We start from the raw sequence: 55,272 nt of genomic DNA, 5'->3' as shown, positions 1-55,272 counted from the left end.
GCTGTGGCCGCTCACCCGCATCCTGGGCCTGATCGCCACCGCGCCGATCTTCGGCAACGGCCGCGTGCCGGTCTCGGTCAAGGTGGTGCTGGGGGTGTTGCTGGCGATCGTGATCGCGCCCACCGTGCCGGCCATCCCGGCCATGGACCCGACCTCCTGGGCCGGCCTCCTGATCCTGGTGAAGGAACTCCTGATCGGGGTGGCGATGGGCTTCGCCATGCGCCTGGTGTTCGCCGCCATCGAGTTCGCCGGCGAAGTCGCCAGCCAGACCATGGGCCTGGGTTTCGCCACCTTCTTCGATCCCAATTCGCAAGGACGCTCCTCGGCCATCAGCCAGTTCATGGCCCTGGTCGCGACCATGGCCTTCCTCGCCGTAAACGCCCACCTGGTGCTGCTGGCGGCGCTGGCCGAAAGCTTCGTCAGCCTGCCGATTTCCAGCACGCCCTTTTCCGGCAACGCGCCGCTGGAACTGGTGCGCTGGGGCGGGCGCATCTTCTCGGCCGGGCTGCAGCTCTCGCTGCCGATCGTGGCCGCGCTGCTCATCACCAACGTGGCCCTCGGCATCCTGACCCGCGCCGCGCCCCAGCTGAATTTGTTCGGCATCGGCTTCCCGGTGACCCTGGGTGTGGGCTTCCTGACCCTGAGCCTGGCCATGCCCTACCTGGGCACGCCCATCCTCAACCTGTTCAACCAGGGCATCGAAGCGGGCCGCGCGATCCCGCGCGCCGGCGCCGCCCGGGCGCCCACTGCGGCCACTCCGGCTACCCCGGCCCGTCCGGCGCCATGAGCCGCACCGGCCGCCTGTTCCAGCTCATGGACGCCCTGCGCGGCCACCGCCGTCCGGTGACGGCCAGCGCGCTGGCCGAGCGCCTGGGCGTCTCGGAACGCACCATCTACCGCGACATCCAGGCCCTGGCCCAGCTGGGCGCGCCGGTGGAAGGCTCCGCCGGGGTCGGCTACCTGCTGCGCACCGGCTTCTTCCTGCCGCCCTTGATGTTCGACGTCGACGAGCTCGAGGCCCTGGTGCTGGGCGCGCGCTGGGTGCGCCACCAGGGCGACCCGGCCCTGCACGCCGCCGCCGAACGCGCGCTGGCCAAGATCGCCACCGCCACCCCGCGCGACCTGCGCGACCACATGGCCGACACCAGCCTGTGGGTGCCGGTCTGGCCCAAGCCGGAACCCGACACCTTCATCCAGCCGGCGCGCGAAGCGATCCGCCACTGCCGCAAGCTGCGCCTGCTCTACCGCGATGAACAGGGACGGCCTTCGGAGCGCGTGATCTGGCCCTTCGCCCTCGCCTATTTCGACGGCCGCCGCGTGCTGGCCGCCTGGTGCGAGCTGCGCGACGCCATCCGCCACTTCCGGGTCGACCGCATCGTCGAAGCCGAGTCGCGCGCCGAGCGCTATCCGGCCCAGCGCCACGCCCTGCTGCGCCAGTGGCGCGCCGAACACGGGATCGAGGAAGACTCCTGACAGGATCTGTCAGTCCCCGCTTTTAGCATTGCTTCTCCAGCAATTTTAAGGAAACAGCAATGCGCCTCTACCACAGCCCCTATTCCTCGCATTCGCGCCGCGTGAGCATGGTGCTCGAGCATCTCGGCATCCGGCTCGACACGGTCGAAGTCAACCTGATGGACGCGGACGAACGCCGCCGCCTGGAAGAACTGAACCCCAATGGCAAGCTGCCGGTGCTGGTGGACGGCGAGCTGGTGCTGTGGGAATCCTGCGCCATCATGCAATACCTGGCCGAACGCCATTCCGGACAGTCCCTCTACCCGCAAGGCCTGGTGGCGCGCACCTGCGTCAACCGCTGGCTGTTCTGGGCCTGCCAGCATTTTTCGCCGGCGATCGGGATATTCACCTGGGAACGCCTGTGGAAGAAGATGGTCAACGGCGGGGAGCCGGACCCGCGCGAGATCGCGCGCGGCGAGCAGGAGCTGGCGCTCGCCGCCGCCGTGCTCGACGGCCATGCGGCCACGCGCAAGTGGCTGGTCGGCGGCCAGGTGACCCTGGCCGACTACGCGGTGGCCGCGCCCCTCATGTACATGGAACAGGCGGACCTGCCGCTGCAGGAGTATGCGCACCTGCAGGCCTGGTTCGCGCGGGTGCGCGAACTGCCGGCGTGGGTGCGCACCACGCCGGTGTACTGAAGCCGGATCAGCCCGGGATCAGGTGGTTGACGTACACGCGCACGCCGCCGACGTTCACCTCTTGCGGTGCGATCGCGGACAGCGGCAGGACGTTGGTGGTCGGCCAGGTCTGGAAGTGGTAGCTGAAGCTCTTGCCGTCCACCACGAAGGTCACGGTTTCGCCGTCCTGCACCGTCACCGATTTGGTGTTCGGCTGGATGACGATCTTGCGGACGGCGCCGGCGTCCTGCACCACCGCGCCATGGTCCGCGATCTCGGCGCGCTTGGCGACGGGCTCCGCCGCGCTGGCGAGGCCGGCGGCCAGGGAGACGGACAGGGCAAACATCAGGGTCGAAACAGATTTGATCGTTTTCATGATGGACTCGCTTTCAAGTTTGGGAAGGAGCCCTTCGGCTACGTGCGATGTGCTGAAAGGCTGTGCGAGTAATGTACTGCTGCAAGGCCTTGCGGAGTTGATCGGAAGGCTCGGGGTTTTGACCAATCGTCTTAAGCGGCGCGGACCGAGGTCGCCGCATGGTCATTCCGACATCAAGACCCCGCCAGTACCAGGTCGGCGAAGCGCTCGCCGATCAGGCGGTGGCTGTCCGCGTCCGGATGCAGCTCGTCGCGCAGCGCCATCCGCGCGCTGTCCTCGTGCCCGTACAGGGCCAGGCCATCCACGTAGTGCAGCTGCGGGTCGCTGGCGGCCCGCTGCCTGACGATCGCCGCCAGGCCCTCCCGGATCAGCCGCAGGTTCAGCTTGCCCTGCGCCAGCTCGTGCACGCTGCCGCCGGCGCGGAACATCACCCGCCCCGCCGCCAGCGCGCCGGTGTCGAACTGGGTCGGCCCCGGCACTTCTTCGTGCATCGGACAGCACAGCGGCGAGACCAGGTAGAGCGGCGTGTCCGGATGGCCGTCGCGGATGGTGTCGAGAAAACCATGCACCGCCGGAGCGAAGGCGCGCAGGCGCATCAGGTCGGTGTTGACCAGGTTGATGCCGATCTTCAGGCTGATCAGGTCCGCCGGCAGGTCGCGGATGCTGCGCGCCACGAAGGGATCGAGCAAGGCGCTGCCGCCGAAGCCGAGATTGAGCAGGTCGAGGCCGGCGCGCGCCGCGGCCACCGCCGGCCAGATGCCGGAAGGATGGGCCGCGTTCGAGCCCTGGCTGATCGAACTGCCGTGATGCACCCAGCGCTTCCTGCCCGCTTCCGTGACCACGAACACCGGGGCGCTGGAACGCAGGGCCAGCAGCTCGGTCGTCTCGTCGTGCGGCAGCCAGATCTCGACGTGCTTGAAGCCGCCCGGCAGCTCGCCGAAGCGCAGGCTGCGGGCCTCGCCCGGCACCAGGGTGGTGGCGCCCGAAGCCATGTCGATCTTCATCGCCTGGCCGCCGCGCACGCTCGCCTGGCGCAGCAGGCGGCCGTCGACCAGCAGGTCGTAGATCCCGTCGGCGCGCGCCGCCATGCTGCCGTAGACGCGCTTGGTGGGCAGCACCACCAGTTCGAGCTCGGTCGCCGTGGTCCGGAACACCAGGCGCACGCCCGAGGGCTGGGACTGCGCCATCGCCAGTTGCGGATCGGCGCACTGGGCGCGCGCCCAGGCCGGCAGGCGGTGCGGCAGCAGGCCGGCCGCGGTGCGCTCGACCTCGACGGCGCCGTGGATGAAGCGCGGCGTGATGGCCGTGCTGACCGCGAGTTGTGTGCTCATGCCTGCGCTCATGCCCGCGCGCGGCCGCGACGGCGCGCGCGCAATTGCAGCGACAGCGCGGACACCAGGAAGTAGAAGGCGCCGAAGCCGGCATAACCGGCCACCGTGGCGGCCGTGGGCTGCTGCGGCATGCGCGCCTGCCAGATGAACACCGCGCCGGCCAGGGCCGACTGGGCGCCGCTCAGCACCATCGCCCACTGCGCGCCGAAGGCACGCCAGCGTCCCAGCGCGGTCCCGAGCTGGAGCAACCCGGACAGGATGGCCCAGGCGCCGAACACGGTCAGCACGCCGTGCATGTCCGGCAGGGCGATGGCGATGGCGAGCGTGACGGCCAGGCTGACCACCACGTTGACCAGCTGGGTCGCGTTGGCCGCCAGGCCGCCGCTGCGGCGGCCGTCGACGATGTTGGCCAGGGCGTCCCAGGCTGGATAGGCCACCAGCAGGGCCGCGCCGGCGGCGCTGGAAGCGGGCGCGATGGACAGCACGGCCGCCACCCAGAGGATGGAAAAGGCGGCGCGCGCGAAGTAGTAGCGGCGCAGCCAGTCTTCCTGGGCCGCGTGCTCGAGTGCGATGTGTTGGTTCATGATGGTGTTCTCCTTGATGTGCGATGTGTCGGTGCTGTGCGGCGTCCTAGATGCCGGCATACCATTCGTAGCCGCGGTCTTCCCAATAGCCACCCTTGCCGTCCCCGAGGTGGCGGAAGCTGTCCACCAGCTCGATCCGCATCAGGTACTTGGCCTGCTTGTAGCCGAGCTGGCGCTCGACCCGCAGGCGCAAGGGCGCGCCGTGGCCGACGCCGAGCTCGGCCCCGTTCATGCCGTAGGCGAGCAGGGTCTGGGGATGGAAGGCGTCGACCAGGTCGATGCTCTCGTAATAGCGCCCGCTGCCGTCCAGGGTCTTTTCCAGCTCGTCCGCGCAATGGAAGACCACGTAGCGCGCCGAGGGCAGCACCCCGACCGCGCGCAGCAGCTGGCCGAGCGGCACCCCGGTCCACTTGCCGATCGCGCTCCAGCCTTCCACGCAGTCGTGGCGGGTGATCTGGGTGCGCGCCGGCATCAGCTTGAGTTCGGCCAGCGAGAAGGCGCGCGGCCGCGCCACCAGCCCGCCAACCTCGAGCCGCCAGTCCTTGAAGTGACCGGCCAGCAGGGCCGCGTATTCCTCGCTGTCGGGCATGCTGGTGCCGTTGACGCGGAACTGCGGCGAAATGTCGGCCTCCTCGAATTCGGGCGCCAGCGCGCCGCGCGACAGCAGGCGCCGCTGGGCCGCCATGTTCAGGGCCTCGGCGCCGCGCAGCATGGCCTCGACGCCCGGGTGGCGGGTGGCCGCGTCGCAGCCGGCCAGGGCCAGCGCGCCGGCGCCGAGCAGCAGGCGACGGCGCTTGTCGTTGATCTCATTCATGCGGCCTCCCAAGGTGGATCGCATAGCGTCCCGACAGCATGGAACGCAGGTTGTTCCAGGGTCCCGACAGCAAGACCATGGCGAGGTGGACGACGACGAACAGCACCAGCAGCGCCGCGCTGGCGAAGTGCAGGGTGCGCGCCGACTGGCGTCCGCCGAACAGCTCGGGCAGCCAGGGCAGGACGGCGTTCATGGCCGGCGACATGCTCAGGCCGGTGAGCAGCATCATGGGCAGCAGCAGGCCGATCACGCCCAGATAGCTCAGTTTCTGCAGCGTGTTGTAGTGGCGCGCCCGCTCGTCGCGCGGGAAGCGCAGGCGCGCGTGGTCGAGGACTTCGCGCCACAGGTGGCGCGGAGCCAGCTCGCCGCCGCGCGGCAGCAGGTCGCGCCGCAGGTGGCCGCTGAACACGGCGTAGGCCAGGTAGGCCGCGCCGTTGAGGACGAAGCACCAGGCGAAGAACAGGTGCCAGCGCCGCCCGGCGGCGAGGTCTTGCCAGGACGGCAGGGTCAGCCAGCCCGGAAAAGCCTGGAGCACGAGCAGGGCGTGGCTCGCGTCCGCGCCCTGCTGGCCCCAGTACAGCTGGGGCCAGGCGTTGAAGATCTGCATGCCGCTCGCGGCCAGCAAGCAAAAGCACAGCACGTTCAGCCAATGCGTGAGGCGGGTGACGAGGGCGTGCCGGCGCAGCATCACGATGCCGCCTGCCGCCCCGTTCGGCTTGTCTGCCTGATGGTTCATCGCAGGACTCGCCCTTACATCGGCGGCACGACGCCGTTGGCGCCGACCACGACCTGCTGCGCGAGCAGGCCGCCCTTGCCGTCCTTCATGGCCGGCACGAAGACCACCGCGCCTGGCTTGAGGTCGGCGTTGGTGGCGGGGGCGAAGCTGACGATCGGCGTGCCCTGGGGGATGGCGATCTTCTTTTCCTTGCCATGGTAGGACACGGTGACGGTGTGGCCGTCGACGTCCTTGACCGCGTTGGCCACGGTGGCATTGGTCATGTTGCTGTTGGGCTTGAGGTCCCAGGCGAAGCTGCCCTCGGCCGTGCCCTTCATGGCGGGCGGGAAGATCAGCACTTCGAGGGCGCCGTCGCCGCCGTCGGCCTTGGGTAGGGAGGCGATGCCGACGTAGCTGCCGGGCTGGATGTCGGCGACCGTGGCGCGCTGCAGGCCGGCCAGTTTCCAGCCCTCGGCCAGGCTGACGTCCAGGGTCTTGCCGTCGCGGCTCTTCACTTTCAGGGTCTTGCCCGAGAAGCTCAGGACCTGGCCACGCACGTTGACCCGCTCCTGGCCCTCGGCATGGACGGAAGCAGGCATGGCCGCCGCCAGGGCCAGGGTCGAGGCGGCGAGGATGGGAGCGATACGGGAAATGGAAATGTTCATTAGCTTACCTACTAGTTGGTAAAATCAAGGCGCAAAAAATAAGCGGTCCAAGCCGGTGCGCCGAGGCCAGGAGGGACCGGTTCGGGCATCCCTTGCGGGCCGCCCGGTGTGTCAGGTGCGCGCGGGCGCTGCCAGGCGGTCGAGCTGGGCCGACATGATGGTCCCGAAGACCGCCGTGTCGCCATAGGCGCGGGCCGAGAGCATGGCGCCGTGCACGCTCGCCATGAACACTTCGGCCTCGACCTGGGGCGCCTGCGCCAGCCGGATCGTCCCCTGCCGCGCGCCCTGCTCCAGCACCGAGGCCATCCAGCCCGACAGGAAGCGGAAGTAAGACCTCACCTCGGTCGCCACCTCGGCCGGCAGGATCGGCAGCTCGCCGGCCAGCAGGGCGCACACGCAGAAGGGCGCGCTCAGGTCCGCGATGCACTTTTCCCAGTACTGGCTATAGGCGCGCAGCAGGGCCATCGGTTCGGTGTGGGCCTGCTGGAGGTAGGCGACGCCGCCCTGGGTGGCCTCGCGGTGCCGCACGACGATGGCCTTGACCAGGTCGACCTTGTTCGGGAAGTGATGGTGGATGCTGGCCTTGCGCACGCCCACCACCTCGGCGATGTCGGCATAGCTGAAGCCGTTGTAGCCGCCGGCGATGATGAGGCCGCGGGCGCAGGCGAGGATCTCGTCCGACGTGTTGCTCAGTTTTTTCATGACGCCATCCTACCTTCTGGTAGGTATGAAGGTCAAGAAATTTGTGATGCTCGTCACATCCAGCGGCTTCCCACCCCGTCAGCCATCGGTGGAAAGAGTCAGCGCTTCCCAGGCGTCGATCTCCGCCAGGCGCTCGCTCAGGCCCTGGCGCACCAGGGCCAGGGCGTCGCTGCCCAGCAGCAGGTGGGCGGGCGGCCTGGGGCTGTCGATCAGGCGCAGGATCGCCTGGGCCGCTTTGGCCGGGTCGCCCAGTTGCTTGCCGTGCTTGTCCTCGCGCGCCTGGCGCACCGGCCCGAAACTGGCGTCGTAGTCGGGAATGCTGCGCGGACTGCGCACCATCGAGCGGCCGGCCCAGTCCGTGCGAAAGGACCCCGGCGCCACCGCCGTCACCGCGATGCCGAAGGGCGCCAGCTCCTTGTTCAGGGTGTCCGAGATGCCTTCCAGGGCGAACTTGCTGCCGCAGTAGTAGGCGATGCCCGGCATGGTGATGCTGCCGCCCATGGAAGTGATGTTGACGATGTGGCCGCCGCGGCGCCGACGCATGCCCGGCAGGACCGCCTTGATGAGCGCCACCGCCCCGAACACGTTGACCTCGAACTGGCGCCGCATCTCGTCCAGCGGCGACTCTTCCAGCACGCCTTCGTGGCCATAGCCGGCATTGTTGACCAGCACGTCGATCGGCCCCAGCCGGTCCTCGACGCCGGCCACCAGCTCGCCGATGGCGGCGCCGTCGCTCAGGTCCAGCAGCTGGGGATGGGCGCGCCCGGGATGCAGGGCCGCGAAGGCCCGCGCCGCCGCCTCGCCGCGCACCGTGCCGGCCACGGCATGGCCGGCCGCCAGGGCCGCCTCGGCCAGGGCGCGGCCGAAGCCGCTGCTCGCGCCGGTAATCAGGATCAGTTTGCTCATGCTTCCTCCTCTGTCTTCGATGGACCGCATGATATTCTGCGCAAGCCGGCTTGCTGAGCCCTAAAAACGTCGATTTCTAGCCTGATCCTATGAACGTCCGCGACCAGACCATCGCCCTGATGCGCTCCCTCTGCCCGCTCGAGGGCTATAACCTGACCGCCCTGCCCGACGTGCGCCTGTTGCGCTCGGACCGTTCGCTGGAGCGCACGCCGGTGCTCTACTCGCCCGGCATCGTGATCGTCTGCCAGGGCCGCAAGCAGGGCTACTTCGGCGGCGAGATCTACCGCTACGACGCCCAGCACTACCTGGCGGTGGCCGCGCCGGTGCCGTTCACGATGGAAACCGAAGCCAGCGCCGACGAGCCGCTGCTGGCGATCTACATGCAGCTCGACTTCCGGCTCGCGGCCGAGCTGCTGGCCCGGCTCGAGGAGACCGGCGGGCCCACGAGCGCGCCGGCGCGCAGCATGTTTTCCACGCCCATCGACGAGGCCTTCGGCATGAGCGTGCTGCGCTTCGTGCAGGCGCTGGCCGACCCGCCGCAGATCGCGATCCTGGGCGAGGGACTGCTGCGCGAGATCTACTACCGGGTCTTGAGCGGCGCGCAAGGCGGGGCGCTGCGCGCCGCCCTGGCCCAGGAGGGGCGCTTCGGCCGCATCTTCAAGACCCTGAGGCGCATCCACGCCGCCTACGCCGAGGCGCTCACGGTGGAGGAACTGGCCGCGCAGGCGAACATGAGCGTGCCGACCTTCCATCACCACTTCAGGAAGGTCACCGACACCACGCCGATCCAGTACATCAAGTCGATCCGGCTGCACCAGGCGCGCATGCTGATGCTGCGCCATGACAGGACCGCGGCGGCCGCGGCGGCGGAAGTCGGCTACGAGAGCGCCTCGCAGTTCGGGCGCGAATTCAAGCGCCTGTTCGGGCTCTCGCCGGCCCAGGAAGTGCGGCGCATGCGCGCCAGTTTCGCCATCCCGCCGCAATCGAACACTGTCTTCGTTTCGTCGCGCTGAGCCGCGCATGGGTGCTATGCGAGGCGGGCAATTTGGTCTAGGATAAGGCGAACCATTCGACGTGTAAGAGCCCGCCCACTTCCAGCCGCCAGCACGCATGCCGACACTTCTTCCTGCCCTCTCCGATCACCTGCGTCGCGCGCGTGCCGTATTGACGCGGGCTGTATTGACGCCATTTGTATTGACACTGGCCGTATTGGCATCGGCCGTATTTACGCCGGCACAGGGCGCGGAAAGCGATGTGGTGCGCAGTCCGCGCGCCACCGTGTCCCTGGTCAGCGACCATGCCGCCGTCAGCCCTGGCCAGGAGTTGCGCATCGGCCTGCGCCAGCGCCTCGCGCCGCACTGGCACACCTACTGGAAGAACCCGGGCGACGCCGGCTCGCCGCCCAACATCGACTTCAAGCTGCCGCAGGGCGCGGCGGTCGGCGCCATCGTCTGGCCCGGCCCCGAGCGCTTCATCATCGGGCCGGTGGCGAGCTACGGTTACGAGAACGAGATCGTGTTCCCGATGTCGTTCACGGTGCCGAAGGACGCCCGCCCCGGCAGCTCGCTGGCGATCGAGGCCAGCGCCGACTGGGTGGTGTGCGAGAAGGAATGCATCCCCGAGGAAGGCAAGTTCGTCCTGCGCCTGCCGGTGGAGGCCGCGGCCCGTCCCGCCAACGAAGAAGTCCGCGCGGCCTTCGCGATCGCCGATGCGCGCCGGCCCCAGGCCTCTCCCTGGAACAGCAGCCTGGCCGTGGGCGACAAGACCCTCGAGCTGCGCGTCGAAGGCGCCGGCATCTCGCCGCAGTCGGTACGTTCGGCACTGTACTTCCCCGAGAACTGGGGCGTGGTCGACCACGTCGCCGAGCAGCCCCTCAAGCTGGAGGACGGGGTGCTGCGCCTGGCCCTGCCCAGGGGCCAGGGCTACCGCTCCGGCCCGGCGCCCGGCCTGCTGGCCATCGTCGACGGCGGCGGCCAGAAGCGCTGGTTCGCGCTCGAACCCGCCGCCGTGGCGGCGCCGGCCGCCGCTGCCGGGACGCCAGGGACGCCGGCGCTGGCGGACTCTCAGGCCGACGCGCCCCTGCCCCTCTGGCAGGCCGCGCTGTTCGCCTTCGCCGGCGGCCTGATCCTGAACCTGATGCCCTGCGTGTTCCCGGTGCTGGCGATCAAGGCCACCGCCCTGGCCGGCCTGTCGGGCGGCGAACGGCGCGCGGTGCGCCTGTCCGGCGTGTTCTACACCCTCGGGGTGCTGACGGCCTTCATGCTGCTGGCCGCTGCCCTGCTCGCGGTGCGCGCCGGCGGCAGCGCGGTCGGCTGGGGCTTCCAGTTCCAGTCGCCGGTGTTCGTGGCGGCGATGTGCTGGCTGATGCTGGCGATCGGCCTGAATCTCTCGGGCGTGTACGAGGTGGGCGCCTCGCTCGCCGGCGCCGGCGAAGGACCGGCCGCGCGCCAGGGCCATGCGGGCAGCTTCTTCACCGGCCTGCTGGCGGTGGTGGTGGCCACGCCCTGCACCGCGCCTTTCATGGGCGCGGCCATCGGCACCGCCCTGGCCGCGCCGGCGGCCTTCAGCATCGTGGTGTTCGCCTGCATGGGCCTGGGACTGGCCCTGCCCTTCCTGTTGCTCGGCCTGTTCCCGGCGCTGGCGCGCCGCCTGCCGCGCCCCGGCCCCTGGATGCTGCGCCTGCGCCAGGCCATGGCCTTCCCGATGTACGCGACGGCGGCCTGGCTGCTGTGGGTGCTGGCCCAGCAGGCGGGCGAAGCGGGCCTGCGCCTGGCGCTGGCGGGCGCGGTGCTGGTCGGCCTGGTGGCCTGGCTGGTGGGCCTCGGCCAGCATGGCGTCAAGCGCGTCTGGTGGCCGCGCGGCTTCGCTTTGGCCGCCACGGCCGCCCTGGCCGGCCTGGTGCCAGGCCTGCACGCGGCCCAGGCGCAGGCGCCCGCGCCTTCCACGGCCGCTTCCACGGCCAGCGCGCAAGTGGCCGAGGCTTACAGCGCCGAGCGCCTGGCGGCCCTGCGCGCCGAGGGCAAGCCGGTGTTCGTCAACATGACCGCGGCCTGGTGCATCACCTGCCTGGTCAACGAGCGCACCACCCTCTCGACCGCCGCCGTGCAGGATGCGATGCGCGCGCGCGAGGTGGTCTACATGAAGGGCGACTGGACCCAGCGCGACCCCGCCATCACGGCCTTCCTGCGCGGTTTCGGGCGCGACGGCCTGCCCTTCTACGTGTTCTACCCGCCGGGCAAGGACCCGGTGGTCCTGCCGCCGGTGCTGACCCAGACCATCGTCACCGAGGCATTGCGGGAGTAGTGCAATCGTGTCTGCCAACCACTCTTTGGAAAGGGATCCCATGAACCGTCTCACTCGCCGCGCAGTCCTGCGCACCACCCTCGTTTCGGCAGCCCTGGCCGGGGCCGGCCTGCTGTCCTCCGCACATGCGCTGGCCGCGCCCACGGTCGGCCAGCCGGCGCCCGAATTCACGGCAGTCGACAGCAAGGGCAAGCAGCACAAGCTGTCCGACTTCAAGGGCAAGGTCGTGGTGCTGGAATGGACCAACCACGATTGCCCCTACGTGCAGAAGCACTACAAGTCGTCCAACATGCAGACCCTGCAGAAGCAGGCCAAGGATGCGGGCGTGGTGTGGCTGAGCGTGATCTCGTCCGCGCCGGGCGAGCAAGGCCACGTGGCGGGCGCCAAGGCCGACGAGCTCACCGCCAGCCGGGGCGCCGCGCCGGCCGCCGTGCTGCTCGACCCGCAGGGCACGATCGGCAAGGCCTACGACGCGCGCACTACGCCGCACATGTACGTGATCGACGCCAAGGGCGTGCTGCGCTACGCGGGCGGGATCGACAGCATCCCCTCGACCAAGACCGACGACATCGCCAAGGCCGATCCGCTGTTCAAGACCGCGATGGAATCGGTGCTCAAGGGCGCCGAGGTGGCGCAGGCGGTGACGCGGCCCTATGGCTGCTCGGTGAAGTACAAGGCGTGATAGCCGCCGCCCCGCGGCGGCCGGCCGTCGCGGGGCGCCAGGGCTCCGGCCATGCCGGAGTTCGCCATCAGGAGCAGATATGGATGAGGAAGTGCGCAATGCGCTCAAGCGGATGGGCTGGGACATCCACGCAGTGGTCGAGCAGGCTTACCTGAGCCACCCGGCTGCCAGGGACATGCCGGTCGACTGGATGGAGAAACAGCGTTTGCTGCTGGCGGACATGGCCATTCACCTGTTGCAGACAGCGATACAGTCAGGGCCGATCGAGCTGGAAAAATTGAAGAACAACCTGCACGCCATCCTGACCATCTCGGATCAGTTCCTGCCACATGCCGAGCTGAAGAAAGCGACGGAAAAGCTCTACCTCGACAACGCACAGCCGGCGCTTCCCTGATGTAGAAGGCCCGAGCACGGCCACGAGCGCGCGGCTGATGCGCCAGCGCGGGGGCGAGCGGATACCCGCCGGCGCTGGCGGCGTGCAGCGGAATCCGCCGCCATGGATAATAGCGGTTCGTTCATCCTGATCCGTCATCAACGTGATTCCCGATCCGACACCCCACCCACGCCGAGGCTCTCCGCTTCTGCTCCTGCCCATCGCCCTCATCGTATTGACGCTGATCCTGCTGTTCGCATGGGTCGGCGGCTGGTTCGGCAGCAGCCGGCTGACGCCGCAGACCATGGTCGACACCGCCGAGTCCTCCGGCCCGGCGCCGCCAGGCTTCCGGCGCGCCCACGCAAAAGGCGTGTGCTTCGTCGGCAGCTTCGCGCCCACGCCGGACGCGGCCCGGCTGTCGGTCGCGCGCGTGTTTGCCCAGGCGTCGACGCCGGTCGTCGGGCGTTTCTCCAACCCCGGCAACAACCCGCACGCCCACGACAACAAGGCGGCGGTACGCGGCATGGCGCTGCAGCTTAAGACCGACGACGGAGAAGAGTGGCGCCTGGCGATGAACAGCTTCCCCTTCTTTGCCTCGTCGACGCCGGAAGGTTTCCAGGCCCTGAACGCGGCCAGGCTGCCCGATCCTGCCACCGGCCAGCCCGATCCTGGCAAGATGAAGGCTGTGCTGGCGCGCTATCCGGAAATCGCCAATTTCATGGCCTGGTCCAAGAGCGCCCGGGCTTCCGACAGCTTCGCCAATACCCGTTTCAATGGCGTCAACGCCTTCTTCCTCACCGGCGCCGATGGCATGGCGCGCGCCGTACGCTGGTCGATGCGCCCGCACGCGGCCTTCGCCGCCGCCGATCCGGCGCAGCTGGCCGCAGCCGACCGCGACTTCCTGGCCGCCGACCTCGAGCGCCGGCTGGCGCAGGGTCCCCTGAAGTGGGACATGGTCATGCAGTTCGCGGCCCCCGGCGACCCGATCGAGGATCCATCCAAACCCTGGCCTGACAGCCGGCCCGAGACGGTGATGGGCACCCTCACCATGACGCGCGCCGAGGCGCAGGCGAACGGGCCCTGCCTGGATCTGAACTTCGACCCGCTCATCCTGCCGAAAGGGATCGTGGCCTCCGGGGACCCGGTGCTGCACGCACGCTCGTCCGTGTACTCGGTCTCGTTCAATCGCCGCGAGCGCGAAGTCAGCCAGGGCGCCCGCGTGGAAGGAAACGCCCGATGAGCCGCCCATCCCACTTCAATCTCCCGGCCCGGGTGCTGCACTGGTCCATGGCCGCCGCGATCCTCGCGATGCTGTTCGTGGGCGCGGCGATGGTGGTCTCGCTGCGGCACCGCGAGTTGCTGCTCGACCTGCACCGCCCGCTCGGGCTGCTGATCCTGGTGCTGGCCGTCGTGCGGCTGATCAACCGCTGGCGCAACCCGCCACCGCCCTTGCCCGCCGACCTGCCCCGCATCCAGGCGCTGGCCGCCACCGCTTCCCACTGGCTGCTCTACGCGCTGATGCTGGCGATGCCGCTGGTCGGCTGGGCGATGCTCTCGGCCGGCGCCTATCCGGTGACCGTCGTCGACGGTCTCCATCTGCCGCCCATCCTGCCCCACGACGCGGTCCTGTACGGCGTCCTGCGTCCGCTGCACCGCGTGCTCGCCTACCTGCTGTTCTTCACCATCATGGCCCACCTCGGCGCGGCCCTGTATCACCTCTGGATACGGCGCGACGGCGTGTTCGAACAGATGGCCCAAGGTGGGGAAAAGGGCGAATGAGTTCCTGGCGCGACGAGCTGCGCCGCGCCAGGCGCCTGGTGCGCATCTGCGTGCTCATTGCGCTGGTGCTGATAGAATTCGGCATCGGCCAACGGCTGGCCGAACCGCGCATGCCATCGGGTCGTGGCGTGCGCGCGATGCTGGGCAGCTGGCTGCACGGCCTGTCCGGCACGGCCGGCTTGTGGGCGTTCCGGGCCGAGCTGGCGGTGTTGCCTCTGGCGCTGGCGCGTCTCGTATGGCGCGTCGCGTATGCGCGCCACTCCCCGCCCGCCCGGGGAGCGCTGATGGCGCCGGTGATGGCGCCTTGGCGAAAGGGGGAAGCTGGTTTGCTTAGCCGATGTAATTGAACAGCGACAGCCCCGACATCGTCTTGAACGACAGCTGGGCCGCCTGCAAGGTGGTCTGCTGCTGCTGGAACTCCGAGATCGCCTTCACCGTATCGAGGTCCTGCAGGTCGGACAGGGTGGCCGCGTACTGGATGTTCAGGTCGTCCCCCGCGCTGTCGAGATAATCGAGTTCCTTGAGGTGCGCGCCCACCGAGGCCTGCACCGTCAGCACGTTGTCGTGGGCCGACTTGAGGTTGTCCATCGCCTCGTTCAGGCTGTTGGTCAGCTCGGCCACTTCCTTGGCGGTGCCGGCCGGCTTGCGCAGGGCCGAGATCAGGTCGGTGACGGTGGTGAACACCGACTGCTTCTCGCTCGGCTCGACGGTGAAGCTGTCGCCGTTGGCGGGCTTGCCCTTGATGTCGAAGGCCATGCCGCCGAAGGCGATTTGCTTGCCCTCCTCGTAGGTCGCCGGCGGCGAGACCGTCGGCGGGATGGTGCTGTTGTCGGTCACGGTATAGGTCGTGGTCTCGGGCGTGCCGCCGACCGTGAAGGCGATCGAATAGTTGTGAGCGAGGTACTGGCTGCGGTCGGTCACCGAGCCGGACGAGATCACGCCGCTGCCGGTATTCGCGCCCGAGGCCTGGGTCTGGAAGGTTCCGTTGCCGGTGGGGATGGCCTCGAACACGGCGCTGCCGGCCGCCGACAGCGGGATCTTGCGCGAAGCGCCGACCTGGAGCTGGCGCTGGCCCTGGTCGCCGTTGTAGCTGGCCCCGGTGGCGGTGCGGGTGAAGGGCTCGGTGGTCGCCTTGTAGCCCGAGAACAGGTAGCCGCCGGCGCCGTCGGTGGTGTTGGCCACGCCCAGCAGGTCGGTCAGGCGCCCTTCCAGCTCGGTCGCCAGCGCCAGGCGGTCGGCCGGCAGCATGCTGCCGTTGCCGGCGTTGACCGCGATGGTGTGCATGTCCTGCATCAGGTCGCCCGCGTTCTTGAGCGAGAGCTCGACCTGGGCCAGCGAGGAGCGCGCGCTCTGGCGGTTGGTGGCGAACTGGCTGTTCATCTCCTTCGACTGGCTGACTTCGAGCGCGCGCGCCGAGGCCACCGGGTCGTCCGCCGGGGTCAGGATGCGGCGGTCGGTCGACAGCTGCATCTGGGTGCGCGCGAGCGCGCTTTGCAGGGTGCCGAGCTGGTTGGTGGCGGTGTTGAAGATGTTGTAGGTGCTCAGGCGCATCGCGTGGTTTCCTTAAGACTCAGCGGCCGATCGACAGCAGGGTGTCGAAGATGGTGCCGGCGATCTGCATCACCTTGCCCGCCGCCTGGTAGGCCTGCTGGTACTTGATCAAATTGGTCGCTTCCTCGTCCAGGTTCACGCCCGCGACGTCGGAGGCGGCGCCGGTGGCCTGGGCCAGCAGGGCGTTGCTGGCCTTGGCGTTGACCTGGACTTCGCGCGCCTTGTTGCCGACCGTGCTGACCATCTGGGCATAGGAGGACTGGAAGGTCGCGCTGTTGTTGTTGAAGATGTTCTTGGTCTGGAGGTCGCCCAGCAGGCCGATGTTGCGGGTGTCGCCCGAACCGCCGGTGTTGCCCTCGATCTTGAAGCTGTCGCCGTCCGCCGGGGCGCCCGACATGGTCACGCTGACCCCGCCGAAGGTGTAGGTGGCGCCGGCGTTATAGGGCACGTTGGCGACCGGGGCCGGGTAGTTGGTGACCGTGCCGTCGCTCTGGCGCACGCTCACGGCCAGGCCGGCCGGGAAGCCGCTCAGCTGGGCCGGGGTGTCGTCGAAGGTCAGCGTGACCGGCAGCGCCGGGGCGCCGGTCAGGAAGTTGGAATCGACCTTGCCTTCGCTGATCTTGCCGGTGCCGGTATTGGTGAGCGGCATGCTGGTGGCGATCGGCGCCGCCGCCGCGATCTGCGAGACGTCGTTGGCCAGCACCTTGAAGTCGGCCGCGCCGTTGATGGTCGGGCGCACCAGGAAGTTGTCGCCCTTCTGGGCCAGGCCCGAGATGGTGAACTCGACACCGTCCACCACTGCGGTGGTGCCGGCCGGGACGTAGGGCGTGATGGCGGTCTTCTTGTTGTCCGACAGGCGCACCACGTTGTAGTTGGTGCCGTCGAATTCGACCTTGTAGTCGCTGTCGGCCAGCTTGCTCGGGTCGGTGACCTTGGCCGCCACCGCCGTGGTCGAGGTCGATGCATTGTTGATGTTCTTGCCGACGAAAGCCGGGGCCTCGGCGAAGAAGGCCTTGCCCGGCTGGCCGTTGGCGTCCAGGCCAAGCTGGTGCTGCTTGTTGAATTCCATCGCCATGCCGAGCGCGATCTTGCCCAGCGCGCTCTGGGCGCGGTCCAGGGTGGTGGTGCGGAATTCCAGCGCGCCGCCCAGTTCGCCGCCGCTGAGGGCGCCGTCGGGCAGCACCGAGACCTTGTTGCCGATCACATAGCCGACCTCGAGGCGGGTCAGGTCGGTCGGCGACTGCATCGCGGCGAGCTGGAAGGACTGCTGGCCCACCACCAGCGGCTGGCCATTGCCGATCTGGACCGTCAGGCTGGCGTTGTCGCCCGGGGTGACGGTGGCCTTCACGTACTTGTTCAGTTCCAGCACCAGCTGGTCGCGCTTGTCCAGCAGGTCGTTCGGGGCGCGCGTGCCGCCCGAGGCGAAGTTGCCGATCTGCTCGTTCAGCTGGGCGATCTGCTGGGCGTAGGTGTTGATGGCCGTGACGCTGGTTTCGATCTGGCTGTTCACGCCTTCGCGGATCTCGCCCAGGCGCGCGTCCAGGGCCTGGAAGCGCGAAGCCATGGTCTCGGCCGCCGACAGCATGGCCTGGCGCGAGGGGATCGAGGCGCGGTTGGCCGCCATGTCCTGGATGCCCTTGAAGAAGCCCTGCAGGGTCGGCGACAGGCCGGCGGTCTGGTCGGCCAGCAGGTTGTCGATCTGGGCGATGTGGGCGGCGTAGGATTCGAAGCCACTGGCCGCGGCCTGGGCGCTGCGCACCTGGCTGTTGAGGAATTCGTCGCTGTAGCGCTTGATCTGGGCGATCTGGGTGCCGGTGCCCAGGAAACCGATGCTGCCCAGGTCGAGGGCGGTGGCGGTCGCCTGCACCACCACCTGGCGGCTGTAGCCGGCCACGTTGGCGTTGCTGATGTTGTGCCCGGTCGTGGACAGGCCCGCCTGTGCCGCGTACAGGCCGCTTTTACCTATGCTGAGGAGATTACCGGCCATATCGTTCTTCTTTCCTGGTCAATAGCGTTGACGGCAGTTTTTCCGACAACTTGAGTGGACGTTTTAGCAAGATCCTCAAGCCAGCGAGTGCTTGATGATGCGGGTCAGCTTGGCGGCGTAGTGCGGGTCGGTCGCATAGCCGGCGCGCTGCAGGCCCTGGGCGAAGGCGGCGGCGTCGCCGCCACTGGCCAGCACCTTCTCGTAGCGCGGGTTCTTGGCCAGCATGTTGGCGTAGTCCTTGAAGGCCTCGGCCGGCGAATCGTAGGCGCGGAAGCGCTCGACCCGGGTCTGGGGGCGGCCGTTCACGTATTCGGTGGTGACGGACTCGGCCACCTTGCCCTTCCAGCCCGGACCGGCCTTGATGCCGAACAGGTTGTGGCTGTTGCTGCCGTCGGCGTTCTTGATCATGCGCTTGCCCCAGCCCGATTCGAGCGCGGCCTGGCCCAGCATGAACTTGGCCGGGATGCCGGTGGCGCGCTCGGCCTCGGCGGCGTGCACGTGCAGCTTTTCCTGGAAGGAGCGCACGTGGGGCGCCTGGATGCGGCCGCTGGCGGTGGTGAGGGGCAGCGGCGGCGCGCCGGCCGGCGCGGCGCCGGTCTTGATCATGGTGGCGGCGTCCATCAGGTCCGGCATCACGTTGCCGGAGGTGGTGCGGTTGCCCTCGGCGCCGATGGCCATGGCCTGCTGGCCCATGTTCTGGGCGCCCAGCTGGCGCACCAGCACGTCGGCCAGGCCCATGCCGCGCTTGGCCAGGTTCTGGCTGGTCTGCTGGTCCAGCATGCTGGTGAACATCTTGGTCTGCTGGTTGTCGAGCATGCCCTCCTGGGGCGTGGCGTCGCGCATGCTCTTCATCATCATGTTGATGAACATCGCCTCGAACTGGGTGGCCGCCTCCTTCAGCGCGCCCGGCGAGCCGGCTTTCGCACCTTGCTTGAGCTCGCCCAGCGCCTTGGTGTCGAGGGCGAACTTGGAAGAGAGGTCGGATTTCGGGGAGGCGATCATGGGCGGCCCTGTTCTTGTGTTTCTTTAGATAATCTCGAGTTCGGCGCGCAGCGAGCCGGCGGTCTTGAGCGCCTGCAGGATGGCGACCAGGTCTTGCGGGGTGGCGCCGATGGAGTTCATGGCCTTCACCACCTCGGACAGCGAAGCGCCGCCCTTGACCATCAGCACCTTGCCCGGATCCTTCTTGATGTCGACCGAATTGCTCTGGGTGACCACGGTCGCGCCGCGCGAGCCAGGGGCCGGCTGGCTGATTACCGGGTCGCTGCCAATGGTGACCGTCAGGTTGCCGTGCGAGATCGCGCAGTTGTCCAGCATCACGGCCTGGTTCATCACCACCGAGCCGGTGCGCGCGTTCAGGATCACCTTGGCCGCGGCGGCCGAGGGTTTCACGTCCATCTGTTCCAGCATGCCCAGGAAGGCGACCCGCTGGTCGCTCGAGGACGGGGTGCGCACGCGGATCACGCGCCCGTCGAGGGCGGTGGCGACGCCGGCGCCGAACTGGTCGTTGATGGCCTCGACCACCCGCGCGGCGGTCGAGAAATCGGTGTCCTTCAGCTCCAGGCGGATCTGGTTGTTCTCGCCCAGGTTCGAGGCCACGGCGCGCTCGACCGTGGCGCCGCCCGAGATGCGGCCCACCGACAGGTGGTTGACCTGGACCTGGGTGCCGCCGGCCTGGGCGCCGACGCCGCCCACCACCAGGTTGCCCTGGCCCATGGCGTAGACCTGGCCATCGGCGCCGTGCAGCGGGGTCATGAGCAGGGTGCCGCCGCGCAGGCTCTTGGCGTTGCCGATCGAGGACACGGTGATGTCGATGGTCTGGCCCGGCTGGGCGAAGGCCGGCAGCGAGGCGGTGACCATGACGGCCGCCACGTTCTTGAGCTGGAGCTGGGTGCCGGGCGGCAGGTTCACGCCCTTCTGCTGCAGCATGGCCATGATCGACTGCACGGTGAACGGGGTCTGGCTGGTCTGGTCGCCGGTGCCGTCCAGGCCGACCACCAGGCCGTAGCCGGACAGCTGGTTCTGGCGCACGCCGGAGATCGAGGCCAGGTCCTTCAGGCGCTCGGCCTGGGCCAGGGGCGCCGCGCCCAGGATGGCGGCGCAGATCAGCAGGGACAGGGAAAGCTTGCGCATGGCGACTCTCTTAGAACGGCAGCATCGACAGGAAGAAACGCGACAGCATCGAGTTGACCTCGGCGCGGTCGATCCGGCTGTTGGTGCGGTATTCGACGCGGGCGTCGGCGACCACGGTCGAGGACACGATATTGCCCGGCTGGATGGTGTCCGGGCTGACCATGCCCGAGAAGCGGATGAATTCCACGCCCTTGTTCATGGCGACCTGCTTCTCGCCGGCCACGATCAGGTTGCCGTTCGGGAGCACCTCGGTGACGGTCACGCCGATGGTGCCGCTGAAGTTGTTCGAGGCGCTCTGGTTGTCGGCATCCGAGAACTTGATGCCCGACTCGAGGTCGATGCCCGCGCCGAACTTGCTCTGGGCCACGCCCGGCACCTGGAAGCTGGCGGCGCCGTTCTTGTTGCCCGAGCTGGTGCCGGCCTTGTTGGCGGTGGTGCGCTCGCTGATGTTGATGGTCAGGAGGTCGCCGATATGGCGCGCGCGACGGTCCTCGAACATCGGACGGTAGCTGTTGGCGTTGTAGATCGCGCCCGGGGTCGGCGGCGCGGTCTCGACCAGCATCGGACGGGCGCTGGTCGGGCCCTGCACGATCGAGCTGGGGGCCGTGGCGCAACCGGCCAGGGCCAGCAGCGCAGCGAGGACAGTGAACGATTTCATAACTGGGACAGCTTCTGCAGCATCTGGTCGGAAGTGGTGATCGCCTTGCTGTTGATCTCGTAGGCGCGCTGGGTCTGGATCATGTTGACCATTTCCTCGACCACGTTGACGTTCGAGGATTCGACATAGCCCTGCATCAGGACGCCGGCGCCGTTGGTGCCCGGCACGTTCAGGTTGGCGTTGCCCGATGCGCCGGTCTCGACGTACAGGTTCTCGCCGCGCGACTCGAGGCCGGCCGGGTTGATGAACATGGCCAGCTGCAGCGAGCCGACCTGGACCGGCGCCACGGTATTGGGCAGCTTGACCGAGACGGTGCCGTCGCGGCCGACGCTGATCTGCTCGGCGTTCGGCGGGATGGTGATGGCGGGCTGGATCACGTAGCCGCTCGAGGTCACCATCTGGCCGTTCTGGTCGACCTGGAAGGCGCCGTCGCGGGTGTAGGCCTGGGTGCCGTCGGGCAGCAGGACCTGGAAGAAACCCGAGCCGTTGACCATCACGTCCTTCGAGTTGCCGGTCATCTGGGGGTTGCCCTGGGTGTGGATGCGCTCGGTGGCCACGGTGCGCACACCGGTACCGATCTGCAGGCCCGAAGGCAGGTTGGTCTGCTGGGAGGACTGGGCGCCGGGCTGGCGCACGTTCTGGTACAGCAAGTCCTCGAACACGGCGCGCGAACGCTTGAAGCCGTTCGTGCTCACGTTGGCGAGGTTGTTGGAAATGACGTCGAGGTTAGTCTGCTGCGCTTCGAGGCCGGTCTTGGCGATAAACAGCGAACGGATCATGGGTTTCTCCTATCGGGCAGACGAAGTCCGCCACGTACAGGAGAATTATGCAGGGGCAACTATCAATTCAAAGCGAGGATCTGGGTGGCTTTCGCGGCGTTATTCTCGGCGTTCTTCAAGAGGCTCATTTGGGTCTCGAACGAGCGCGCCAGCGAGATCATCTGGACCATGGCGTCGACCGCGCTGACGTTCGAGCCCTCCAGGGCGCCGCCGGTCACCTGGACCGCCGGGTCGGCCGGGGCGGCCGCGCCGCTCTTGAGGCGGAACAGGCCGTCGTCGCCGCGCACCAGGTCCGCTTCCGGCGGGTTGACCAGCTTGAGGCGGCCGAGCACGGCCGGGGCGGCCGGCTGGTCGACGTTGGAGATGGTCGAGATGGTGCCGTCCGCGCCCACGGTGACGGTGGCGTCCGGCGGAATGGTGATCGGACCGCCCTCGCCTGCGATGGTATTGCCCGAGGCGGTCTGGAGCAGGCCGTTGGGGCTCATCTGGAGCGAACCGTTGCGGGTATAGGCTTCGGTGCCGTCTGGCATCTGGACCGCCAGCCAGCCCTGGCCCTTGACCGCGACGTCGAGGTCGCGCCCGGTCACCTGCAGCGGGCCGGCCGAGAAATCGTGGCCGGCGGTCGAGTCGAGCACGAAGGCGCGGGTCGGCAGGCCCGGCCCCTGCACCGGCGCGGCGCGGAAGATGTCGAGCTGGGCCCGGAAGCCGGTGGTGCCGACATTGGCCAGGTTGTTCGAGGTCGTGGCCTGCTGCTCGAGGATGTGCTTGGCGCCGGAGGCGGCGGTATAGATCAGGCGGTCCATGGAGTGTCCTTGTGGCGTTGCGCCGGCGCGCGGCCCGGTTCAGGGCGCGCGCGTCCGGCTTGGCGGCGCATCAACGCAGGTTGACCAGCGTCTGCAGCACCGAGTCCTGGGTCTTGATGGTCTGGGCGTTGGCCTGGTAGACGCGCTGGGCCGTGATCATGTTGACCAGTTCGGCGGTCAGGTCGACGTTCGAGGCTTCCACCGCCGAGGATTGCAGCACGCCCATGCCGCCCGAGTTCGGGGTGCCGACCAGCGGCCCGCCCGAGCTCGACGATTCGGCCCAGGTGTTGTTGCCCAGCGGCTCGAGGCCGTTCGGGTTGGCAAAATTCGCCAGCACCACCTGGCCCAGCGGCTTGGTGCGGCCGTTGCTGTACTGGCCGAGGATGGTGCCGTCCGGACCGGTGCTGAAGCGCTGCAGCACGCCGGCCTTGGAACCGTCCTGCTCCAGCTTCTTCTCGCTCATCGGGCTGCCGTACTGGGTGGTGCCGGCGAAGTCGATCTCCACCGGCAGGGTCAGCTCGGCGCCGGTCGAGGGGAAGATCGGCAGGGTGACGTTGAACTTGCCGGCGGTGCCGGTGGTCGCGAGGTTGAGCGCGCCGCTGGTGTCGAACTTGAGCTGGCCGATCGCCACGGCCGGCACCCTGATGGCCTTGGCCATGGCGGCGTCGACGTCGGCCGGGGTGGCGCCCGGGACCGCGGCGGCGGCGGTGGCGGCGTTGGTGATCTCGGTCTGGTTGGCGGCGGTCGAGCCGGCGGTGCCGGCCGCGGCCAGCACCAGTGCCGAGGCGGCGGTGGTGTAGGCGTTGAGCGCGGCAGCGATGTTGGCCGGGACCGGCGGCACCGCCTTGGTCGCGGCTTCCCAGTTGGCGCGCGCGGTGTTCACCGCGTTGAAGGCGGCGCCCGTGCCCTGCGAGGCGGCGGCGACGTTCATGGCGGCCAGCTCGGTGCCGTCGTTGGCGGCGTACACGTCCCAGGTGCCGGCGCCGTTCTTGACGTAGTAGGTCGACATCACGTGCGGGTTGCCCAGCGTGTCGTAGACCGTCATCGGGGCCTGCTTGTTGTAGGTGGTCGGGTCGTTGGCGTCGAAGGGCGAATTCTTGGGCGGCTGGGTGCGCGAATCCAGGTTCAGCACGATGTCGGCGCTGGTGGTGGCCACCGGATCGAGGTCGGAGGTGTCGATCTGCAGCGGCACCGGGGCGCCGGCCGACAGCTGGCCGTTGGCGTTCAGGCCATAGCCGGTCAGCTTGGCGCCCTGGGCGTTGACGATGAAGCCCTGCTTGTCGAGCGAGAACTGGCCGTTGCGCGAATACTGCACCACGCCCGCCGCCTCGACGCGGAAGAAGCCGGCGCCGTTGATGGCGATGTCGAGCGGGTTGTTGGAGGCTTCCACGTTGCCCTGGCTGAACTGCTGGGCGATGCCGGCCACCTTGGTGCCGATGCCGGCCGAGATGCCGCCGGCGCCGTTGAGGGAGTTCGCGTAGACGTCGGCGAACAAGGTGGTCGAACCCTTGAAGCCGACCGTGCTGGCGTTGGCGATGTTGTTACCGATGACGTCCAGCGATTTTGCTGCGCCGTTCAAGCCGCTCAGGCCCTGTTGGAAAGACATGTCGTTTCTCCTGCTGTGATGGTTGGGTAAGCGGCTCGCTTACAGCACTTGTTTGATGTCGGCCATGGTCTTCATCCCGGCGATGGCCAGGTTGAGCTTGACGCCGTCCTTGGAATTGGTGGTGACGCTGGCCACGCTGTCGAAGGCGAGGCCCTTGGCGTCCTTGAGCTTCTCGCCGCCGCGGGTGGCGACCACGTTGAAGGTGTAGTGGCCGTCCGGCAGCACCTTGGGTTTGCCCTCGGCATCGACGTCCTCGGGGTTGGGAATGGCGTCCCAGGCGATCGGCAGCACGCCGGCTTCCTGCTCGCCCATGTCGATCTCGGCCACCTGCTTGCCGGTCTTGGCGTCGAACACCTCGACCACCACCTTGTCGGCCGGGCTCTCGAGCTCGACGCCGAGGATGGCCTTGCCCTTTCCGATCACCATGTCCTTGCCCTCGACCAGCACGCCGCGCTCGATCAGGGCGGTCGCCTGCAGGGCCTCGGTCGACTGGTAGCTGGCCTTCAGGGTTTCCAGCGTGGCATTGAGCTTGTTCACGCCGGTCACGGTCGAGAGCTGGGCCAGCTGGCTGGTCACCTGGGCGTTGTCGAGCGGGTTGAGCGGGTCCTGGTTCTTGAGCTGGGTGACCAGCAGGGTCATGAACTTGTCGGTGTCGGCCTGGACGCTGTCGACTTCCTGCTTCTTCGGGTTCATGGTCGCCATCAGGTCGTTGATGGGCGCGGCGGACGTATTGGTATTAACGGTGGTCATGGTTTATCCGAAAGGATCATTGGCCGATGGTGAGGGTCTTGAGCAGCATGGTCTTGGCCGCGTTCATGGTTTCGACGTTGGTCTGGTAGGAGCGCGAGGCCGACAGCATGTTGACCATTTCGTCCACCACGTTCACGTTCGGCATGGTCACGTAGCCCTTGTCGTCGGCCAGCGGGTGCTTGGGGTCGTAGACCTGCTTCATCGGCGAGGAATCCTCGACCACGTCGCGCACCCGCACGCCGGTGGCGCCGGAAGCGGTGGGCACGGCCTCGAACACGACCGCCTTGGCGCGGTAGGCTTCGCCGGTGGCGCTGGTGGCGCTGTCGGCGTTGGCGAGGTTGCTGGCGGTGGTGTTCAGGCGCTGGGCCTGGGCGCTCATCGCCGAGCCCGACACATTGAAGATATTAAAGAGCGACATGATTACTGCCCCTGGATGGCGGCCAGCAGGCCTTTGATCTGGCTGTTGATCAGCGTGATGCCGGCTTCGTAGCGCAGCGCGTTGTCGGCGAACTGGTTGCGTTCGACGTCCATGTCCACGGTATTGCCGTCGACGCTGCCCTGGACCACGCCGCGGTACTGGACCGGGGTGCCGTTCGCCAGGGTGTCGCCGGTGGCCACGCCGCGCGCCATGTGGGCGCCGGCGGTGGTCGCCAGGCCGCCCTTCTGGCCGGCCAGCGCGCCCTGCAGGGCGGCGCTGAAGTCGATGTCGCGCGCCTTGTAGTTCGGGGTATCCGCGTTGGCGATGTTCGAGGCCAGCAGTTCCTGGCGCTGGGCGCGCAGGGACAGAGCCGTTTCGTGAAATCTCAGGTAATCGTCGATTTTGCCGATCATGCCGCCTCCAGGCAGATTCTTGTTGGGACAGCATCGATCATACGGAGAGTTGGCGTAAGGCAATCCAACGAGAAAGATGGGCAAAACCCGGCTATTCAACATTTCGGCATGGAATCCAGGGGCCTAAGATGGCAGCATTCCCGGTTTCCCAGGCTCCACGTCACCATGAAACGCACCCTTGCCGCCCTGCTGGCCCTCGCCCTGCCCCTCGCCTGCGCCAAGGCGCAAGCGCAAACGCAAGCGCAGACCACGGCGCAGCGCCAAAACCTGAACGCCCTGCGCGGCGTCGCCGAGCAATACCTGCTGACCCAGAGCGCCGGCCTGCCCGGCGAGGTCACGGTCAAGGTCGGCGCCGTCGATGGCCGCATGAGCCTGCCCGCCTGCCCGGCGCCGGAAGCCTTCCAGCAACCCGGCGCGCGCCCGTGGGGAAAAACAACGGTCGGCGTGCGTTGCACCGCCCCCACGGCCTGGACCATCTATATCCAGGCCCAGGTGAGCGTGGTGGCCGACTACGTGGCCGCCGCCGTACCCCTGGCCCAGGGCCAGGCGCTCGAGGCCGGCCAGCTGGTGATGATGAAAGGCGACATCGCCGCGATGCCGAACGGCATCCTGACCGACATGGCCCAGGCCATCGGCCGCACCCCGACCGTGTCCCTGCCCGCCGGCACCGCCCTGCGCGGCGACACCCTGCGCAGCAAGCCGGTGGTCCAGCAGGGCCAGGCGGTGCGCCTGGTCTCGCGCGGCAGCAATTTCTCGGTATCGGCCGAAGCCAAGGCGATCGGCAACGCGGCCGACGGCCAGGTGGTGCAGGTGCGGACCCAGTCCGGCAGCGTCGTCAGCGGCACGGCCCGCACCGGGGGCCTGGTCGAGGTCGTTTTGTAACAAACCGTCGAATGCCCTTTTCTGCGCTAAAGTTTGCGGCATCGCTGCCGATATCCGTAGCAGATCGCGGAGTTTCCGCTCCGAACAGAGAAGGATGATGCTGTGAAAATCAACGATACCCTCAAGGGCAACCCAGGCCTTCAGCCCACGACGACGCCGGCCGGCAACGCCCGCGGCGCCGACAAGACCACGACCGCTGCGCCGACGCCGGCGCAGACCGACAGCGTGCGCCTGTCCTCGGCCGGCCAGGCGATGGCCAGCGCCGTGGGCGGCAGCAATGGCGTGTTCGACACCAAGAAAGTCGAGCGCATCAAGGCGGCCATCGCCGATGGCCAATTCCAAGTCAACTCAGAGAAAGTCGCCGACGGCCTGCTCGAGACCGTGCGCGACTTGCTGCATTCACGCAAGCGATAACCCATGACCACCAGCCCGCACCAGACTCTCTCCTCCGAACTCGCACACGTCGCCTCCCTCGTGGAGCTGATGAAACAGGAACAGCAGTTGCTGGTGGCGCTGGACGCCGATGGGCTGGCGGAACTGACGCCGAAGAAGAACGCGCTGCTGAGCGAACTGGCGGCGCTGTCGCAACAACGCCACGCCGCGCTCGCGGCGGCCGGCTGCGAAGGCTCGGAAGCGGGCATGGAGCCCTGGCTGGCCGTGGCCGGCACTCCCGAACTGCGTGCCCAGTGGGCCGAACTGCTCGACGCGGCGCGCGAAGCCAAGGAACTCAACCGCCTCAACGGCATGCTGATCAACCGCCAGCTGGCCCACAACCAGGGCGTGCTCAACGCACTGCGCACGCCGGCAGGCAGCGCCACGGGGGGCATGTATGGCGCGAGTGGGCAGACCATCGGGGCCGGGCCGTCGAAGCGGTACGTGGTGGGCTGACCTTTCCCCTGGTCCCAGCCTCGCCAAACACCAACGTCATCCCGCGACAATAAACAACGTCATCCCGCGACAATAAACAACGTCATCCCCGCGCAGGCGGGGATCCAAGTTCAGCACTGTGGTAGCGCATGCAAACTTGGATCCCCGCCTTCGCGGGGATGACGTTTTATGGCTGCGGGCCGAATGACGTTTTATGGCTGCGGGTTGTATGACGCCTTTTGACTACGGCCAGCCCCCGCTCAACTTCATCTTTTCCGAAGCAATACTTCCGCAAACTTCGCTTTTCCAGATGTTGCGTTTGCCTTATTCTTTCACAACGGAAAATCGTGCCATCTGTGGCCGAATATCTTCGACAGGAAAGACATCATGAAACGCACACTTCTCTTTATCGCCACCAACCTCGCTGTCATGCTGGTGCTGGGCATCACCGCCAGCGTGCTGGGCGTGAACAAGTACATGACGGCCAATGGCCTGAATTTCGGCATGCTGCTCGCCTTCGCCGGCCTGATGGGCTTCGGCGGCGCCTTCATCTCGCTGTGGATGTCCAAGCCCATGGCCAAGTGGACGACCGGCGCGCGCGTGATCGAACAGCCCTCCAACTCGACCGAGCAGTGGCTGCTGAACACCGTCGCCGCCCAGGCCCAGCGCGCCGGCATCCCGATGCCTGAAGTCGCGGTCTACCACGGCGAGCCGAACGCCTTCGCCACCGGCGCCAGCAAGAACTCCTCGCTGGTCGCGGTCTCGACCGGCCTGCTGGAATCCATGACCCGCGAGGAAGTCGAAGCCGTGCTGGCCCACGAGGTCGCCCACATCGCCAACGGCGACATGGTCACCCTCACCCTGATCCAGGGCGTGGTCAACACCTTCGTGATCTTCCTGGCGCGCGTGGTGGCCTGGTTCGTCGACCAGGCCCTGCGCCGCGACGAACAAGAAAACACCGGTCCCGGAATTGCCTTTACCATTACGGCAATCGTGTGCGACATCCTGTTCGGCATCCTGGCCAGCGTGATCGTGGCCTGGTTCTCGCGCCAGCGCGAATACCGCGCCGACGCCGGCGCCGCCCGCATCCTGGGCACGCCGCGCCCGATGATCGCGGCGCTCGCACGCCTCGGCGGCATCGCCGGCGGCGGCCTGCCGAAAAACATGGCCGCCTCGGGAATCGCTGGAGGCGGTATGATGTCGCTGCTCAGCAGCCATCCGTCCATGGAGGACCGGATCGCTGCCCTGCAACGCGGTTAAGCACACACCCACAAGGCCAGGATTCGGTATGCGGTACGCTCCACTGTTGTTGCCAGTCCTGTTTGCCGCGGTACTGGCCTTCTTGCTCCAGCATTTCCTGGGCTCGCTCGCATGGGCGGGCCTGCTGGCGGTCATCACCTGGCCGCTGCACCAGCGCCTGCTCCGGCGCGGCTGGCCGCCGGTGGCCAGCGCCACCGCCCTGCTCGCCCTGCTCCTGGTGAGCTTCATCGGGCCCTCGATCCTGCTGTTCAATGCGCTGACCAATGAACTGGCCGGCCTCGAGCGCCTGCTCACCAACGTCAACCTGACCGGCGTGCCGGCGCCCGGCTGGCTGCAGCGCCTGCCGCTGTTCGCCGAACCGGCCCTCAAGTGGTGGAACGACCACCTGGCGGTGCCGGGCGGGCTGCGCGCCCTGATCCAGAGCGGCCTGGGCGACTTCATGCCCGAGCTCACCGGGGCCGCGCGCATCTGGGGCTCGACCATCCTGGCCAATGCTCTCTACCTCTTCCTCACCCTGCTGACCCTGTTCGTGCTCTACCTGCACGGCCCGACCGTGGTGCACTACGTGGACAGCGCCGGCGAGCGCCTGCTGCCCCAGCACTACCGGCGCCTGCGCAGCATCCTGCCGCTGTCGGTGCGCGGCACCGCGCTCGGCCTGGGCTCGATCGCCGTCCTGGAAGGCATCGTGCTCGGCATCGCCTACGCCATCGCCGGCGCCCCCGCGCCCGCCCTGCTGGGCGTGATCACCGGCTACCTGGCCCTGATCCCGGGCGGCGCGCCGCTCTCCTTCACCATGGTGTCCTTGCTGCTGCTGGGCCAGGGCCACCCGGGTGCGGCCCTCGGCCTGTTCACCTGGGGCGCGGTCGAGCTCTTCATGGTCGACAAGTTCATCCGTCCCAAGCTGATCGGCAAGCGCGTCAACCTGCCCTTCCTCGCGGTCCTGTTCGGCCTGCTGGGCGGAGTCTCGACCATGGGCGTGATCGGCCTCTTCGTCGGCCCCTTCCTGATGGCCCTGCTGTTCGCCTGGCTGCGCGAAGACGCCGCCCCGGCCGCGATCGAGGTGGCGCCGGCCGCCGAGAAGATCGAACGCATTCGTTAGGCTTCCTCGCCTCTGCCGGACAAGTCCTACGCCGCTCCTGCCCACGCGCTGATTGGGCGCGCCCGGCGGACGGCTAAGATCGACCTGGTGAACATGCCAAGGAGATCATAATGAGCGACAGGAACAATAAGCCGGACGAGGCCGGACGCGGCGCCGACGGCCGTGACCTCGGGCTGCGCCAGAGCAGCGACCCGGCCTCGGGCTTCGTGGCCGACGACGGCGCGGGAGTATCCAGCGTGGGCCACGATACCCAGCATGCCCAGCATGCCGGCGAGAGCGGTTCGGGCATCTACACCAACTTCCAGCATGCCAATCCCGAGAGCAATGTCGGGCCGCCGGGCGAAGCCCAGACCAGCCACGGCAATGCGGGTGGGCCGATTCCTCGCGGGACGGTAGAGAAGGCCGAGGCGGGAAGCCGCCAGCAGGCCATGGGCGGCGCGGCCGCCGGCGGCAATCCGGGCACCTCGGCCGACAGCGGGCGCGGCGTGGTGCACAGCGGGTCCGACCAGCAGAACGAGAGCGAGCGCCTGGCCGACGGCGCCGAGAGTTCGGGCACGCCGGGCGACGCGCCGCGCTGAACCGAAGGGCCGGCTAGCCGGCGCGGCTGCGGCCGCTCACCGCCACCAGCTTTTCGCCGCTGGGCTGGGCGACCATCACCTGGTTGCGCCCGCCCCGCTTGGCCGCGTACAAGGCCTGGTCGGCGGCCTTCAGCAGGTCCTCGGTGTGCTGGGCGTGGACCGGCCAGGCGGCGACCCCGAAGGAGGCGCTGATGCCCGACACGTCCTGGCCGTGGTGGTGCAGCGCGATCTCGCCGATGGTACGGCGGATGGTGTCGGCGCACTCTGCCGCCGCTTCCGCGCTGCAGTCGGGCAGCAGCAGCACGATTTCCTCGCCGCCGTAGCGGCAGGCCAGGTCGCTGCCGCGGATGCGGCCGGTGATCCGGTGCGCCGCCGCCTTCAGCACCAGGTCGCCCACATCATGTCCATAGGTGTCGTTGATGCGCTTGAAGTGGTCGAGGTCGATCATCACCACCGCGCAGGCGCTGCCGGCGCGCTGGGCGCGCACCAGCTCGCGCTTGAGGGATTCATCGAAATGGCGGCGGTTGTAGAGGCCGGTCAGCGGATCCACGGTCGATTGCAGGCGCAGGGTGTCGCGCAGCATCACGTTGTTGATGCCGAGTCCGAGCTGCTCGGCCAGGGCCACGACAGCGTCGCCTTCGAGCGGCTCGGCCACGTCGCCATCGCTACGGATCACCAGCAAACCGATCACTTCGCCCTGGGAGATCATGGGCGCGCACAGGTGACGCTCGTGGGCGCCGGCATGCACGTGGCCGCAGCACAGGCCATCGCCTTCCAGGGTCTGGTGCAGTTTCCCGAGGCGCAGGCCCCAGCAGTCCCCCGGGGCCACCAGCTCCTCGCGCTCCTCGCGCTCGCCCCAGTGCGATTTCAGCTCCAGGAAATCGCGCGAGTTACGGTAGAGATAGACCTCGCCGGACGTGTCCGGCAACAGCTTGCGCAGGAACACCGGCAATACCTGGCCGAGTTCTGCCGGGGACTTCACGCTGTCGAGGGCCTGCAGCATCTGCGCCGTCGCGGCGACCCGGTCGGCCCGTTGTAAGGAGGAGGCGGCGTGGCGCGCATTGGCCTCGGCCAGCAACTGCGCCTGCTTGGTCGCCTCGGCGCGCTCGCGCAGGCTATGCGCGGCGATGAACAGGGCGGCGCCGATGACGACCAGGCAGGCCAGGCTGGCGCCGACGCCGAGGGCGCTGTTGTAGTGCATCGAGGCCGTGAGTTCGCTGCGCAGCTCGGCGCGGCGCTGGGCCAGCGTGCGCAGATGATCGTTCAAGAGCGCGCGCACTTCATCCATGATCAGCTTGCCGCGCCGGCTGGCGACGATGGCCACCGCCTGCTCGCTATCGCCGGCGCGCTTGAGGGCGATGGTCTGGTCGATCACGGCGATCCTCGCCCGGCTCAGCTCGGCAATCCTGGCAACCTCTGCCCGCTCCTCGTCCGTGGTCGCCAGCCGGGCAAGCTCGTTCAGGGCGAGCGGCAGCCCGGCGACCCCGTCGTTGTAGGGATCGAGGAAGCTCTCGTCGTCGCCCAGCAGGAAGCCGCGCTGTCCGGTTTCCGCATCCTTCAGCAGGCTCAGGACCTCGTTATAGGTCTGCTCGCGCGCCGCGACGTCCTTGAGGGCGTCCAGCGTCGCTTCCGCCTGGCGGCTGCTCACGAAAGGCAAGGTCGCCAGCCCAATCACGATCGCCAGCATCAAGGCGCCGAAGAATTTGAGGCTAGGATCGAGTTTCGCGAACATGGGCGGAGAGAATTCGAGAGAATCGGCAAGGATAGACGAGCGGGTCCGGGTTTTGGTTGCCCCAAAACAACAATACCGTGTGCTCTCCCTTTTGTCGACCCTCTCCCACCATGCTACACGGTCGGCACGGTCCCGCCGTCGATTACATGCTCGGCGCCGTGGATGGCCGCCGCACGCGGCGACAGCAGGAAGGCGACCAGCTCGGCGACTTCCTCCGGCCGGCCCGGGCGGCCGATCGGGATGCCGCCCAGCGAATCCATCAGCGCCTGGCGCGCCTCGTCCTCGCTGCCCTCTCGTCCATCGGCCATGCGCCGGATCAGGGCCTGGGCCGCCGTGGTCTCGATGAAGCCCGGCGCCACGCTATTGATGCGGATGCCGCGCGGACCGAACTCCTTGGACAGCGCCTTGCTGTAGGTCGACAGCGCGGCCTTCGCCGCCGCATAGGCGGTGGTCGATTCAGGCAGGGGCAGCACGCGCTGGATCGAGCTGATGTGGATGATGGCGCCGAAACCCTGCTCTACCATGGCGGGCAGGAAAGCGCGGTCGATCCGCACCGCCGCCATCAGGTTGGCCTGCAGGGTCTCTTCCCAGATCGCGTCGGTGAGGGCCAGCGCCCCGCCGGCCGGCGCCCGCGAGCCGCCCACGTTGTTGACGATCATGTCGATCCCGCCCACTGCGCGCCGCGCCGCATCGGCCAGCGCAGCCACGCCCTCGGCGCTCGCCATGTCGGCCTGCACATAATGTACGCCGGGAACCGGCTCGGCCGGCGCATTGCGCGCGGTAGCGACCACGGTCGCACCACGCTGCGCCAGCAGGCGTACGCTGGCTTCGCCCATGCCCTTGGTGCCGCCGGTGACCAGCACCCGGCGGCCTGCGAATTCCGCGGCGCTCATCAGCCGATCTCCAGCGACTGGATGCGCCCGCCCCGCAGGGCGAAGTCGAAATGCAGCTCGGCCGGGCTGCCGGGAAAGTTGCCGGCGACGCGTGCGCGCAGCTGCTGGTGCTCTCCCTTCGGCTCCAGCGCCAGCGGTGTCATGCTGAGCCGATAGCGCTCGCTGGTATCCCTGGCCCAGCCGGTGATGGCCGCGCGGCCCTCGTGGGTCTGGCCTTCGTCGCGCACGACGGCGTCGGGCTGGAAGCAGTCGGCGACGCGCGCCGCGTCGTGGCTATTGGCCGCCTCGACATAGGCGGCGATCGGTGCAGGCAGATGCGTCATGATGTCCTCCTCTGTTGATGAGGACAGTCTAGGCGCGCCGATTGATGGAAAAAATACGCGCACATTTCATGAGTTATGAACCTATGGTTCATAATAGGGTATGGCTTCTTTCGACCTCATCCGAATCTTCCTTGCCGTGGCCCAGCATCACAGCTTCACCCAGGCCGCCAACTCCCTCGATATCAGCCCGACCGCGGTCAGCAAAGGTATCCGCACGCTCGAAAAGCAGCACGGCGTGGCCCTGTTCCGGCGCACCACGCGCAGCGTTTCCCTGACCGATGCAGGGGCCAACCTGCTGGTCAGTCTCAAGCCGGCGATGGCCAGGATCGAGGAAGCCTTCGCCAGCCTCGGCCAGTACCGCGACCGGCCGCGCGGACGGCTGCGCCTTTCCATGCCGCGCGCGCTCGGTTTCCTCGTGGCCCGCGAACTGGGTCCACGCATGCGCGCCGCCTATCCCGACATCACGCTCGACCTGGCGCTGGACGATGGCATCGTCGACCTGGTGGCAGACGGATTCGATGCCGGCATCCGGCTCGGCCAGGCGATCGCCCAGGACATGGTGGCGATCCGCCTCAGCCGCGAGCTGGCCTGGTCGGTGGTGGCGGCGCCGGACTACCTGGCGCGCCATGGCACGCCCGTTGCGCCGCGCGACTTGCTGCGCCATGCGGCGATCCGCTATCGCTTCCATACCTCGGGCGTCCTGCCGCCCTGGCGCTTCCGCGACGACGAGGGCAGCCTCGAGCTCGAACCCGAGACCGCGATGGTGGCCAACGATACCCGCATGATCGCGGGCCTGGCGCTGCAGGGCCTGGGGATCGCCTACCTGCCCGACGTGGAGATCGGGGACGAGCTGCGCCAGGGAAAACTGGTGCGGATCCTGGAACGCTTCGTGCCGCGCAGCTCCGGGCTCTACCTCTACTTCCCGGCGCGCACCCAGGAACAGGCGACCATGCGGGCCCTGATCGAGCAGGCCCGCATGATCGCCCAGGAGGGCGTGCTGGACAGCTAGGACTCGTGCGGCGCCGTCGCTCAGGCGGCGCGCGCCGCGCGCAGCAGGGCGCCGATCGCCTGCGGTTCGACCGGGCGCGAGAAGCAGTAGCCCTGCATCTGGTCGCAGCCATGCTCCGACAGGAAGGCCAGCTGCTCCGAGGTCTCCACGCCTTCGGCGATCACGTTCAGCTTCATCGAGTGGGCCAGCGCGATCACGGCGTTGACGATGGCCGCGTCGTCCGCGTCCTGGGTCAGGTCGCTCACGAAGGAGCGGTCGATCTTCAGGCTGTGGATCGGGAAGCGCTTCAGGCTGGCCAGGCTGGAGTAGCCGGTGCCGAAGTCGTCGATCGCCAGCTGCACGCCCATCTCGGCCAGGCGCGCCATGGTCTCGGTGGCGGCGGCCGGATTCTCCATCAGCACGCTCTCGGTGATCTCGAGCGTCAGGTAGCGCGGGTCGCAGCCGGTGCGCGCCAGTAGCTGGGACACCTGCAAGGCCACGTCCTGGCCCAGGAACTGGCGCGCCGACAGGTTCACGCTCACCCGCACCGGCGGCAGGCCCTGGCGGCGCCAGGCCACCTGCTGCTCCATCGCGGTCTGCAGGACCCACTCGCCGATCGGCACGATCAGGCCGGTCTCCTCGGCCAGCGGAATGAAATCCGCCGGCGGCACCATGGCCCGGCCCTGGGGCTGCCAGCGCAGCAACGCCTCGACGCCGCTCACGGCGCCGCTGCCGATGTCCAGCACCGGCTGGTAGTGCAGCAGGAATTCCTTGCGCTGCAGGGCGCGCTGCAGGGCGCCTTCCAGGCGCAGGTGCTCGACCGCCTCCTCGCCCATCGCGGCCTGGTAGAAGCAGTAGTGGTGCCCGCCCTGCCCCTTCGACTTGTACATGGCGCTGTCGGCGTGCTTGAGCAGGGTGGCGCCGTCGGCGCCGTCGCGCGGGTACATCGCGATGCCGATCGAGCCGGTCGGGAACACTTCCTGGGTGCCCAGGTGCAGGGGCTGGAACAGGTTCTCGAGCAGCTTTTCGGCCACGATCGCCGCGTCCTCCTCGCCCGCCAGCTCTGGCAGCACGACCACGAATTCGTCGCCGCCCTGGCGCGCCACGGTGTCGGTCTCGCGCAGGCTGCCGGACAGGCGGCGCGCGATCTCGACGATCATCTGGTCGCCTGCGTCGTGTCCGAGGCTGTCGTTGACGTGCTTGAAGCGGTCCAGGTCGATGAACATCACCGCCACCTGGCTGCCGTTGCGGTGGGCGTGGGCGATGGCCTGGGACAGCCGGTCCTGCATCAGGGCGCGGTTGGGCAGGCCGGTCAGGGCGTCGTGGTTGGCCATGCGCAGCAGGGCTTCCTCGGCCTGCTTGCGGCGCGAGATGTCCTTCACCACCGAGATGAAGCGCAGCTGGCCCTGGGCGTCGCGCATCGCCGACACGCTCACCGTCACCCACACCTGCGAACCGTCGCGGCGCAGCATGCGCTTCTCGCGCTGGTAGTCGCGGATCTCGCCCGCCTTCAGGCGCTCGACCAGGGCCAGCTCGTCGGGCAGGTCCTCTTCGCAGGTCAGTTGCTGGAAAAAGCGCTGCAGCAGCTCGACCTCGGTGTAGCCGAGGATCTGCGACAGCTTGTGGTTGACCCGCAGCAGGCGGCCGTCGGCGGCCAGCAGGCCGATGCCGACCGCGGCCTGGTTGAAGGTCAGGCGGAAGAACTCTTCGCTCTCCTGCAGGCGCAGCCGCGCCTTGCGGCGGAAGGTCACGTCCTGCCCGATCAGGAGCAGCAGCTCCTCGCCCGCCTGGAGGGTGCGGCGGATGTTGAATTCGAGGTAGCGCACGCCGTCGGCGCGACCGTCCATGGTCACCAGCACGTTGTCCTGGGGCGCGCCGGAATCCAGCGCCTCGGCCACGCGCGCCGCCAGGTCGGCGCAGGGAATCAGCTGGCCGAGCGGGTACCCGGCCGCCAGCGCTTCCTCGGGCGCGTCCAGCAGCTCGGCCATCATGCGGTTCATCGAACGCACGCGCTGCGCGGCGTCGACTACCAGCAGGCCGGCCGGCATGCCGTCGATGACCTGCTCCAGGTAGTTCTGGTTCTGGACCACGCTGCGCTGGGCCGCGTGGGCATAGGTGTCGAGCGCCAGGCCCATGTCGAAGCAGACCACCTTGAGCACCGCGTCGATCGCCGCCGCGAAGCGCCGCGGCTCGCCGGCCAGCCTGGCCTGCAGCATGCCGGTCAGCTCGGACAGGTATTTGCGGTAGGCCCCGATATACCACTTCGGCTCCAGCCCGATGCGCTGGTGGACCATGCCCACGCGCAGGCGGTCGCGCACATAGTCCTCGCCGTATTCGCCCGCCGTCAGGCTGCGGAAATACGCCGACTGGGCGCCGCGCAGGCGGGCTGCGACATCCTCGCCGCCGATCAGGGCGCGCATGCCGGCGAAGCGCATCAGGTGGGCGTAGAACGCGGTCGAGAAACGCTCGCGCTCGTCCTCGAGCAGGCCGTGGACGTCGCGCAGCGCTGCCACGTCGGCGGCCGAGAATTCGAGGAAGTCCTTGCGCGCCGCGATCTCCGCGCCGTCCAGGCCGATCTCGCGCGCCATCGCGTCCACCATGGCCAGGGTCTCTCTCATGCCGGCCTCCGTGCGCGGGCGTGCGGCGTGGCGTGGTGCACGCTTGCGGGGTTGGTTTGGGAAGTCATGAACACTGCGCCGGGCCCGGCGAATGGGGCCGAAAGTTGGCTGTTTGATTATCTTCGTTGCATCATAGCAAATACCCGACAGGCAGATCGAGTAATTCTTGATCAACTGTTGTTTATTTGCCCTATTGGCGACAGGGTTATCCCTGCATCACCGAAGGGCTATTGAACTGACGCAATACCGACCTCCCGGCGCCGCAGCAGAGTCATCGAAGCGATTCCTTCCGGAGGCACCATGCGACTCTTGCCATCTTCCCTCGTCCTCGTCACCCTGTGCGCCTGCGCCGCCGTCCAGCAGACCCAGGCCAGCATCGCCGTCAAGCTCGAGCCGGTCCGCCCTTCGGTCGGGCGCGGCGACGACGTGCTGGTGCGCGTCACCCTGACCAATACCGCCGCCGTGGCCCAGCAGGTGCTGCGCTGGCGCACGCCCTTCCCCAGCGTGGACTCGGCGCTGTTCGAGGTGCGCCGCGATGGCCAGCCGGTGCGCTACCTGGGCCGCCACGTCAAGCGCGCCGCGCCCGGTCCCGAGGATTACCTGCGCATCGAGCCGGGCGCCTCGCTCACCCGCACGGTCGAGCTGTCGAGCCTGTACGAGATGCACGTCACCGGCACCTACACGGTACGCTACCTGAGCCCGGCCTCGCCCGTGCCGGCCGGCGCCGCCGCCAGCGCGGCGGCGATGGCCGGCGAGCTGGCCTCGGCACCGGTCAGCATCTGGGTCGAGGGACGGCTGCCGCGCGGCGCCAGGCCAAGCGCGCCGGCGCCGGCCGCCGTCGAGCCGGGCCAGCCCTCGCTGGCGTTCAGCAAATGCTCGAACTCCCAGCAGGAGCAGCTGGTGACGGCGGTCGAGGCCGGCCGCGCGATGGCCGCCGACGCCCACGCCTATCTCGCCGCCGGCCAGGTGCAAGGCCAGGGCCAGGGCGAAGGCCAAGCTCAGCCAGCCCCGGCCGAGCCGTCCTACGGGCCGCGCTACACCACCTGGTTCGGCGCCTTCGAAGCCCAGCGCGCGGCGCGCGTGCGCGCCAACTTCACGGCCATCAAGGACGCCTTCGAGACCAAGCCGCTGCAGATCGACTGCGGCTGCGACGAGCCCTATTTCGCCTACGTCTACCCGGCCCGGCCTTATACGATCTACGTCTGCAAGGCCTTCTGGGCGGCGGCGCCGACCGGGACCGATTCGCGCGGCGGCACCCTGGTCCACGAGCTCAGCCACTTCGACGTGGTGGCCGGCACCGACGACCACGTCTACGGCCAGGCAGGGGCGGCGGAACTGGCGCGCAGCGCGCCCGAGCGCGCCGTCAACAACGCCGATTCGCACGAATACTTCGGGGAGAACACGCCGGCTCAACAAAAGCGCTAGCACAAAGCGCCGGCGCACGATTGCGGACTGTTGGATTGCGCTGACATCGCGCAAAAATTGTCACCTCTGACACAAATCAACTTTACACAGGAACTTGAATCCGTAAACATCGTCCTCGGGCCCGCCTGGCCAGACCAGCGCGGCAAGCCCGCGACAACGATGGCAGCAGCAAGCCGCATAACATTTCACACACGGAGAAACGATATGAGCTTGAACGGATTCTGGAAGTCGGCATTGGGCGCGGCGGCGCTCGCGATGGCCTGCGGCGCGCAGGCCGCGCCCAAGGGCATCGCGGTGACGGTCGAGCCCGAGAAGCATGCGCTGGGCCAGGACGAGGATGCGGTGGTGAGGGTCACCCTCACCAATACCTCGGACCAGCCGCAGTACGTGCTCAAGTGGCGCACTCCCTTCGAGGGCGTGGACGCGCCGCTGTTCGAGGTGAGCCGCGACGGCGAGCGGGTGCCCTACACCGGCCCGCTGGCCAAGCGCGGCGCGCCCAAGCAGTCCGACTACTTCCTGCTCAAGCCCGGCGCCTCGCATACCGTGAAGGTCGAGCTGTCCGCCCTGTACGACATGAGCGTGACGGGCGACTACCAGATCAGCTACAAGACCCAGTCGCCCGACCTGTTCTGGAACGCGAGCACGCCGGAGGCGCGCGAGATGCGCTCCGAGCCGGCCACCCTGTGGGTCGACGGCCGCCTGCCGCGCGGCGCCACCCCGCCCACCCTGGACCTGGAGGCGATGAAGCGCGGGACCGATCCGGCTCCTTCCGCCGGCGGCCTGTCCTTCGCCAGGTGCACCACCTCCCAGCAGAGCACCATCGTGCAAGCCATGCAGGCCGGCCTGAACATGGCCAGCGACTCCGACGCCTACATGAGCAAGCCCTCGCTCGGCGCGCGCTACACCAAGTGGTTCGGCGCCGCCGACAGCGGCCGCGCGGCCAAGGTGAAGGCCAATTTTGCGGCCATCAAGGACGCCTTCGCGAACAAGCCGGTGACGGTGGACTGCGGCTGCAAGAAGACTTATTACGCCTATGTCTACCCGACCCAGCCCTACACCATCTACGTCTGCAAGGCCTTCTGGAGCGCGCCCCTGACCGGCACCGACTCAAAGGGCGGCACCCTGCTGCACGAGATGAGCCACTTCAATGTGGTGGCCGGCACCGACGACTACGCCTACGGCCAGAGCGCGGCCGCCAACCTGGCGATCACCGATCCGGCCAAGGCGGTCGACAACGCCGACTCGCACGAGTATTTCGGGGAAAATACGCCGGCGCTGCAATGAGCGCCTGACGAAGGACGCGTGGACGGCCCGCCGTCCACGCTCGGCCTGGCGCCCTGCCTAGCGGCCGGTGAAGCGGAAGCGCACCGGCTCCGCCGGGCTGTGGCTCGTCTCGTCGAGCTTGCCGAGGTCGCGCAGGTAGGGACCGTCGTAGCGGATCTCGTAGGCGCGCGCGCCCTTGGCGAAGGCATAGGCGGGGGTGATGTCGATGGTGTTCAGGTGCATGGTGTGCGGCTTGACCTCGAGGTAGTCGGCCGCCGTGTAGGCGGCGCGCTTGACCATCGGGCCGGCGTAGGCGACTTCCTTGCCGCCCTTTGCCTCGCGCAGGTCGAAGCGTTTGCCGGTCAGCGCGTCCTCGGCCGCGACTTCGCGCGGCACCCAGATCGTGGCCTCGCCATGGTTCTCGATCATGACGCGCACCAGCACCTTGCCGCCGCCGGTCTCCACGTCCAGCCTGTGCTTCACGTTCACGTCGGCCTCCACGGCGCCGCTGGCGCCCACCAGGCCCGCCAGCGCCAGCAGCAGGACAGGCACAGTTCGTTTGATATGCATGCACAACCCTTCGGCCCCAGGCCCTGAACTCGTCTTCCCGGGACTCTAGCACGAATTCAGGGCCGGACCGGCGGCGGCATTTCGCCCCCGGTCTCGGGCAGGGCGGCCAGGATCATCACCGCCACCCGCCGGTTGCGCGCCTGCCCGGCCGCGTCCAGGTTGGGCGCGACCGGTCGGGTGGCGGCGAAGCCGAGCGCCGACAGGCGCGCCTCTCCTACCCCGCTGTCGATGAACAGGCGCACCACGCTGGCCGCGCGCGCGGCCGACAGTTCCCAGTTGGACGGATAGACCGCGCTGGCGATCGGCACGTCGTCGGTATGCCCTTCGACCTCGATGCGGTGGGTGTCGCTGCGCAGCAGGCCGCCGACCTCGCGCAGCACTTCCTGGGCGTCGCGCTGGAGCACGGCCTGGCCCTGCTCGAACAGCACGCTGGCGTTGATCTCGACGCTGACCCCGCGCGCGTTCTGGGTCACCCGCACCTGGCCCGACTTCACCAGCGGCAGCAGGGTCGCCGACAGGTCGCGCGCCAGCACCGCCATCTTCTCGCGTTCGCGGCGCGCCATCTCGTTGCGCTTGCGGTTGACGATGTGCGACAGCGGCAGCACCGGCTCGACCTGGGTGTTGGGCCGCACGGCCGCGCCGCGCCCGCCGAAGGCGTCGCCCAAGGCTTCGGACAGCACCTGGTACTTGCCCTCGTTGACGATCGAGATCGCGTACATCACCACGAAGAAGGCGAACAGCAGGGTAATGAAGTCGGCATAGGAGATCAGCCAGCGCTCGTGCTGCTGCTCCTGGGGCGTGTCGTCGTCGTAGCGTCTGCGCGACATCGCCCCGCCCTAGTGGCGCACCAGCAGGCTGGCCACGCGCTCGTCGATCACGCGCGTGTGGTCGCCGGTGGCGATGTCGTGGAAGACTTCGAGCAGGATCTCGTACTGGGACACCTTGTCGGCGACGATGGCCTTGAGCTTGTTCCCGACCGGGTAGAAGAACAGGTTGGCCAGCCCCACCCCGTAGACGGTGGAGACGAAGGCGACCGCGATGCCCGGACCCAGGCGCGCCGGGTCGTTCAGGTTTTCCATCACGTGGATCAGGCCCAGCACCGCGCCCAGGATGCCGATGGTGGGCGCGTAGCCGGCCGCCGATTCCCAGATGCGCGCCGCCTGGCGCTGGGCGAATTCGTAGCCGTTGATCTCGTGTTCGAGCAGGCTGCGCAGCTTGTCGGGCTGGATGCCGTCGACCACCAGGCGCAGGCCCTTCTGCACGTAGAGGTCGCGCGTGCCCATGTATTGTTCGAGCGAGAGCAGGCCGTCGCGCCGGGCCGTCAGGCTCCACAGCGCGATCTCGCGCGAGAGCTTTTCGCGCTCGCCGCGCGGCGGGAAGAAGACCCAGCGCAGCATGCGCAGGCCGCTGACAAAGGCCTTGCGCTCGCTCTGCAGCAGCACGGCGCCGAAGGTGCCGACCACCACGATGGCGAAGGCGGCCGGCTGGAACAGCGAGGCGAAGCGCCCGCCGTCCAGGCTGTGGCCGAGCAGGACGCCGGCCAGCGCCAGGCCCAGCCCGATTACGCTGGACCAGTCCACAATTGCTCCCGAAGGGCCGCGCGCAGGCGCGCCACGGCCTGGGTGTGCAGCTGCGACACCCGCGATTCGCTCACGCCCATGACGGCCCCGATCTCCTTCAGGTTCAGTTCCTCTTCGTAGTACAGGCCCATCAGCATCTTCTCGCGCGGCGGCAGCGCATCAATGGCGTCGATCACGGCCTGGCGGAAGTCGGTGTCGAGCAGGCTGCGCAGCGGATCCTCGTCGTCCACGGCATAGCGGTCGAGGAAGCTGCCGTCGTCGTCGTCGCCGCGGAAGTCTTCGTAATAGACCAGCTGGTGGCCGCCGCCGTCGGACAGCATTTCCTGGTAGTCGGCCAGCGACAGCTTGAGCGCCTTGGCGACCTCGGATTCCGAAGGCGGACGGCCGAGGCGCTGCTGGAGTTCGTTCATCGCGGTCTCGACCTTGCGCATGTTCTGGCGCGTGCTGCGTGGCATCCAGTCGGAGTTGCGCAGCTCGTCGAGCATGGCGCCGCGGATGCGCAGCACCGCGTAGGTCTCGAACTGCGCGCCATGGTTGTCCTCGTAGCGGTTGATGGCGTCCAGCAGGCCCATCATGCCCGCCTGTACCAGGTCATCCACTTCCACCGAAGGCGGCAGCTTGGCCTTCATGTGGTGGGCAAGACGCTTCACCAACGGCATGTGCTCCGTCAGCAAATGGTTCTTGTCCGCTTTCCCTTTGACCGTGTACATGCTCTTGCGTCGAATCTTTCTTGTTCGTTGTCGTTACCGCTTCAGTGGCCGAAATGCGCGCCGCCTCCCTGCCTGCCGAACTGCGGCGCGGCCTGCAGCGCGAACTTGCCGGCCAGGCGGCGGAAGGCGACCGAGGCCCCCGCCAGCGGGAAGGCGTCGACCACCGCCCGGCCCAGGCGCGCGGCCCGGTGCAGGTACTCGTCGGCCGGCACCGAACCCAGGTAACTGAGCTTGACTGCCAGGTAACGTGTTGCCGCTGCTGACATATTATCGTATACCACCTTGGCCTCCGCCTCCGTCGCGCCCGTCACCAGGATGCCGAAGGGGCGGCGGCCGAGCTGCTGCGACAGGCGCTTGATCAGCGCATAGGCGTTGGTGATGGAGCTGGCGCCGGTCGAGACCTGGACCACGATCTCGGCGCTGGCCATCAGCGGCACCGGGAAGGCGCCGTCCGGACCGAGTTCGCCGTCCACCATCACGATCCCGGCCTGCTTGGCCAGCACGTCGAAGGTCTTGGCCAGGCGGCGGGTGTCGTCGGCGCCGGCCGGCACGCCCATCGGCGCCACCGAGAAGCCCTGCGGGGCCGGGTGGATCACCTGGTTGAGCGCGCATTCCTGGCGCGCCACCTGCAAGAGCGACGCCTTGCGGTTCAGGCCCAGGCGGCGGGCGACGCCGTAGTCGATGTCGCAGGCGTCGACGATCAGGACCTCGTTGCCGGTCTGGGCCAGCGAGGCGCCCAGGTTGACCAGCATCGCGCCCTTGTCGTCTTCAGGGGTGGCCGAGAGGAAGGTGACGATGCGCGGGCGCGGGCCCTGCAGCATCCGGCGCAGGCCTTCGGCCTGGTCGAAATCGAAACTAGCCAAGGGACACCTCGCGCAGGCCGCGGTCGTTGTGCATGCCGCCCAGGTTGCCCATCATCAGGGGCAGGTCGGCCTCGCTGACGCCGCCTTCCTTGCGGTTGCGGAAGGCGCGGTCGACCAGCATCGCGCGGTCGGCCAGGTGCAGGTCTTCCGGCACCCGCTGGCCGTTCGAGATGTAGTGCAGGTTGAGCTTCTGGCGGATCACCACGTCCAGCACGTTGCCGATCGAGGCGGCTTCGTCCAGCTTGGTCATGATGCAGCCGGCCAGCCCGCTGCCCTGGTAGGCGCGCACCACTTCGTTCAGGGTCTCGTTGGTCGAGGTCGAGTTCAGGCACAGCAGGCGCTTCACGTCGGCGCCCGACTCGCTCAGCATGGCCACCTGCTCGGTCACCATCTGGTCGCGCTGCGACATGCCGATGGTGTCGATCAGCACGGTGTGCTTGTTCTTGAGTTCCTTCAGGGCGATGCGCAGGTCGGCTTCGTCCTTCACCGAGTGCACCATCACGCCCAGGATCTTGCCGTAGATGCGCAGCTGCTCGTGGCCGCCGATACGGTAGGCGTCGGTGGTGATCAGGGCCAGCTTGTCCGGGCCGTGGCGCATCACGCAGCGCGCGGCCAGCTTGGCGGTGGTGGTGGTCTTGCCGACGCCGGTCGGGCCGACCAGGGCGAACACGCCGCCGCGCGACAGCAGGTCGTCTTCGTTGGCGATGGTGGTCAGGTTACGGGCCAGTACGGTCTTGATCCAGCGCAGGGCTTCGCCCGCGTCCTTCACGGCCGGCATCTTGTCGACCAGGTAGCGCGCCAGGGTGACCGAGAAGCCGGCGGCCAGCATCTCGCGCAGCACGGTGGCCTTGTGCGGCTCGCGCTGGGCGGTGGCGTTCCAGGACAGCTCGGCGAGCTGGGTTTCCATCAGGCCGCGCATGGCGCGGATTTCGCTCATCATGCCGTGCATCTCGGCGGCGGCCGATTCCTTGGCCTGGGCGATGGCGGCGCTCATCATCGAGCTCATGGCGGCCATGTCGAAGGCCGGTTCCGGGGCCGGGGCGCGGCGGTTGGCGTAGGTCGGGGCCGGCTCGAACGCGGGTTCAGGCTGGGGTTCGGGCATGCGGCGGGTGCTGAAGGCCGGGGTGGCCGGCTCGGCCATGCGGCGCGGGGCGGCGAAGGCCGGGGCCAGTTCTTCGGCGTCGGCGAAGTGGTCCAGGCGCGGCTGGGGCTGGGCCATTTCCGAATCGGGGGACGGCGAGGCCAGCGAGGCGACGTCGTCGTTGTCGAGGGCGAGGATCTCGACCACGCCGTCGACCGGGCGGTTGGAGAGGATGACGGCGTCCGGGCCGAGCGCTTCGCGCACCTTGCGCAAGGCATCCCGGGAAGTCGCCGCTGTAAATTTCTTCACTTTCATCGTTTTTCTCCGCACTTCATCTTTTTGCTTGCCGAGCCGAAATGGCCCTTCCATAGCAAGCATTATTGACGATGCTTTGAGGAAACGAATGGGGGAAAAGGATGGGGAAAAGGGGTTAATTCAAGTGCTGGGGGATGGGGGGGCGGAGGTGCGCGGCGGACTTGGGCCACGCCTGCGCGGGGACGACGTGCTGAGGGAGCGGGCTAGAGAAGGTGTGTCTGGTTTACCGGAGCCGTGGTGCACGTACAACCATAGGCTAAACCAACGTCGTCCCCGCGCAGGCGGGGACCCAAGTTTGTTAAGGGACCACGCCTGACACCCTCCCCCACTTACATCTGCGCACCCACCAGGCTGGTCACACGAATCGTCTTGGATTCCGGCACCTCAGCATGCGACAGAACCTTGAGCTGGGGCACGGCGCGGCGCAGGAAGCGCGACAGCAGCACCCGCAGCGGCGCCGGCACCAGCAGCACCGGGGTCAGGCCCATCTGTTCCTGCTGCTGGGCCGCGTTGGCGGCCTGCTGGGCGATGGTGTCGGCCAGGCCCGGCTCGATGCCGGTGCCGTCGCCGCCCGCGCTCATGGCCTGCATCAGCAGGCGCTCGAGGCGGTTGTCCAGGGTCATCACCGACAGCTCGTTGGAGCCCGGGAAGAGCTGCTGCACGATGGCCCGGCCCAGGGCCACGCGCACCATCGCGGTCAGGTCGCCCGGATCCTGGGTCTGGCCCGCGTACTCCGACAGCGCCTCGATGATGGTGCGCATGTCGCGGATGTGCACGCCCTCGACCAGCAGGTTCTGCAGCACCTTCTGCAGGGTCGACAGCGACACCAGCTTCGGCACCAGCTCTTCCACCAGCTTCGGGGTTTCCTTGCCCAGGTGGTCGAGCAGCGCCTGCACTTCCATGCGGCCCAGCAGTTCCGAGGCGTGGGTGGTGATCAAATGGTTCAGGTGCGTCGCCACCACGGTGCCGGCGTCGACCACGGTGTAGCCCATGGACTGGGCCTCGTCGCGCAGGCCGGCCTCGATCCAGATCGCGGGCAGGCCGAAGGCCGGATCGGTGGTCACCAGGCCCGGCAGGGTGCCGCTCGCCATGCCAGGGTTGATCGCCAGGAACTGGCCGTTGATGGCCTCGCCCGTGCCCACTTCCACGCCCTTGAGGGTGATGCGGTAGGCCGAGGGCTTGAGCTCCAGGTTGTCGCGGATGTGCACCGGCGGCGCCAGGAAGCCGACTTCCTGGGCGAACTTCTTGCGGATGCCCTTGATGCGCTTGAGCAGCTCGCCGCCCTGGGTCTTGTCGACCAGGGGGATCAGGCGGTAGCCCACTTCCAGGCCCAGGGTGTCGACCGGCATCACGTCCTGCCAGGTCGCTTCCTCGGTCTCGGCCGGCGCCTGGGTGGCGGCGGCCGCCGCGTCCGCGGCCGCCGCGGCCGCTTCCTGGGCCGGCTTGGCCCTTCGCTTCTTGTTCAGCATCCAGGCCCCGCCCAGCAGGGCGCCGCCCAGCATCAGGAAGACCAGGGTCGGCATGCCCGGGATCAGGCCCAGGCCGAAGATGATGCCGCCGGTAATATAGAGGGCTTCCGGACGCGCCAGCAGCTGGTTGGTCAGCTGCGAGCTGATGTCCTGGTCGCTGGCCACGCGCGAGACCACCATACCGGCGGCGATCGAGATGATCAGCGAGGGCAGCTGGGCCACCAGGCCGTCACCGATGGCCAGCAGGGTGTAGACCTTGGTCGCTTCGCCGAAAGGCAGGTCGTGCTGGACCACGCCGACGATCAGGCCGCCGATCACGTTGATCAGGGTGATCAGGATGCCGGCGACGGCGTCGCCCTTGACGTATTTCGATGCACCGTCCATCGCGCCGTAGAACTCGGCCTCCTGCGAGACTTCCGAGCGACGCTTGCGCGCTTCGGCTTCGCCGATCAGGCCGGCGTTCAGGTCGGCGTCGATCGCCATCTGCTTGCCCGGCATCGCGTCCAGGGCGAAGCGCGCGCCGACTTCGGCGATACGGCCCGCGCCCTTGGTGACGACGCTGAAGTTGATGATGGTGAGAATCACGAACACCACGATACCGACGGTGTAGTTACCGCCGATCAGGAAGTGGCCGAAGGCCTCGATCACCTTGCCCGCGGCCGCGCCGCCGGTATGGCCTTCGGTCAGGACGATACGGGTCGAGGCCACGTTGAGCGCCAGGCGCAGCATCGTCGAGACCAGCAGGATGGACGGAAAGGCCATGAAGTCGAGCGGCTTGACCGTGTACAGGGCGGTCAGCAGCACGATCACCGACAACGCGATGTTGAAGGTGAAGAACACGTCGAGCAGGAAGGCCGGCAGCGGCAGGATCATCATCGCCAGCAGCAGGATGATCAGGAAAGGCGCGGCGAGCGCGCTGCCGCCGCGGCTTCCGAGGCCGCTCAACCAGGCAGGCAGTTTCAAGCTGTTCATTGCATCACTCCATTATTCGTATCCGGGCGCGCTCCCGGGCCCTTAAAGGCCGGGTTCAGCGGGTCCATGTCGGCCGGCACCGCGAGCTTGGTCGGACGGTCCGGATAGTGGCCCTCGCCTTTCTTGTAGGCGCGCAGCTGGTAGACGTAGGCCAGCACTTCGGCCACCGCCGAGTACAGCTTCTCGGGGATTTCTTCGTCGATGTCGGTGTGCTTGTAGAGCGCACGGGCCAGGGCCGGCGCTTCCAGCATCGCGACCTTGTTCTCGGTGGCCAGCTCGCGGATCTTGGCCGCGACATCGTCCACACCCTTGGCCACCACGCGCGGCGCGCCCTTCTGGCCGTCGGCGTACTTGAGCGCCACCGCGTAGTGGGTCGGGTTGGTGACCACCACGTCGGCAGTCGGGACATTCTGCATCATGCGGCCGCGCGCCATCTCGCGCTGCATCTGGCGAATCTTGCCCTTGATCTGGGGATTGCCGTCCGATTCCTTGTGCTCCTGGATCATTTCCTGGCGCGTCATCTTGAGCTTGTCGTGGTAATGCCACAACTGGTAAGGCGCGTCGATCAGGGCCACCACGCCGAGGGCGGCGACGATGAACAGGAAGGATTTGGCGATCATGGCGCCGGCGTGGGCGCTGCCGGCGTTCAGGGGCTCGACCGCCAGGCCCAGCATGGCTTCCTTCTGGCCCATGATGACCACCCAGGCCACGGCGCCGACCAGCACGGTCTTGGCGATGGCCTTCAGCAGTTCGATCAGGGCATTGGTCGAGAACATGTTGCCGATACCCTTGATCGGGTTCAGCTTCATGAAATTGGGCATGAAGGCCTTGGACGAGAACAGGAAGCCGCCGATCAGGAGCGGCGAGACCAGGGCCACCAGCATGATGGCGGCGGCGATCGGCAGGCAGGCCAGCATCACGGACAGCACGTCGTCGAAGATGCGCTCGAGCAGGACGTCGGGGTTGTAGACCTGCTCACGGTCGAGGGTGAGGCCGGACTGCAGCATGGCGCCGAGGCGGCCGACCAGGCCGCCGCCGAAGGCCCACAGCAGTGCGCCGGAGGTGATCAACACGGTAAACGTGGCGATTTCGCGCGAGCGGGGAACGTCGCCCTCTTCGCGCGCCTTTTCCAATCGCCTGGGTGACGCTGGTTCTGTCCGTTCCGCGTCGCTATCGTCCGCCATCCTGCGCTCCGCCTTTCCTGTCTCGCCGCGCCTTTACTCTGCGCGTGGCGAGATTATCGCCGGAATTGCCGTACGGCTATACCGAGAACAGGGTCGGAAACCACGTCTTATTCAGGGCCAGGCGCGATTGCCGGGTGGCCCAGGCTGTCACAGGCGGTGGCGGACGAAGGAAGTGGGCGGCGGCTCGAGCGCCATGTCGGGCAGCGGCTGGGCCTGGGACTGGGGCATGGCGGCCGGGCGCACGTGGTGATGACGGCGGGCGCGCCAGGCCGAGACCACCAGGCCGTAGACCGCCAGGTAGAGGGCGAAACTGGCCAGGGCGCCCTGCATCAGGGTCTCCGGCACGGTCGAGAAGCGCACCGCCAGCAGGGCCGGCACGATGGCGACCGACCACGAGAAGGGCGAGACGCAGGCATTGCGCAGCGGCGCCGGCAGCATGCGCAGGTAGCGCGCGGTGATGGCCGTCTTGACCAGGCTGTGCAGGTGCCAGCTGTCCGGATGGCCCGGATGGCGGCGGAACCACAGGCGGCGCACGATGGTGAACACGGTCTCGAAGATCGGGTAGCCGCAGGCCAGCAGCGGGGCCCAGGCCGAGACCGAGGGGTTGCGGTAGACCAGCATCACCGACATCCAGGCCAGCAGGAAACCGAGCAGGTAGGCCCCGCCGTCGCCCAGGAACAGCTTGCCAAACGGGAAATTAACCAGGAAGAAACCGCCGGTGACGGCGCAGATCACGAAGCAGAGCTGGGCCAGGTGGAGGTCGCCGGCGCCCAGGGCGATCATGCCGAGCGCGCCCATGCCGATCAGGACCGTGCCGCTGGCCAGGCCGTTGAAACCGTCGATGATGTTGACCGCGTTGGCCACGCCGCCCACCGCGAAGGCGGTGAAGGCGATCGAGAACGGCAGCCAGGCCAGCAGCTCGTCGAGCGGGGCAAGGCCGCTGAACTGCAGGCTGACGTCGGTCAGGAACCAGCACACCACACCGCTGGCCATGGTGGCCAGCAGGCGCGCGCGCACCGAGACGTTGCGGGTCAGGTCCTCGGCCAGGCCGAACACGAAAGCGGGCAAGGCGGCCACCAGCACCGGCAGCAGCAGCTCCTGTTGCGGCTGCGGCAAGGCGCCCAGGGCCAGCCACAGGCCGGTCATGATGGCGGCGCCGCCGATGCGCGGGGTCGGGGTGATGTGGAATTTCTGGACGCCGTGGGTGGCGTCGAGCGAATAGCGTCCATGCCAGCGCGTCGTGAAGACGAGCAGCAGCGAACAAATCAACGATGCAGCAAAGCCGATTTCAAGGCTGGATAATGGCAGGGAAATAATACTCATAGAACCACTTTGTTAACTCGTCAATTCTATCGCATTTCTAATTCGCCAACGAGCAATCGTGCGCCGCACAAGAATCTGATGCCGATATCACAAGCCCTCGCAAGCCCTTGATTGTTTGGGAACAATCGGGCGATTCTAGGTAGATTGCGGTGTTTCAATCAACGAGCCTGAAACTTCTCCTAATATTTCTCGACAATTTGTTACAACTTTCTTTCATCCAAATTTTTGAAAGAAAGCCGTTTCGTGACTATTGGAGAGAAACAAAATGGCGAAAACTTGTCGGGCTTATCAGCTTCGTTTTCTTTTTGCCATCCTGGTGTCCGCGATCGCTGCGCATGCGGCGGCGCAACAGGCCGATACGCGGGAAGCGCGGACCCGCCTGCTGGAGGCGGAGACCCGCCAGGCGATCGCCGAAGCCGAGCGCGCCGAGCTGCTGGCCCGCCTGCCTCCTGGCCAGGCCAAGCCGCTGGCCGGGGCGATCGACACCCGCCAGTTCGGCGCGGCCGGCCTGGTTCGCGCCTTCGACCTGGCGCTCGAGCTGGCCCAGCAGGTATGCGCGGTGCTGCCGCCGGATCGCCCCACCCTGCTCTACGACCCGGCCGTGGCCCAGGGCATCGTCGCCGCGCGCCATGTGGACGGCGCCCTGGCCCGCCTGGCGGACGAGCTGGCGGCCCGCAACCGCGAGCTGGCGCGCTACATCGAGACCCACACCCCGGCCGGCAGCCGGCGCGCCGCCCTGCCCCTGCTATGGCTGGCGGCGCCGCCGGCGGTGCTGCGCGCCGGGGCCGACCTGGCCGCGCTGTTTCGCAGCGACACCACCCTGGCCGGGATCGCCTATGGCGAGGGAGCGCGCGCCCTGTTCGCCAGCGCCATGGCGCGCAGCTGCCCGGCGCGCCTGGCCGGCCTGGGCGGCGGCTATCTGGGCGAACTGGACGGTGCGCGCCACGAACGCCTGCTGGGCCGGGTGCGCGCGCTCTCGGTCCATCGCGCCACCCTGGCCGGGCACGTAGCGGCACTCGAACGGCTGGCGGACGCGGCCAAGGGCGAGCTGAAGAAGGAACTGGCCGCCGTGGCGCGCGCGGCCGAGGGGCAGCTGGAGGGGGTGGACGCCTTCATCGAGGCGCTCAAGGCGGGCGAGGCGAGCGACAGGAGCCCCCTGTTCGTGACCGCGCGCTACCTGGGGCTGGCCGAGCGCAGCGCCGGGGCGCTGGTGCTGGATGTCGACCTGCGCCTGGAGGGAATGAGCCTGGTGAAGGACAACCTGTTCACCGGACCGCGGCTGTCGCTGTCCGGCGTGGCCTTGCTGTGGTACCGCCTGCACGAGCCGGACGGGCGGCTACTGAAGGCCGACGCCCTGCGCCGGGTGACGCGTCCGGTGCGGGTGGAGCTCGATGGGGAGGTGATGCGGGGAGAGTTCTGGCGCTAAAGGTGTCCCGGCAAACCCGGATCCCGCCGAGGCTGCCGAGGCTGCCGAGGCCTCATTTCGCGACTTCTAGCAACGTCGTTCCCGCGCAGGCGGGAACCCAAGTTCCCCAAACAACCACGAACACAATCGCCGCAACGCGGCGCCACGAACACAAGCTCAGCGCTCCAACCGCTTCACCACCTGCTCAATCGCCCCAAAGATCGATTTCCCCTTCCCATCCAGCATCTCGATCCTGATCGTGTCGCCGAAGCGCATATAGGGCGTGACCGCCTCCCCGCCATCGATCATCTCCAGGCAGCGCTGCTCGGCGATGCACGAATAGCCGCGCGAGCGGTCCTTGTTGGACACCGTCCCCGAGCCGACGATGCTGCCGGCCCGCACATTGCGGGTCTTGGCCAGGTGCGCCACCAGTTGCGCGAAGTTGAACACCATGTCCGTCCCCGCATCCGGCTGCCCCACCAGGTGCCCGTTCCAGCTCGAACGCAGGGGCAGGTGGACCTTGGCGTCGCGCCAGGCCTCGCCCAGCTCGTCGGGCGTGACCGCCAGCGGCGCGAAGGCGGTGGCCGGCTTGGATTGCAGGAAGCCGAAGCCCTTGGCCAGTTCCTCGGGAATCAGGTTGCGCAGCGAGACGTCGTTGGCCAGCATCAGGAGCCGGATCTGCCCGTGGGCCTGGTCCGGCGTCGCCCCCATCGCCACGTCGCCGGTCACCACCGCCACCTCGGCCTCGAAGTCGATCCCCCATTCCTCGTGCGCCAGCACGATGTCTTCGTGGGGGCCGAGGAAGTCGTCGCTGCCGCCCTGGTACATCAGGGGGTCTTCCCAGAACGAGGCCGGCATCTCGGCGCCGCGCGCGCGGCGCACCAGCTCCACGTGGTTGACGTAGGCCGAGCCGTCGGCCCACTGGTAGGCGCGCGGAAGCGGCGCCATGCAGTTGCGCGGGTCGAAGTCGAAGGGACGGCGCGCCCGGCCTTCGTTCAGCAGCCGGTAGAGCTCGTCGAGCTGGGGCGCGATGAAGGCCCAGTCGTCGAGCGCGGCCTGCAGGGTCGGCGCGATGCCGTCGGCGATATGGGCGGTCTTGAGGTCGCGCGACACCACGGCCAGCTGGCCGTCGCGGGCGCCGTCCCTGAGGGTGGCGAGTTTCATGGCGGGTTCCTGGTGAATTCAGCCCGCCATTCTACGATCCTCTTCAATACCTGACCACCACGCCCGCGCCCAGCACGCGCTGGAAGTAGTTGTAGTCGATCATGCTCTGGCCGTAGCCCGAGAACCAGTGGACATAGCCCTTGAGCGGACCGGCCAGCGGGAAGGCCCAGCCGAGCTGGGTCGCGCCCTTGTTGGTGTGGAAGTTGTGGCGCAGCAGGGCCGAGACTTCGTGACCGCCTTCCAGGCGCCAGGTGCCGGCCAGTTCGGCGCGGCCCATGTAGTCGATGATGTCCGGGTTGTTGTCGTCTTCCAGCGATTCGTTGACCCGCTTCCAGACCTTGGCGGTCACCGACAGCGGGCCGCGTTCCAGGCCGAGCTGGGCGTAGAAGCGGTTCCAGCTGCGCGACAGGGTCGAGGACTGGCCGTTCGACTGGTGCACGAAGCCCAGGTTCAGGAAGCGGACATTGGTGCCCAGCACCGAGAACTTGAGCGGCATCACCGCCATCACCTCGGGCTGGTAATTGGTCTCGCGGAAGGGGCTCGAGGCTTCGTCGTTGCCGGCCTGCCAGAAGCTGTTCTGGGTGTAGCCGAACCAGAGGTCGAGCGGCAGCTCGAACGCGGTCTCGACCATCTTCATCTTGAAGCCCAGCTGGAATTCCAGCTCGCCCTTGGACAAGCCCTTCTCGATACCGGCGGCCTCGCGGAAAGGGATGTAGGGCGCGTCGTTGGGCCGGTAGCTGCGGGTGGCGATCAGGTAGTTCGGGTTATGCGGGCGGAACTTGAAGGTGCCGCGCTTGTCGCGCGCGTCCAGCTCCCAGTGGCTGCTCATGGTGTACTCGTTGGCCGCTTCCACCGTGGGGTCGACCGAGGCGGCGGCGTCGACTTCGGCATTGCGCGGCGCCGGGAAGGCGGAATTGGCCGCCACCGGGGTGGCCGGCGCGACCGTGGCCGGGCTGGCGGCCGCCGCCACCGGGGCGGCGCCCGGCAGCGCCGCCGGCGCCGTGCTGGCCGCGGCGCGCGCCTCGGCCTGGGCCAGGCGGTCGAAGCAGGCCAGGCGCTCGGCCTTGTCGAGGATGGGGCTGCAATCGGCCAGCGCGCGCGGGACGGCGGCGCCAGGCTGGGACTGGGCCAGGGCGGCGCTCGCGAACAGGAAGGGAATCAGGGAAAGGGTGGATCGGCAGACGTGCATTGGCTGTTCTTTTTCGATAGGCAATAAAGCAGCGGCCCTATGCCGGGCCGCCGGTAACGCGAGTGTCGCGGAAATTGCTTATCAGTGTCGCACGTGTTGCATCTGCGCATGCTCAGTCCGGCTGGCGCCGGAGCGTGCCAGCTCAGGCCGGCGCCAGCAGGGCCAGGTGCTCCGGCTCCAGGAAGCACCATCCGCCTTCCTTGATGCCGAGGGCGTCCAGGGTCAGGCCGCCGATCTGCGAGCGGTGCAGCGCGCTGCAATGGTTGCCGGCCGCGGCCAGCATGCGTTTGACCTGGTGGTACTTGCCCTGCTCCAGCACGATCTCGAGCTGGTGCTCGCCGCGCCGGATGCAGGAAACGGCGCGCAGCGGCGCCGGTTCGTCGTGCAGTTGCACGCCTTCCAGCAGCTGGGCCACCAGGGCCTCGGTGACCGGCTCGGCGGTGGTGGCCTGGTAGACCTTGGGCACGTGGCGCTTGGGCGAGGACTGGGCGTGGATGAAGGGACCGTCGTCCGACATCAGGAGCAGGCCGGTGGTGTCGTGGTCGAGGCGGCCGACCGGCTGCACTTCGCGCCAGGTGAACTGCTCGGGCAGCAGGGTCAGCACACCGGGGTGGTGGCTGGGTTTGCGCGAGCATTCGAAATTGGCCGGCTTGTGCAGGGCGATGTAGACCTGCGGACGGTAGCGCCATTCCTCGTCGAACACGGTCAGCACCAGGTCCTCGGTCTCGATGCTGGCCTTGTAGTTGTCGACGATCTCGCCATTGACGGCGACGTCACCGTCCTCGATCAGGGCGCGGCAGTATTTGCGGGTGCCGAAGCCCTGCGATTGCAGGATGCGGTCCAGGGATAATTTACTCATGGGGCGCAACTTTAACAGAAGCGCGCTGGCGGCACTACGTCCGGCCCGCTTTCCCGCCGCCCGGGAGGGTCGCGGCCGCAGCGCCATTTCACCGCATCGGATCCCCTTCGGCTCCCCCATCTGGGGGTCGATCAGGAGTGTGCGTGAGCTCGTTTGACGAGCGTCAAGTCTCAGAGTTTTCCTATTGATAGACTTCAATGCGTTAGGAATCCGCCTAATCGCCCTACGAAATATTTACCAGGCATACCGGCGCCTGGTAGCACAGCCACAAAGGACAGCGAACGTGAACGATGATCTCGACACTGACTATGGAAAGCTTTCCGATGCCGAGGCCCACCAGGCGCGGCTGCGTCAGGCGACCAGGCAAGCCGCCCTGTTTCCAACCCGCCAGGCCCTGGCGCGCTGGCGTGGTGGTGGGGAACTCCCGCACCTGCACGAGGGCGCCCCGTCGTTGCGCGCGGCCTGGTACGCCCGCATCGCGCGCGACTACCAGTCCTGGCTCGACCGTGGCGGCTTCGCCCAGCACGAGGACGGCCTGCCGCTATCGCCCATGCTCGCCCTGCCCGCGCCTGAACCCGCCGGCGCACCGGCGCCGCAACCCGCGCGGGACTGCTGCACTTCGGACTGCACAAATGGAAACGACGGCCTAAGCCGTCGCTCCACTCCCGAAGGAGAATCACAACTGTGAGGAATTGAATTCTCTCGAAACTGCACGGCAGGTGCAGCGGGCAGTCGCTCTTGCGTGTCGGTCGATGACGAATCTGCGAACAGGCTGGAGTGTCATTTTCCGTCGCGGCAGCAACTACACCCTCACTATAGTCCGTCTGCCGCGGGATGCAAGGACAAATTCGGCGCGCCCTAGCGCAGTTGCGGCAGGGCGCCGCGGGTCGCGGCCTTCACCGCGTTTTCGCCGACCGCCGCGCCGAACTTCTTGAGCACCCGCTCCGGCAAGCCTTCGTGGGCGGTGTAGTCGACGATGTCCTCGGCCTTGACGATGTCGCGCGCCACCGTGTCCACGGTGCCGAAACCGTCCGCCAGGCCCATCTCGACGGCGCGCGCGCCGGTCCAGTACAGGCCGGAGAAGGTCTCCGGCGTTTCCTTCAGGCGCTTGCCGCGTCCCGCACGCACCACCGAGATGAATTGCTGGTGGATCTCGTTGAGCATTTCCTGGGCATGGGCCTTGTGCTTTTCGGACTGCGGGCT

The 55,272-nt window shown here is 68.1% G+C and carries 57 protein-coding genes (2 of these 57 only partly in view); 21 read left to right on the top strand and 36 right to left on the bottom strand.

What is annotated here, in order from left to right; genetic code table 11:
* The 3 genes in view from fliR to B0920_RS18995 are tightly spaced (at most 59 nt apart) and all read left to right on the top strand, a layout consistent with a single transcriptional unit that may run on beyond the window.
* Positions 1-787 carry the 3' portion of a flagellar biosynthetic protein FliR gene (fliR, locus tag B0920_RS19005; protein WP_078034209.1) on the top strand. It extends 47 nt beyond the left edge of the window, so only the last 787 of its 834 coding nucleotides appear in the window; its start codon lies off the left edge, out of view; its stop codon occupies positions 785-787.
* Positions 784-1,473 (top strand): YafY family protein, encoded by a 690-nt coding sequence (locus B0920_RS19000; protein WP_179119226.1) that lies wholly within the window; start codon positions 784-786, stop codon positions 1,471-1,473. Before fliR ends, B0920_RS19000 begins: the two co-directional genes overlap by 4 nt.
* A 59-nt stretch (positions 1,474-1,532) precedes the next feature.
* Positions 1,533-2,150, top strand: a complete 618-nt coding sequence (locus tag B0920_RS18995; protein ID WP_078034208.1) for a glutathione S-transferase family protein — start codon at positions 1,533-1,535, stop codon at positions 2,148-2,150.
* A gap of 7 nt (positions 2,151-2,157) precedes the next feature.
* On the opposite strand, the gene B0920_RS18990 is transcribed toward B0920_RS18995, so the two are convergent.
* The 8 genes from B0920_RS18990 to B0920_RS18955 all read right to left on the bottom strand — a co-directional run bounded on the left by B0920_RS18990 (position 2,158) and on the right by B0920_RS18955 (position 8,222).
* Positions 2,158-2,505, bottom strand: coding sequence for a CzcE family metal-binding protein (locus B0920_RS18990; RefSeq protein ID WP_078034207.1), 348 nt, complete (start codon positions 2,503-2,505; stop codon positions 2,158-2,160).
* Positions 2,506-2,678: 173 nt separating this feature from the next.
* Positions 2,679-3,836: a GDSL-type esterase/lipase family protein gene (locus B0920_RS18985; protein WP_078034206.1), complete on the bottom strand. Its 1,158-nt coding sequence runs from the start codon at positions 3,834-3,836 to the stop codon at positions 2,679-2,681.
* Positions 3,837-3,844: 8 nt separating this feature from the next.
* Entirely contained in the window at positions 3,845-4,420 is a 576-nt protein-coding gene (locus tag B0920_RS18980) for a hypothetical protein (protein ID WP_078034205.1), read from the bottom strand.
* A gap of 46 nt (positions 4,421-4,466) precedes the next feature.
* Positions 4,467-5,234 (bottom strand): molybdopterin-binding protein, encoded by a 768-nt coding sequence (locus B0920_RS18975; protein WP_078034204.1) that lies wholly within the window; start codon positions 5,232-5,234, stop codon positions 4,467-4,469.
* Entirely contained in the window at positions 5,227-5,970 is a 744-nt protein-coding gene (locus tag B0920_RS18970; RefSeq protein WP_078034203.1) for a cytochrome b/b6 domain-containing protein, read from the bottom strand. The genes B0920_RS18975 and B0920_RS18970 overlap by 8 nt, the downstream gene beginning before the upstream one ends.
* Before the next feature lie 14 nt (positions 5,971-5,984).
* Complete coding sequence (locus B0920_RS18965) at positions 5,985-6,614, bottom strand: hypothetical protein (protein ID WP_078034202.1); 630 nt, start codon at positions 6,612-6,614, stop codon at positions 5,985-5,987.
* A 111-nt stretch (positions 6,615-6,725) separates the two neighbouring features.
* Positions 6,726-7,316, bottom strand: a complete 591-nt coding sequence (locus B0920_RS18960; protein ID WP_078034201.1) for a TetR/AcrR family transcriptional regulator — start codon at positions 7,314-7,316, stop codon at positions 6,726-6,728.
* Positions 7,317-7,394: 78 nt separating this feature from the next.
* Positions 7,395-8,222, bottom strand: coding sequence for an oxidoreductase (locus tag B0920_RS18955; protein ID WP_143745834.1), 828 nt, complete (start codon positions 8,220-8,222; stop codon positions 7,395-7,397).
* Positions 8,223-8,311: 89 nt separating this feature from the next.
* Between B0920_RS18955 and B0920_RS18950 the strand changes: the two genes are divergently transcribed.
* The 7 genes from B0920_RS18950 to B0920_RS18920 all read left to right on the top strand — a co-directional run bounded on the left by B0920_RS18950 (position 8,312) and on the right by B0920_RS18920 (position 14,706).
* Positions 8,312-9,235, top strand: coding sequence for an AraC family transcriptional regulator (locus B0920_RS18950; RefSeq protein WP_078034199.1), 924 nt, complete (start codon positions 8,312-8,314; stop codon positions 9,233-9,235).
* Between the two features lie 241 nt (positions 9,236-9,476).
* Positions 9,477-11,525 carry a protein-disulfide reductase DsbD gene (locus B0920_RS18945; protein ID WP_229455766.1) on the top strand — a complete coding sequence of 683 codons (2,049 nt, stop codon included), beginning with the start codon at positions 9,477-9,479 and terminating at the stop codon, positions 11,523-11,525.
* A gap of 40 nt (positions 11,526-11,565) precedes the next feature.
* On the top strand, positions 11,566-12,207 hold the full coding sequence (locus B0920_RS18940; RefSeq protein ID WP_078034197.1) for a redoxin domain-containing protein: 642 nt from the start codon (positions 11,566-11,568) through the stop codon (positions 12,205-12,207).
* 79 nt (positions 12,208-12,286) lie between these two features.
* On the top strand, positions 12,287-12,601 hold the full coding sequence (locus tag B0920_RS18935) for a hypothetical protein (RefSeq protein ID WP_179119225.1): 315 nt from the start codon (positions 12,287-12,289) through the stop codon (positions 12,599-12,601).
* Between the two features lie 214 nt (positions 12,602-12,815).
* Positions 12,816-13,820 (top strand): catalase family peroxidase, encoded by a 1,005-nt coding sequence (locus B0920_RS18930; protein WP_229455765.1) that lies wholly within the window; start codon positions 12,816-12,818, stop codon positions 13,818-13,820.
* Positions 13,817-14,359 carry a cytochrome b gene (locus B0920_RS18925; protein ID WP_078034195.1) on the top strand — a complete coding sequence of 181 codons (543 nt, stop codon included), beginning with the start codon at positions 13,817-13,819 and terminating at the stop codon, positions 14,357-14,359. The genes B0920_RS18930 and B0920_RS18925 overlap by 4 nt, the downstream gene beginning before the upstream one ends.
* On the top strand, positions 14,356-14,706 hold the full coding sequence (locus B0920_RS18920; RefSeq protein WP_078034194.1) for a hypothetical protein: 351 nt from the start codon (positions 14,356-14,358) through the stop codon (positions 14,704-14,706). The genes B0920_RS18925 and B0920_RS18920 overlap by 4 nt, the downstream gene beginning before the upstream one ends.
* Here the strand turns inward: B0920_RS18920 and flgL are convergent.
* From flgL to flgB, 11 genes are all read right to left on the bottom strand, one after another.
* Positions 14,690-15,910 (bottom strand): flagellar hook-associated protein FlgL, encoded by a 1,221-nt coding sequence (gene flgL, locus B0920_RS18915; RefSeq protein WP_078034193.1) that lies wholly within the window; start codon positions 15,908-15,910, stop codon positions 14,690-14,692. The two genes, B0920_RS18920 and flgL, sit on opposite strands and share 17 nt — an antisense overlap.
* A 19-nt stretch (positions 15,911-15,929) precedes the next feature.
* Positions 15,930-17,897, bottom strand: coding sequence for a flagellar hook-associated protein FlgK (gene flgK, locus B0920_RS18910; protein ID WP_078034192.1), 1,968 nt, complete (start codon positions 17,895-17,897; stop codon positions 15,930-15,932).
* 75 nt (positions 17,898-17,972) lie between these two features.
* Positions 17,973-18,899: a flagellar assembly peptidoglycan hydrolase FlgJ gene (flgJ, locus tag B0920_RS18905; protein ID WP_078034191.1), complete on the bottom strand. Its 927-nt coding sequence runs from the start codon at positions 18,897-18,899 to the stop codon at positions 17,973-17,975.
* A gap of 24 nt (positions 18,900-18,923) precedes the next feature.
* A complete protein-coding gene (locus tag B0920_RS18900) occupies positions 18,924-20,030 on the bottom strand; it encodes a flagellar basal body P-ring protein FlgI (RefSeq protein ID WP_078034190.1) in 1,107 nt (368 codons plus the stop codon).
* Between the two features lie 10 nt (positions 20,031-20,040).
* Positions 20,041-20,688 (bottom strand): flagellar basal body L-ring protein FlgH, encoded by a 648-nt coding sequence (locus tag B0920_RS18895; RefSeq protein ID WP_078034189.1) that lies wholly within the window; start codon positions 20,686-20,688, stop codon positions 20,041-20,043.
* Positions 20,685-21,467, bottom strand: a complete 783-nt coding sequence (gene flgG, locus B0920_RS18890) for a flagellar basal-body rod protein FlgG (protein ID WP_078034188.1) — start codon at positions 21,465-21,467, stop codon at positions 20,685-20,687. Before flgG ends, B0920_RS18895 begins: the two co-directional genes overlap by 4 nt.
* A gap of 62 nt (positions 21,468-21,529) precedes the next feature.
* Positions 21,530-22,270 carry a flagellar basal-body rod protein FlgF gene (gene flgF, locus B0920_RS18885; RefSeq protein WP_078034187.1) on the bottom strand — a complete coding sequence of 247 codons (741 nt, stop codon included), beginning with the start codon at positions 22,268-22,270 and terminating at the stop codon, positions 21,530-21,532.
* A 70-nt stretch (positions 22,271-22,340) separates the two neighbouring features.
* Positions 22,341-23,876: a flagellar hook protein FlgE gene (locus B0920_RS18880; RefSeq protein ID WP_078034186.1), complete on the bottom strand. Its 1,536-nt coding sequence runs from the start codon at positions 23,874-23,876 to the stop codon at positions 22,341-22,343.
* Positions 23,877-23,915: 39 nt separating this feature from the next.
* Positions 23,916-24,626 (bottom strand): flagellar hook assembly protein FlgD, encoded by a 711-nt coding sequence (locus B0920_RS18875; RefSeq protein ID WP_078034185.1) that lies wholly within the window; start codon positions 24,624-24,626, stop codon positions 23,916-23,918.
* A 16-nt stretch (positions 24,627-24,642) separates the two neighbouring features.
* Positions 24,643-25,044, bottom strand: a complete 402-nt coding sequence (gene flgC / locus B0920_RS18870; RefSeq protein WP_078034184.1) for a flagellar basal body rod protein FlgC — start codon at positions 25,042-25,044, stop codon at positions 24,643-24,645.
* A gap of 2 nt (positions 25,045-25,046) precedes the next feature.
* On the bottom strand, positions 25,047-25,457 hold the full coding sequence (flgB, locus tag B0920_RS18865) for a flagellar basal body rod protein FlgB (protein ID WP_078034183.1): 411 nt from the start codon (positions 25,455-25,457) through the stop codon (positions 25,047-25,049).
* A 165-nt stretch (positions 25,458-25,622) separates the two neighbouring features.
* Between flgB and flgA the strand changes: the two genes are divergently transcribed.
* The 6 genes from flgA (at position 25,623) to B0920_RS18835 (ending at position 30,143) form a co-directional block, all read left to right on the top strand.
* Positions 25,623-26,339, top strand: coding sequence for a flagellar basal body P-ring formation chaperone FlgA (flgA, locus tag B0920_RS18860; protein WP_078034182.1), 717 nt, complete (start codon positions 25,623-25,625; stop codon positions 26,337-26,339).
* A 102-nt stretch (positions 26,340-26,441) separates the two neighbouring features.
* Positions 26,442-26,753 carry a flagellar biosynthesis anti-sigma factor FlgM gene (gene flgM / locus B0920_RS18855; RefSeq protein ID WP_078034181.1) on the top strand — a complete coding sequence of 104 codons (312 nt, stop codon included), beginning with the start codon at positions 26,442-26,444 and terminating at the stop codon, positions 26,751-26,753.
* A 3-nt stretch (positions 26,754-26,756) separates the two neighbouring features.
* Positions 26,757-27,227 carry a flagella synthesis protein FlgN gene (locus B0920_RS18850; RefSeq protein WP_078034180.1) on the top strand — a complete coding sequence of 157 codons (471 nt, stop codon included), beginning with the start codon at positions 26,757-26,759 and terminating at the stop codon, positions 27,225-27,227.
* Between the two features lie 366 nt (positions 27,228-27,593).
* Positions 27,594-28,466, top strand: a complete 873-nt coding sequence (gene htpX / locus B0920_RS18845) for a protease HtpX (RefSeq protein ID WP_078034179.1) — start codon at positions 27,594-27,596, stop codon at positions 28,464-28,466.
* A 28-nt stretch (positions 28,467-28,494) separates the two neighbouring features.
* Entirely contained in the window at positions 28,495-29,565 is a 1,071-nt protein-coding gene (locus tag B0920_RS18840) for an AI-2E family transporter (RefSeq protein ID WP_078034178.1), read from the top strand.
* 110 nt (positions 29,566-29,675) lie between these two features.
* Complete coding sequence (locus B0920_RS18835) at positions 29,676-30,143, top strand: hypothetical protein (protein WP_078034177.1); 468 nt, start codon at positions 29,676-29,678, stop codon at positions 30,141-30,143.
* A 13-nt stretch (positions 30,144-30,156) separates the two neighbouring features.
* Here the strand turns inward: B0920_RS18835 and B0920_RS18830 are convergent, their stop codons facing one another.
* The 3 genes from B0920_RS18830 to B0920_RS18820 all read right to left on the bottom strand — a co-directional run bounded on the left by B0920_RS18830 (position 30,157) and on the right by B0920_RS18820 (position 33,091).
* On the bottom strand, positions 30,157-31,875 hold the full coding sequence (locus tag B0920_RS18830) for a diguanylate cyclase (RefSeq protein ID WP_078034176.1): 1,719 nt from the start codon (positions 31,873-31,875) through the stop codon (positions 30,157-30,159).
* Between the two features lie 113 nt (positions 31,876-31,988).
* On the bottom strand, positions 31,989-32,768 hold the full coding sequence (locus tag B0920_RS18825) for an SDR family oxidoreductase (protein ID WP_078034175.1): 780 nt from the start codon (positions 32,766-32,768) through the stop codon (positions 31,989-31,991).
* Entirely contained in the window at positions 32,768-33,091 is a 324-nt protein-coding gene (locus tag B0920_RS18820) for a nuclear transport factor 2 family protein (RefSeq protein ID WP_078034174.1), read from the bottom strand. The genes B0920_RS18825 and B0920_RS18820 overlap by 1 nt, the downstream gene beginning before the upstream one ends.
* Before the next feature lie 100 nt (positions 33,092-33,191).
* Between B0920_RS18820 and B0920_RS18815 the strand changes: the two genes are divergently transcribed.
* Positions 33,192-34,100: a LysR family transcriptional regulator gene (locus B0920_RS18815; protein ID WP_078034173.1), complete on the top strand. Its 909-nt coding sequence runs from the start codon at positions 33,192-33,194 to the stop codon at positions 34,098-34,100.
* Positions 34,101-34,120: 20 nt separating this feature from the next.
* Here the strand turns inward: B0920_RS18815 and B0920_RS18810 are convergent, their stop codons facing one another.
* Positions 34,121-36,697 carry an EAL domain-containing protein gene (locus B0920_RS18810; protein WP_078034172.1) on the bottom strand — a complete coding sequence of 859 codons (2,577 nt, stop codon included), beginning with the start codon at positions 36,695-36,697 and terminating at the stop codon, positions 34,121-34,123.
* A 300-nt stretch (positions 36,698-36,997) separates the two neighbouring features.
* Here B0920_RS18810 and B0920_RS18805 point away from each other — a divergent pair, with 300 nt between their 5' ends.
* The gene (locus B0920_RS18805) at positions 36,998-38,122 is read left to right on the top strand and encodes a M35 family metallo-endopeptidase (protein ID WP_078034171.1); all 1,125 of its coding nucleotides are present in this window, start codon (positions 36,998-37,000) and stop codon (positions 38,120-38,122) included.
* Between the two features lie 204 nt (positions 38,123-38,326).
* The gene (locus B0920_RS18800) at positions 38,327-39,406 is read left to right on the top strand and encodes a M35 family metallo-endopeptidase (RefSeq protein WP_179119224.1); all 1,080 of its coding nucleotides are present in this window, start codon (positions 38,327-38,329) and stop codon (positions 39,404-39,406) included.
* Between the two features lie 57 nt (positions 39,407-39,463).
* On the opposite strand, the gene B0920_RS18795 is transcribed toward B0920_RS18800, so the two are convergent.
* The 9 genes from B0920_RS18795 to B0920_RS18755 all read right to left on the bottom strand — a co-directional run bounded on the left by B0920_RS18795 (position 39,464) and on the right by B0920_RS18755 (position 49,398).
* The gene (locus B0920_RS18795) at positions 39,464-39,955 is read right to left on the bottom strand and encodes a hypothetical protein (RefSeq protein WP_229455761.1); all 492 of its coding nucleotides are present in this window, start codon (positions 39,953-39,955) and stop codon (positions 39,464-39,466) included.
* A 56-nt stretch (positions 39,956-40,011) separates the two neighbouring features.
* Entirely contained in the window at positions 40,012-40,782 is a 771-nt protein-coding gene (gene motD / locus B0920_RS18790; protein ID WP_078034169.1) for a flagellar motor protein MotD, read from the bottom strand.
* A 9-nt stretch (positions 40,783-40,791) separates the two neighbouring features.
* The gene (locus B0920_RS18785; RefSeq protein ID WP_078034168.1) at positions 40,792-41,535 is read right to left on the bottom strand and encodes a flagellar motor protein; all 744 of its coding nucleotides are present in this window, start codon (positions 41,533-41,535) and stop codon (positions 40,792-40,794) included.
* Positions 41,517-42,245 (bottom strand): RNA polymerase sigma factor FliA, encoded by a 729-nt coding sequence (locus B0920_RS18780; protein WP_078034167.1) that lies wholly within the window; start codon positions 42,243-42,245, stop codon positions 41,517-41,519. The genes B0920_RS18785 and B0920_RS18780 overlap by 19 nt, the downstream gene beginning before the upstream one ends.
* A gap of 41 nt (positions 42,246-42,286) precedes the next feature.
* Positions 42,287-43,108 carry an antiactivator of flagellar biosynthesis FleN protein gene (locus B0920_RS18775; RefSeq protein ID WP_078034166.1) on the bottom strand — a complete coding sequence of 274 codons (822 nt, stop codon included), beginning with the start codon at positions 43,106-43,108 and terminating at the stop codon, positions 42,287-42,289.
* Positions 43,101-44,504: a flagellar biosynthesis protein FlhF gene (gene flhF, locus B0920_RS18770; protein WP_078034165.1), complete on the bottom strand. Its 1,404-nt coding sequence runs from the start codon at positions 44,502-44,504 to the stop codon at positions 43,101-43,103. Before flhF ends, B0920_RS18775 begins: the two co-directional genes overlap by 8 nt.
* Before the next feature lie 329 nt (positions 44,505-44,833).
* Positions 44,834-46,945 (bottom strand): flagellar biosynthesis protein FlhA, encoded by a 2,112-nt coding sequence (flhA, locus tag B0920_RS18765; protein ID WP_078034164.1) that lies wholly within the window; start codon positions 46,943-46,945, stop codon positions 44,834-44,836.
* A complete protein-coding gene (gene flhB / locus B0920_RS18760; protein ID WP_078034163.1) occupies positions 46,942-48,129 on the bottom strand; it encodes a flagellar biosynthesis protein FlhB in 1,188 nt (395 codons plus the stop codon). Before flhB ends, flhA begins: the two co-directional genes overlap by 4 nt.
* A 147-nt stretch (positions 48,130-48,276) precedes the next feature.
* Positions 48,277-49,398 (bottom strand): glycosyltransferase, encoded by a 1,122-nt coding sequence (locus B0920_RS18755; RefSeq protein ID WP_229455760.1) that lies wholly within the window; start codon positions 49,396-49,398, stop codon positions 48,277-48,279.
* Between the two features lie 370 nt (positions 49,399-49,768).
* Here B0920_RS18755 and B0920_RS18750 point away from each other — a divergent pair, with 370 nt between their 5' ends.
* On the top strand, positions 49,769-50,878 hold the full coding sequence (locus B0920_RS18750; RefSeq protein ID WP_229455758.1) for a hypothetical protein: 1,110 nt from the start codon (positions 49,769-49,771) through the stop codon (positions 50,876-50,878).
* 156 nt (positions 50,879-51,034) lie between these two features.
* Here the strand turns inward: B0920_RS18750 and B0920_RS18745 are convergent, their stop codons facing one another.
* The 3 genes from B0920_RS18745 to B0920_RS18735 all read right to left on the bottom strand — a co-directional run bounded on the left by B0920_RS18745 (position 51,035) and on the right by B0920_RS18735 (position 54,069).
* A complete protein-coding gene (locus tag B0920_RS18745) occupies positions 51,035-52,021 on the bottom strand; it encodes a fumarylacetoacetate hydrolase family protein (protein ID WP_078034161.1) in 987 nt (328 codons plus the stop codon).
* A gap of 43 nt (positions 52,022-52,064) precedes the next feature.
* Positions 52,065-53,210, bottom strand: a complete 1,146-nt coding sequence (locus B0920_RS18740) for a phospholipase A (protein WP_078034160.1) — start codon at positions 53,208-53,210, stop codon at positions 52,065-52,067.
* A 142-nt stretch (positions 53,211-53,352) separates the two neighbouring features.
* Positions 53,353-54,069 carry a pseudouridine synthase gene (locus B0920_RS18735; protein ID WP_078034159.1) on the bottom strand — a complete coding sequence of 239 codons (717 nt, stop codon included), beginning with the start codon at positions 54,067-54,069 and terminating at the stop codon, positions 53,353-53,355.
* A 283-nt stretch (positions 54,070-54,352) separates the two neighbouring features.
* Here B0920_RS18735 and B0920_RS18730 point away from each other — a divergent pair, with 283 nt between their 5' ends.
* Entirely contained in the window at positions 54,353-54,757 is a 405-nt protein-coding gene (locus tag B0920_RS18730) for a hypothetical protein (RefSeq protein WP_078034158.1), read from the top strand.
* Between the two features lie 170 nt (positions 54,758-54,927).
* On the opposite strand, the gene B0920_RS18725 is transcribed toward B0920_RS18730, so the two are convergent.
* Positions 54,928-55,272 carry the 3' portion of a S49 family peptidase gene (locus B0920_RS18725; protein WP_078034157.1) on the bottom strand. The gene runs 654 nt beyond the window's last position, so 345 of the gene's 999 nt are visible here — the last part of the coding sequence; the start codon falls outside the window, past its right edge — the gene reads right to left on this strand; it ends in the stop codon at positions 54,928-54,930.

Source organism: Massilia sp. KIM, assembly GCF_002007115.1.
Classification (GTDB): Bacteria; Pseudomonadota; Gammaproteobacteria; order Burkholderiales; family Burkholderiaceae_D; genus Telluria.
This window is presented reverse-complemented; position numbering and strand designations above follow the sequence as displayed.

Coding starts and splice junctions, on each gene's coding strand:
- B0920_RS18940 (WP_078034197.1), top strand. CDS start 11,566: ATGAACCGTCTCACTCGCCGCGCAGTCCTGCGCACCACCCTCGTTTCG.
- flhB (WP_078034163.1), bottom strand. CDS start 48,129: ATGGCGGACGATAGCGACGCGGAACGGACAGAACCAGCGTCACCCAGG.
- flgB (WP_078034183.1), bottom strand. CDS start 25,457: ATGATCGGCAAAATCGACGATTACCTGAGATTTCACGAAACGGCTCTG.
- B0920_RS18850 (WP_078034180.1), top strand. CDS start 26,757: ATGACCACCAGCCCGCACCAGACTCTCTCCTCCGAACTCGCACACGTC.
- B0920_RS18965 (WP_078034202.1), bottom strand. CDS start 6,614: ATGAACATTTCCATTTCCCGTATCGCTCCCATCCTCGCCGCCTCGACC.
- B0920_RS18800 (WP_179119224.1), top strand. CDS start 38,327: ATGAGCTTGAACGGATTCTGGAAGTCGGCATTGGGCGCGGCGGCGCTC.
- B0920_RS18840 (WP_078034178.1), top strand. CDS start 28,495: ATGCGGTACGCTCCACTGTTGTTGCCAGTCCTGTTTGCCGCGGTACTG.
- B0920_RS18900 (WP_078034190.1), bottom strand. CDS start 20,030: ATGCGCAAGCTTTCCCTGTCCCTGCTGATCTGCGCCGCCATCCTGGGC.
- B0920_RS18780 (WP_078034167.1), bottom strand. CDS start 42,245: ATGTACACGGTCAAAGGGAAAGCGGACAAGAACCATTTGCTGACGGAG.
- B0920_RS18795 (WP_229455761.1), bottom strand. CDS start 39,955: ATGCATATCAAACGAACTGTGCCTGTCCTGCTGCTGGCGCTGGCGGGC.
- B0920_RS18830 (WP_078034176.1), bottom strand. CDS start 31,875: ATGTTCGCGAAACTCGATCCTAGCCTCAAATTCTTCGGCGCCTTGATG.
- B0920_RS18815 (WP_078034173.1), top strand. CDS start 33,192: ATGGCTTCTTTCGACCTCATCCGAATCTTCCTTGCCGTGGCCCAGCAT.
- htpX (WP_078034179.1), top strand. CDS start 27,594: ATGAAACGCACACTTCTCTTTATCGCCACCAACCTCGCTGTCATGCTG.
- B0920_RS18895 (WP_078034189.1), bottom strand. CDS start 20,688: ATGAAATCGTTCACTGTCCTCGCTGCGCTGCTGGCCCTGGCCGGTTGC.
- B0920_RS18735 (WP_078034159.1), bottom strand. CDS start 54,069: ATGAGTAAATTATCCCTGGACCGCATCCTGCAATCGCAGGGCTTCGGC.
- B0920_RS18810 (WP_078034172.1), bottom strand. CDS start 36,697: ATGAGAGAGACCCTGGCCATGGTGGACGCGATGGCGCGCGAGATCGGC.
- flgG (WP_078034188.1), bottom strand. CDS start 21,467: ATGATCCGTTCGCTGTTTATCGCCAAGACCGGCCTCGAAGCGCAGCAG.
- flgL (WP_078034193.1), bottom strand. CDS start 15,910: ATGCGCCTGAGCACCTACAACATCTTCAACACCGCCACCAACCAGCTC.
- B0920_RS18925 (WP_078034195.1), top strand. CDS start 13,817: ATGAGCCGCCCATCCCACTTCAATCTCCCGGCCCGGGTGCTGCACTGG.
- B0920_RS19000 (WP_179119226.1), top strand. CDS start 784: ATGAGCCGCACCGGCCGCCTGTTCCAGCTCATGGACGCCCTGCGCGGC.
- B0920_RS18960 (WP_078034201.1), bottom strand. CDS start 7,316: ATGAAAAAACTGAGCAACACGTCGGACGAGATCCTCGCCTGCGCCCGC.
- flgA (WP_078034182.1), top strand. CDS start 25,623: ATGAAACGCACCCTTGCCGCCCTGCTGGCCCTCGCCCTGCCCCTCGCC.
- B0920_RS18955 (WP_143745834.1), bottom strand. CDS start 8,222: ATGAGCAAACTGATCCTGATTACCGGCGCGAGCAGCGGCTTCGGCCGC.
- B0920_RS18820 (WP_078034174.1), bottom strand. CDS start 33,091: ATGACGCATCTGCCTGCACCGATCGCCGCCTATGTCGAGGCGGCCAAT.
- flhF (WP_078034165.1), bottom strand. CDS start 44,504: ATGAAAGTGAAGAAATTTACAGCGGCGACTTCCCGGGATGCCTTGCGC.
- B0920_RS18950 (WP_078034199.1), top strand. CDS start 8,312: ATGAACGTCCGCGACCAGACCATCGCCCTGATGCGCTCCCTCTGCCCG.
- B0920_RS18985 (WP_078034206.1), bottom strand. CDS start 3,836: ATGAGCACACAACTCGCGGTCAGCACGGCCATCACGCCGCGCTTCATC.
- B0920_RS18745 (WP_078034161.1), bottom strand. CDS start 52,021: ATGAAACTCGCCACCCTCAGGGACGGCGCCCGCGACGGCCAGCTGGCC.
- motD (WP_078034169.1), bottom strand. CDS start 40,782: ATGTCGCGCAGACGCTACGACGACGACACGCCCCAGGAGCAGCAGCAC.
- flhA (WP_078034164.1), bottom strand. CDS start 46,945: ATGAACAGCTTGAAACTGCCTGCCTGGTTGAGCGGCCTCGGAAGCCGC.
- B0920_RS18975 (WP_078034204.1), bottom strand. CDS start 5,234: ATGAATGAGATCAACGACAAGCGCCGTCGCCTGCTGCTCGGCGCCGGC.
- B0920_RS18880 (WP_078034186.1), bottom strand. CDS start 23,876: ATGTCTTTCCAACAGGGCCTGAGCGGCTTGAACGGCGCAGCAAAATCG.
- B0920_RS18825 (WP_078034175.1), bottom strand. CDS start 32,768: ATGAGCGCCGCGGAATTCGCAGGCCGCCGGGTGCTGGTCACCGGCGGC.
- B0920_RS18920 (WP_078034194.1), top strand. CDS start 14,356: ATGAGTTCCTGGCGCGACGAGCTGCGCCGCGCCAGGCGCCTGGTGCGC.
- flgJ (WP_078034191.1), bottom strand. CDS start 18,899: ATGATCGCCTCCCCGAAATCCGACCTCTCTTCCAAGTTCGCCCTCGAC.
- B0920_RS18990 (WP_078034207.1), bottom strand. CDS start 2,505: ATGAAAACGATCAAATCTGTTTCGACCCTGATGTTTGCCCTGTCCGTC.
- B0920_RS18995 (WP_078034208.1), top strand. CDS start 1,533: ATGCGCCTCTACCACAGCCCCTATTCCTCGCATTCGCGCCGCGTGAGC.
- B0920_RS18970 (WP_078034203.1), bottom strand. CDS start 5,970: ATGAACCATCAGGCAGACAAGCCGAACGGGGCGGCAGGCGGCATCGTG.
- B0920_RS18835 (WP_078034177.1), top strand. CDS start 29,676: ATGAGCGACAGGAACAATAAGCCGGACGAGGCCGGACGCGGCGCCGAC.
- B0920_RS18805 (WP_078034171.1), top strand. CDS start 36,998: ATGCGACTCTTGCCATCTTCCCTCGTCCTCGTCACCCTGTGCGCCTGC.
- B0920_RS18740 (WP_078034160.1), bottom strand. CDS start 53,210: ATGCACGTCTGCCGATCCACCCTTTCCCTGATTCCCTTCCTGTTCGCG.
- flgK (WP_078034192.1), bottom strand. CDS start 17,897: ATGGCCGGTAATCTCCTCAGCATAGGTAAAAGCGGCCTGTACGCGGCA.
- B0920_RS18875 (WP_078034185.1), bottom strand. CDS start 24,626: ATGACCACCGTTAATACCAATACGTCCGCCGCGCCCATCAACGACCTG.
- B0920_RS18935 (WP_179119225.1), top strand. CDS start 12,287: ATGGATGAGGAAGTGCGCAATGCGCTCAAGCGGATGGGCTGGGACATC.
- B0920_RS18980 (WP_078034205.1), bottom strand. CDS start 4,420: ATGAACCAACACATCGCACTCGAGCACGCGGCCCAGGAAGACTGGCTG.
- flgF (WP_078034187.1), bottom strand. CDS start 22,270: ATGGACCGCCTGATCTATACCGCCGCCTCCGGCGCCAAGCACATCCTC.
- flgC (WP_078034184.1), bottom strand. CDS start 25,044: ATGTCGCTCTTTAATATCTTCAATGTGTCGGGCTCGGCGATGAGCGCC.